At 72.6% G+C, this 55,514-nt stretch carries 54 protein-coding genes, 1 pseudogene and 1 riboswitch (1 of these 56 running past the window's edge); of the genes and pseudogenes, 30 read left to right on the top strand and 25 right to left on the bottom strand.

What is annotated here, in order from left to right; genetic code table 11:
- Both AOJ26_RS08950 and AOJ26_RS08945 read right to left on the bottom strand, forming a co-directional pair.
- Positions 1 to 160 carry the 5' portion of an urease subunit gamma gene (locus tag AOJ26_RS08950; protein WP_037710300.1) on the bottom strand. The gene continues 143 nt to the left of window position 1, outside the view, so the window shows 160 of its 303 coding nt (coding positions 1–160); the start codon lies at positions 158 to 160; the stop codon falls past the left edge of the window.
- Positions 161 to 293: 133 nt separating this feature from the next.
- Positions 294 to 923: a TetR/AcrR family transcriptional regulator gene (locus tag AOJ26_RS08945; RefSeq protein WP_053847669.1), complete on the bottom strand. Its 630-nt coding sequence runs from the start codon at positions 921 to 923 to the stop codon at positions 294 to 296.
- A gap of 101 nt (positions 924 to 1,024) precedes the next feature.
- On the opposite strand from AOJ26_RS08945, the gene AOJ26_RS08940 reads away from it, so the two are divergent.
- The gene (locus AOJ26_RS08940; RefSeq protein ID WP_053847668.1) at positions 1,025 to 2,011 is read left to right on the top strand and encodes an ABC transporter permease; all 987 of its coding nucleotides are present in this window, start codon (positions 1,025 to 1,027) and stop codon (positions 2,009 to 2,011) included.
- An 810-nt stretch (positions 2,012 to 2,821) separates the two neighbouring features.
- Here the strand turns inward: AOJ26_RS08940 and AOJ26_RS08935 are convergent.
- Positions 2,822 to 3,100, bottom strand: coding sequence for a type II toxin-antitoxin system Phd/YefM family antitoxin (locus AOJ26_RS08935; protein ID WP_053847667.1), 279 nt, complete (start codon positions 3,098 to 3,100; stop codon positions 2,822 to 2,824).
- Positions 3,101 to 3,164: 64 nt separating this feature from the next.
- Between AOJ26_RS08935 and AOJ26_RS08930 the strand changes: the two genes are divergently transcribed.
- The 3 genes from AOJ26_RS08930 (at position 3,165) to AOJ26_RS08920 (ending at position 5,136) form a co-directional block, all read left to right on the top strand.
- Positions 3,165 to 3,800, top strand: a complete 636-nt coding sequence (locus AOJ26_RS08930) for an ATP-dependent Clp protease proteolytic subunit (protein WP_053847666.1) — start codon at positions 3,165 to 3,167, stop codon at positions 3,798 to 3,800.
- Between the two features lie 7 nt (positions 3,801 to 3,807).
- Positions 3,808 to 4,113, top strand: coding sequence for a hypothetical protein (locus tag AOJ26_RS08925; protein WP_053847665.1), 306 nt, complete (start codon positions 3,808 to 3,810; stop codon positions 4,111 to 4,113).
- 334 nt (positions 4,114 to 4,447) lie between these two features.
- Positions 4,448 to 4,659: riboswitch (cyclic di-AMP (ydaO/yuaA leader) on the top strand.
- A 3-nt stretch (positions 4,660 to 4,662) separates the two neighbouring features.
- On the top strand, positions 4,663 to 5,136 hold the full coding sequence (locus tag AOJ26_RS08920) for a C40 family peptidase (protein WP_037710218.1): 474 nt from the start codon (positions 4,663 to 4,665) through the stop codon (positions 5,134 to 5,136).
- A 168-nt stretch (positions 5,137 to 5,304) separates the two neighbouring features.
- On the opposite strand, the gene AOJ26_RS08915 is transcribed toward AOJ26_RS08920, so the two are convergent.
- Both AOJ26_RS08915 and AOJ26_RS08910 read right to left on the bottom strand, forming a co-directional pair.
- Positions 5,305 to 5,478: a hypothetical protein gene (locus AOJ26_RS08915; RefSeq protein ID WP_159044246.1), complete on the bottom strand. Its 174-nt coding sequence runs from the start codon at positions 5,476 to 5,478 to the stop codon at positions 5,305 to 5,307.
- Positions 5,479 to 5,542: 64 nt separating this feature from the next.
- A complete protein-coding gene (locus AOJ26_RS08910) occupies positions 5,543 to 6,001 on the bottom strand; it encodes an ATP-binding protein (protein ID WP_053847663.1) in 459 nt (152 codons plus the stop codon).
- 213 nt (positions 6,002 to 6,214) lie between these two features.
- On the opposite strand from AOJ26_RS08910, the gene AOJ26_RS08905 reads away from it, so the two are divergent.
- Positions 6,215 to 7,075, top strand: a complete 861-nt coding sequence (locus AOJ26_RS08905) for a helix-turn-helix domain-containing protein (RefSeq protein WP_053847662.1) — start codon at positions 6,215 to 6,217, stop codon at positions 7,073 to 7,075.
- A 9-nt stretch (positions 7,076 to 7,084) separates the two neighbouring features.
- Positions 7,085 to 7,306, top strand: coding sequence for a DUF397 domain-containing protein (locus AOJ26_RS08900; protein WP_053847661.1), 222 nt, complete (start codon positions 7,085 to 7,087; stop codon positions 7,304 to 7,306).
- Positions 7,307 to 7,345: 39 nt separating this feature from the next.
- Here the strand turns inward: AOJ26_RS08900 and AOJ26_RS08895 are convergent, their stop codons facing one another.
- A complete protein-coding gene (locus AOJ26_RS08895; protein ID WP_053847660.1) occupies positions 7,346 to 8,473 on the bottom strand; it encodes an 8-amino-7-oxononanoate synthase in 1,128 nt (375 codons plus the stop codon).
- A gap of 148 nt (positions 8,474 to 8,621) precedes the next feature.
- Here AOJ26_RS08895 and bioB point away from each other — a divergent pair, with 148 nt between their 5' ends.
- From bioB to AOJ26_RS08875, 4 genes are all read left to right on the top strand, one after another.
- Complete coding sequence (bioB, locus tag AOJ26_RS08890) at positions 8,622 to 9,782, top strand: biotin synthase BioB (protein ID WP_053847659.1); 1,161 nt, start codon at positions 8,622 to 8,624, stop codon at positions 9,780 to 9,782.
- Entirely contained in the window at positions 9,775 to 11,061 is a 1,287-nt protein-coding gene (locus AOJ26_RS08885; protein ID WP_086723696.1) for an adenosylmethionine--8-amino-7-oxononanoate transaminase, read from the top strand. The genes bioB and AOJ26_RS08885 overlap by 8 nt, the downstream gene beginning before the upstream one ends.
- A 1-nt stretch (position 11,062) precedes the next feature.
- A complete protein-coding gene (gene bioD / locus AOJ26_RS08880; protein ID WP_053847658.1) occupies positions 11,063 to 11,779 on the top strand; it encodes a dethiobiotin synthase in 717 nt (238 codons plus the stop codon).
- Between the two features lie 317 nt (positions 11,780 to 12,096).
- Positions 12,097 to 12,786 (top strand): class I SAM-dependent methyltransferase, encoded by a 690-nt coding sequence (locus tag AOJ26_RS08875; protein WP_053847657.1) that lies wholly within the window; start codon positions 12,097 to 12,099, stop codon positions 12,784 to 12,786.
- Here the strand turns inward: AOJ26_RS08875 and AOJ26_RS08870 are convergent, their stop codons facing one another.
- Together AOJ26_RS08870 and AOJ26_RS08865 are read right to left on the bottom strand one after the other, a co-directional pair.
- Entirely contained in the window at positions 12,787 to 13,161 is a 375-nt protein-coding gene (locus AOJ26_RS08870) for a hypothetical protein (protein WP_053847656.1), read from the bottom strand.
- On the bottom strand, positions 13,158 to 13,391 hold the full coding sequence (locus tag AOJ26_RS08865) for an antitoxin (RefSeq protein ID WP_053847655.1): 234 nt from the start codon (positions 13,389 to 13,391) through the stop codon (positions 13,158 to 13,160). The genes AOJ26_RS08870 and AOJ26_RS08865 overlap by 4 nt, the downstream gene beginning before the upstream one ends.
- Positions 13,392 to 13,591: 200 nt before the next feature.
- Between AOJ26_RS08865 and AOJ26_RS08860 the strand changes: the two genes are divergently transcribed.
- The 10 genes from AOJ26_RS08860 to mug all read left to right on the top strand — a co-directional run bounded on the left by AOJ26_RS08860 (position 13,592) and on the right by mug (position 24,983).
- A complete protein-coding gene (locus AOJ26_RS08860) occupies positions 13,592 to 14,395 on the top strand; it encodes an ABC transporter ATP-binding protein (protein WP_053847654.1) in 804 nt (267 codons plus the stop codon).
- Positions 14,396 to 14,399: 4 nt separating this feature from the next.
- On the top strand, positions 14,400 to 16,967 hold the full coding sequence (locus AOJ26_RS08855; RefSeq protein ID WP_053847653.1) for an ABC transporter permease: 2,568 nt from the start codon (positions 14,400 to 14,402) through the stop codon (positions 16,965 to 16,967).
- 49 nt (positions 16,968 to 17,016) lie between these two features.
- Positions 17,017 to 17,907: an LLM class F420-dependent oxidoreductase gene (locus AOJ26_RS08850; protein ID WP_053847652.1), complete on the top strand. Its 891-nt coding sequence runs from the start codon at positions 17,017 to 17,019 to the stop codon at positions 17,905 to 17,907.
- Between the two features lie 57 nt (positions 17,908 to 17,964).
- On the top strand, positions 17,965 to 18,390 hold the full coding sequence (locus tag AOJ26_RS08845) for a GNAT family N-acetyltransferase (RefSeq protein WP_053847651.1): 426 nt from the start codon (positions 17,965 to 17,967) through the stop codon (positions 18,388 to 18,390).
- 49 nt (positions 18,391 to 18,439) lie between these two features.
- On the top strand, positions 18,440 to 19,771 hold the full coding sequence (locus AOJ26_RS08840) for a hemolysin family protein (RefSeq protein WP_053847650.1): 1,332 nt from the start codon (positions 18,440 to 18,442) through the stop codon (positions 19,769 to 19,771).
- A gap of 955 nt (positions 19,772 to 20,726) precedes the next feature.
- Positions 20,727 to 21,740 carry a hemolysin family protein gene (locus AOJ26_RS08835; RefSeq protein ID WP_053847649.1) on the top strand — a complete coding sequence of 338 codons (1,014 nt, stop codon included), beginning with the start codon at positions 20,727 to 20,729 and terminating at the stop codon, positions 21,738 to 21,740.
- 56 nt (positions 21,741 to 21,796) lie between these two features.
- Positions 21,797 to 22,570, top strand: a complete 774-nt coding sequence (locus tag AOJ26_RS08830) for an SGNH/GDSL hydrolase family protein (RefSeq protein WP_053847648.1) — start codon at positions 21,797 to 21,799, stop codon at positions 22,568 to 22,570.
- Between the two features lie 7 nt (positions 22,571 to 22,577).
- Positions 22,578 to 22,919 (top strand): DUF4326 domain-containing protein, encoded by a 342-nt coding sequence (locus AOJ26_RS08825; protein ID WP_053847647.1) that lies wholly within the window; start codon positions 22,578 to 22,580, stop codon positions 22,917 to 22,919.
- A 59-nt stretch (positions 22,920 to 22,978) separates the two neighbouring features.
- Positions 22,979 to 24,421 (top strand): adenylosuccinate lyase, encoded by a 1,443-nt coding sequence (gene purB, locus AOJ26_RS08820; protein WP_053847646.1) that lies wholly within the window; start codon positions 22,979 to 22,981, stop codon positions 24,419 to 24,421.
- Between the two features lie 13 nt (positions 24,422 to 24,434).
- On the top strand, positions 24,435 to 24,983 hold the full coding sequence (gene mug / locus AOJ26_RS08815; RefSeq protein ID WP_053847645.1) for a G/U mismatch-specific DNA glycosylase: 549 nt from the start codon (positions 24,435 to 24,437) through the stop codon (positions 24,981 to 24,983).
- 4 nt (positions 24,984 to 24,987) lie between these two features.
- On the opposite strand, the gene AOJ26_RS08810 is transcribed toward mug, so the two are convergent.
- Genes AOJ26_RS08810 through AOJ26_RS08800 form a run of 3 tightly spaced genes read right to left on the bottom strand, consistent with a single transcriptional unit; the run spans position 24,988 to position 27,139 of the window.
- The gene (locus AOJ26_RS08810) at positions 24,988 to 25,434 is read right to left on the bottom strand and encodes a hypothetical protein (RefSeq protein WP_053847689.1); all 447 of its coding nucleotides are present in this window, start codon (positions 25,432 to 25,434) and stop codon (positions 24,988 to 24,990) included.
- Positions 25,435 to 25,491: 57 nt separating this feature from the next.
- Positions 25,492 to 26,217 (bottom strand): ABC transporter permease, encoded by a 726-nt coding sequence (locus tag AOJ26_RS08805; protein ID WP_053847644.1) that lies wholly within the window; start codon positions 26,215 to 26,217, stop codon positions 25,492 to 25,494.
- A gap of 1 nt (position 26,218) precedes the next feature.
- On the bottom strand, positions 26,219 to 27,139 hold the full coding sequence (locus AOJ26_RS08800) for an ABC transporter ATP-binding protein (protein ID WP_053847643.1): 921 nt from the start codon (positions 27,137 to 27,139) through the stop codon (positions 26,219 to 26,221).
- A 108-nt stretch (positions 27,140 to 27,247) separates the two neighbouring features.
- On the opposite strand from AOJ26_RS08800, the gene AOJ26_RS08795 reads away from it, so the two are divergent.
- The 3 genes from AOJ26_RS08795 (at position 27,248) to AOJ26_RS08785 (ending at position 30,362) form a co-directional block, all read left to right on the top strand.
- Positions 27,248 to 28,417: a sensor histidine kinase gene (locus AOJ26_RS08795; RefSeq protein ID WP_053847642.1), complete on the top strand. Its 1,170-nt coding sequence runs from the start codon at positions 27,248 to 27,250 to the stop codon at positions 28,415 to 28,417.
- Between the two features lie 14 nt (positions 28,418 to 28,431).
- Entirely contained in the window at positions 28,432 to 29,094 is a 663-nt protein-coding gene (locus AOJ26_RS08790) for a response regulator transcription factor (RefSeq protein ID WP_053847641.1), read from the top strand.
- Positions 29,095 to 29,204: 110 nt separating this feature from the next.
- Positions 29,205 to 30,362 (top strand): ROK family transcriptional regulator, encoded by a 1,158-nt coding sequence (locus AOJ26_RS08785; protein ID WP_053847640.1) that lies wholly within the window; start codon positions 29,205 to 29,207, stop codon positions 30,360 to 30,362.
- Between the two features lie 58 nt (positions 30,363 to 30,420).
- On the opposite strand, the gene AOJ26_RS08780 is transcribed toward AOJ26_RS08785, so the two are convergent.
- Together AOJ26_RS08780 and AOJ26_RS08775 are read right to left on the bottom strand one after the other, a co-directional pair.
- On the bottom strand, positions 30,421 to 31,182 hold the full coding sequence (locus AOJ26_RS08780) for a GntR family transcriptional regulator (protein ID WP_053847639.1): 762 nt from the start codon (positions 31,180 to 31,182) through the stop codon (positions 30,421 to 30,423).
- 167 nt (positions 31,183 to 31,349) lie between these two features.
- Complete coding sequence (locus AOJ26_RS08775; protein ID WP_053847638.1) at positions 31,350 to 32,234, bottom strand: RNA polymerase sigma-70 factor; 885 nt, start codon at positions 32,232 to 32,234, stop codon at positions 31,350 to 31,352.
- Between the two features lie 168 nt (positions 32,235 to 32,402).
- Between AOJ26_RS08775 and AOJ26_RS08770 the strand changes: the two genes are divergently transcribed.
- Positions 32,403 to 33,233, top strand: coding sequence for an alpha/beta fold hydrolase (locus AOJ26_RS08770; protein ID WP_053847637.1), 831 nt, complete (start codon positions 32,403 to 32,405; stop codon positions 33,231 to 33,233).
- Positions 33,234 to 33,326: 93 nt separating this feature from the next.
- On the opposite strand, the pseudogene AOJ26_RS41660 reads toward AOJ26_RS08770, so the two are convergent.
- A pseudogene (locus tag AOJ26_RS41660) lies at positions 33,327 to 34,115 on the bottom strand (EamA family transporter); the annotation flags it as partial.
- Positions 34,116 to 34,162: 47 nt separating this feature from the next.
- Here AOJ26_RS41660 and AOJ26_RS08760 point away from each other — a divergent pair.
- The 3 genes from AOJ26_RS08760 to AOJ26_RS08750 all read left to right on the top strand — a co-directional run bounded on the left by AOJ26_RS08760 (position 34,163) and on the right by AOJ26_RS08750 (position 38,998).
- Positions 34,163 to 35,617, top strand: coding sequence for a PLP-dependent aminotransferase family protein (locus AOJ26_RS08760; protein WP_053847635.1), 1,455 nt, complete (start codon positions 34,163 to 34,165; stop codon positions 35,615 to 35,617).
- A gap of 361 nt (positions 35,618 to 35,978) precedes the next feature.
- The gene (locus AOJ26_RS08755; protein ID WP_053847634.1) at positions 35,979 to 37,565 is read left to right on the top strand and encodes an alkaline phosphatase D family protein; all 1,587 of its coding nucleotides are present in this window, start codon (positions 35,979 to 35,981) and stop codon (positions 37,563 to 37,565) included.
- A 155-nt stretch (positions 37,566 to 37,720) separates the two neighbouring features.
- Positions 37,721 to 38,998: a GNAT family N-acetyltransferase gene (locus AOJ26_RS08750; RefSeq protein ID WP_078959807.1), complete on the top strand. Its 1,278-nt coding sequence runs from the start codon at positions 37,721 to 37,723 to the stop codon at positions 38,996 to 38,998.
- 48 nt (positions 38,999 to 39,046) lie between these two features.
- Here the strand turns inward: AOJ26_RS08750 and AOJ26_RS08745 are convergent, their stop codons facing one another.
- Positions 39,047 to 40,198 (bottom strand): trans-sulfuration enzyme family protein, encoded by a 1,152-nt coding sequence (locus tag AOJ26_RS08745; RefSeq protein ID WP_053847632.1) that lies wholly within the window; start codon positions 40,196 to 40,198, stop codon positions 39,047 to 39,049.
- 60 nt (positions 40,199 to 40,258) lie between these two features.
- On the opposite strand from AOJ26_RS08745, the gene AOJ26_RS08740 reads away from it, so the two are divergent.
- Positions 40,259 to 40,753, top strand: a complete 495-nt coding sequence (locus tag AOJ26_RS08740; RefSeq protein WP_053847631.1) for an Lrp/AsnC family transcriptional regulator — start codon at positions 40,259 to 40,261, stop codon at positions 40,751 to 40,753.
- Between the two features lie 33 nt (positions 40,754 to 40,786).
- Entirely contained in the window at positions 40,787 to 42,478 is a 1,692-nt protein-coding gene (locus tag AOJ26_RS08735; RefSeq protein ID WP_053847630.1) for a DUF885 domain-containing protein, read from the top strand.
- Between the two features lie 120 nt (positions 42,479 to 42,598).
- Here the strand turns inward: AOJ26_RS08735 and AOJ26_RS08730 are convergent, their stop codons facing one another.
- Together AOJ26_RS08730 and AOJ26_RS08725 are read right to left on the bottom strand one after the other, a co-directional pair.
- Positions 42,599 to 43,114 carry an immunity 21 family protein gene (locus AOJ26_RS08730; protein WP_053847629.1) on the bottom strand — a complete coding sequence of 172 codons (516 nt, stop codon included), beginning with the start codon at positions 43,112 to 43,114 and terminating at the stop codon, positions 42,599 to 42,601.
- 71 nt (positions 43,115 to 43,185) lie between these two features.
- Entirely contained in the window at positions 43,186 to 43,671 is a 486-nt protein-coding gene (locus AOJ26_RS08725; protein WP_179200192.1) for a rhodanese-like domain-containing protein, read from the bottom strand.
- Positions 43,672 to 43,765: 94 nt separating this feature from the next.
- On the opposite strand from AOJ26_RS08725, the gene AOJ26_RS08720 reads away from it, so the two are divergent.
- Entirely contained in the window at positions 43,766 to 44,212 is a 447-nt protein-coding gene (locus tag AOJ26_RS08720; RefSeq protein ID WP_053847628.1) for an Lrp/AsnC family transcriptional regulator, read from the top strand.
- 2 nt (positions 44,213 to 44,214) lie between these two features.
- Here AOJ26_RS08720 and AOJ26_RS08715 read toward each other — a convergent pair whose 3' ends face one another.
- From AOJ26_RS08715 to AOJ26_RS08680, 8 genes are all read right to left on the bottom strand, one after another.
- Positions 44,215 to 47,208: an AAA family ATPase gene (locus AOJ26_RS08715; protein WP_053847627.1), complete on the bottom strand. Its 2,994-nt coding sequence runs from the start codon at positions 47,206 to 47,208 to the stop codon at positions 44,215 to 44,217.
- A complete protein-coding gene (locus AOJ26_RS08710) occupies positions 47,205 to 48,368 on the bottom strand; it encodes an exonuclease SbcCD subunit D (protein ID WP_053847626.1) in 1,164 nt (387 codons plus the stop codon). Before AOJ26_RS08710 ends, AOJ26_RS08715 begins: the two co-directional genes overlap by 4 nt.
- Before the next feature lie 198 nt (positions 48,369 to 48,566).
- Positions 48,567 to 49,202: a DUF3105 domain-containing protein gene (locus AOJ26_RS08705; protein WP_053847625.1), complete on the bottom strand. Its 636-nt coding sequence runs from the start codon at positions 49,200 to 49,202 to the stop codon at positions 48,567 to 48,569.
- Between the two features lie 107 nt (positions 49,203 to 49,309).
- A complete protein-coding gene (locus AOJ26_RS08700) occupies positions 49,310 to 50,359 on the bottom strand; it encodes an esterase/lipase family protein (protein ID WP_143663623.1) in 1,050 nt (349 codons plus the stop codon).
- A gap of 104 nt (positions 50,360 to 50,463) precedes the next feature.
- The gene (locus tag AOJ26_RS08695) at positions 50,464 to 52,143 is read right to left on the bottom strand and encodes a nitrite/sulfite reductase (protein ID WP_053847623.1); all 1,680 of its coding nucleotides are present in this window, start codon (positions 52,141 to 52,143) and stop codon (positions 50,464 to 50,466) included.
- Positions 52,144 to 52,195: 52 nt separating this feature from the next.
- Complete coding sequence (locus tag AOJ26_RS08690; protein WP_053847622.1) at positions 52,196 to 53,395, bottom strand: hypothetical protein; 1,200 nt, start codon at positions 53,393 to 53,395, stop codon at positions 52,196 to 52,198.
- Positions 53,392 to 55,101 carry a selenium-binding family protein gene (locus tag AOJ26_RS08685; RefSeq protein WP_234358505.1) on the bottom strand — a complete coding sequence of 570 codons (1,710 nt, stop codon included), beginning with the start codon at positions 55,099 to 55,101 and terminating at the stop codon, positions 53,392 to 53,394. Before AOJ26_RS08685 ends, AOJ26_RS08690 begins: the two co-directional genes overlap by 4 nt.
- 108 nt (positions 55,102 to 55,209) lie before the next feature.
- Positions 55,210 to 55,514 (bottom strand): CbiX/SirB N-terminal domain-containing protein (locus tag AOJ26_RS08680; RefSeq protein WP_324613971.1); only part of this gene is annotated, 305 nt, incomplete at its 5' end.

The raw sequence follows: 55,514 nt of genomic DNA, 5'->3' as shown, positions 1-55,514 counted from the left end.
CGACGGTACGGCCGTCACGCGCGCCTTCGAGGATGTGCGAGGTGATGAGGGCGACCGCCTCGGGGTGGTTGAGCCTGAGCCCGCGGGCCCGACGCTTCTCGGCCACGTCGGCCGCCACGTGGATGAGCAGCCTCTCTTGCTCGTGCGGGGTCAGTTGCACGTCCCACCTCACAGTCCTCGCTCCGGACCGTGCGGGGCCCGGTTGCCTCGGCCCCCGGGGCAAAGTCCCTGGTGGCGTGGATCCGCAGGCTAGTTGGATCCGGTTTCAGGCACGTTAACCGCGCTGTGATCCATCAGTGCGTGTCGGCTTCGGCCCGCATGCTCATCAACGCGCGCAGACCCGCCGCCAGGTCGTCGGCGGAGGCCGGCCCGAACAGCGCCTGCTGCGCGAGGAAGCCCATCGCGGCCGCCATCATGGTGCGGGCCACGTCCTCCGGGGGGACGTCCGCGCGCATCATCCCGGTGTCCTGGTACTCCTTGACGATCCGGGTCCAGGCCGCGCGGACGGCGCCGTAGCCCTCCCGCAGGATCGCCGAGAGCTGTTCGTTGCGGATCGTCTCCGCCCACACCTGGACGACCAGCCCCGGGAAGGCGGGCCGGCCGTCCACGGTCAGGTACTCCTTGGTGGCGAGGACCCGGCTGAGCACCGACGCGACGAGGAGGTCCGGCGGCGGGGGCGGGGTGCGGCGGGCCGCCTCCTCGAATCCCTCGCGGACCTGACCGAGCACTTCTTCGACGATGGCGCCGATCAGCTCCTCCTTGCCGCTGAAGTAGCGGTACACCGCCCCTGCCGAGAGGTCGACCTCCTTCAGGACGTCCTGCATGGAGGTGGCGTGGAAGCCGTTGCGAGCGAAGCAGAGGGCGGCGCCGTCGAGGATCTGGCGGCGGCGGGCGTCGAGGTGTGCCTGGGATACGCGGGCCATGCCGTCAAAACTAAAACGAACATTCCTTCTTGACAAGGAGCGGTCGCGGCGGGACGGTGATGAGGCACCTAAAACGAACGATCCTTCTTTTTGGAGTCCTCATGTCCACCCGCCGCCTGCTCGCGGTCGTCGTCCTCGTGCCGCTGCTCGCCGCCCTGGCGCTGTGGGCCTTCGCCTGGCCCGCCGCCCGCACCGCCCCTCGCGATCTGCCGCTCGGCGTGGCCGGGCCGGCCGCCGCGACCGCTCAGGTGGAGGAACGGCTCAGGCAGCACGAGGGCGCCTTCGAGATCCACCGCTATGCCGACGAGACGGCCGCGCGGGCCGCGATCGAGGACCGGACCGTATACGGCGCGGTCGTCGTCACCGACGGCGGTCCGAGGCTGCTGACCGCGTCGGCGGCGAGCCCGGTCGTGGCGCAGCTCCTCCAGCAGGCCGTGACCGGGCAGGCCGCGGCGGGCGGCGGCCAGGTGCGGACCGTGGACGTGGTGCCGGCCTCGGCGTCCGACCCGCGGGGCGCGGCGCTGAGCTCGTCCGTGCTGCCGCTGGCACTGAGCGGCATCGTCGCGGGCGCGGTCGTGACCTTGGTCGGACTGCGCGGCTTGCGCGCCGTGACCGCGCTGGTCCTCAGCGCCGCCCTGGTGGGTGCCGTCGCGGCCGCCCTGGCCCACAGCTGGCTCGGCGCCCTCGCCGGGAACTGGTGGGCGGAGGCGGGGACGCTCGCCCTGGCTACGCTGGCGGTGAGCGCGGCCGTCGCGGGACTCGCCGCCCTCGCGGGCCCTGCGGGGATCGGCGTCGTCGCCTTCGTGGTGATGTTCCTCGGCAACCCCTTCTCCGGTGCCTCCTCGGCCCCGCAGTTGCTGCCCGAACCGGTGGGCGCGATCGGCCAGTGGCTGCCGCCTGGGGCGAGCGCGACCCTGCTGCGCTCGGTGTCCTTCTTCGACGGAGCGGCGGCGACCGAGCCCGCCCTGACCCTCACCTGGTGGGCGGCGCTGGGCCTGGGGGCCGTGGTGCTGGGGAACACGCTGAGGTCCCGGTCAAAGGGCGCCGCCTCCGCCACCGACGAACGCGCGCTGGCCGCCATCGGCTGAACCGACGCCGCCCGCCCGGTCCCCGGCCGACACCATCGGACAGCGACTGCGGCAGGGGGCGTGCGCCACCCACCCGATGCGCCCGGAGTGTTGGGGAACGCACTGAAGTGCCGGTCGACGGGCGCCACGTCCGCTGCGGACGAAACGCAGGGTCGCCGCCATCGGCTGGCACCGCCCGCCCGGTCACCGGCCGCCGCCATCGGACAGCGACTGCGCCAGGGGGCCCGCGCCACCCACCCGATGCGCCCGGCGTGCCGGGGAACGCGCCGAAATCCCGGTCGAAGAGCGCCACGCCTGCCGCGGAGGCCCGCACGGTCGCCGCCATCGGCTGCATTCGCGCCGCCCTGCCGGCCCCATCGGAGACTGGTTGCCGCCGCGACGGACCTACCTCCGCTCGGCGGCCCCCCCTGCAACAGCGCGGCGGCCCCGCCCCCGTCTGGTGGCCGCGCTGACCCTAGGAGCCCTGATGCTCGGGCGCGCACTGAAGTTGCGATCGAAGGGCGCCGCGTCCGCCACCGACGAGCGCGCGCTCGCCGCGGTCGGCTGAATCAGCGCCGCCCTCCCCGTCCCCTGCACCCGGCGGCCCCTGGGGGCGGCGCAACCGGCCGGTCCGGCTGCGCTCGGTGGCCTCCTTCGACTGCGCGGCGGCGCTGCCCCTCGCCTGGTGGGTCGCTCCGGCCCCGCAAGCGCCGCCCGCGCCAGTGAGCGCCATACAGAAGTGGCCGGCGCCGAGGACCGCCACGGCCGCGGCTCACCCCCGACGTCTGACCGAACCCGCGCCCCGGCCCCGACGGCCGGGGCGTCCCGTCTCTAGGGGGCGCCCGCGCCCCGGTGATGCGCCGCGATGCCGAACCGCTGCTGTTCGCGGGGAGCGGACGCGACCTCGCGCACGGTGGAGACCGCGCTGATCACCGGCTCCTCCACGGACTCCTGCAGCTTCTCCAGTCGTTCGAGGTCGGCGGCCGAGACCAGGGCGACCAGCGGCTTTCCGTGCCGGGTGACGACGACGCGCTCGCCGCCGTACACCACCCGGTTGATCAGGTCGGCGAGTTCAGCCCTGGCTTGCGTCACCGGAATCTCGTAGGCCATACCCCCATCATAACGTCACGTACATCCTGTACATTTTTTACAGACGCCGAAGGAGGGGCCACCCATGACCCGACCGACCGCCCGTTACGTCCTGCCCGAGTTCCACGAGCGCACGAGCTTCGGGCAGAAGTCGATGGATCCGTACTCGAAGCTGCTGGAGGAGCGGATTGTCTTCCTCGGGACGCAGATCGACGACATCTCGGCGAACGACGTGATGGCGCAGTTCATGTACCTCGAGTACCAGGACCCGGACCGGGACATCGCGCTGTACATCAACTCCCCCGGCGGCTCGTTCAGCGCGATGTCGGCGATCTACGACACGATGCAGTACGTCAGTTGTGACGTGGAGACGACCTGCCTGGGCCAGGCCGGCTCCTCCGCGGCGGTACTGCTGGCCGCCGGCACCCCCGGCAAGCGGTCCGTGCTGCCCGGCGCGCGGGTGGTGATCCACCAGCCCGCACTGAGCGAGCCGGTGCAGGGGCAGGCGAGCGACCTGGCCATCCAGGCCGACGAGTTGATCCGGGTGCGGGCCCGCCTGGAGGAGATGCTCGTCCGGCACACCGGGCGCAGCCCCGAGCAGGTGAGCGCGGACATCGAGCGGGACACGATCCTGGACGCGCGGGGCGCCCTGGACTACGGCCTCGCGGACGCGATCGTCCCGAGCCGCAAGTCCTCCCGCACCACCCGGGACGCGAGGTGAGCCACCGATGGTGCCGGACCTCCCCCCGCTGCCCGCGCTCACTCGCGCCGAGGGCGAGCTGATCGACCGTTATCTCGACGTCGTCGACCTGCTGGGCCGGATCAACCCGGCCCGGCGCGAGGACACCTACGGCGGACTGCGCGCGGCGCAGGCGCTGGTGGCCAGGGCGGCCGAGCTGCGCGACGCGCTGGTGCTGATGCACGGCCGGGGCGAGCGCGAACTGCACGCCGCCACGCTGGCGAGGGCCCTGCGCGTCCTGGACGGCGAGCGGCGTACGGCCAGGGTCACCGTGCCGCCCGAGTCCGGCAATTGACGCATCGGCAGCGTTTCCGGACGCCCGCGGTGACGGGGCGTCCGGAGCGCGGCTGAAACGGACCAAAAGAGGTACCGCCATTTGCAGGAGACGCGGCTCCTTTTTCGGGACCCCTGCGGTTGCGCAACGCGCGTAGTCCAGGGAGGGAATGAGGAGTTTCTGTGCTGGTCGCGCGGCCTGTGGACACCTCGACGCGCCCCCGTTGGTTCAGGTGTCCACCCGAACGGGTGAGTGGTGAGTAACAACACAAACCCCCGGTTCCATTGGGTTTTTGGGACATCCGTGCGCCAAGATCCCTGTCTGACGACAAGCCCCCGCCGCAGCGGCGGGGCGATCCGGGCGGACGCCGAGTCCTGCCGCCGCCCGGATGACCGGTCGACAGGAGTGGATCGGCAGGAGTGGAGGACCCAAGCACGACGGGTCGCCGGAACGGTCACGCCATGACCGGGCCGAGCATCCCTTGGGGTGAAGCCGCGTCAGCGGCCGGGCAACTTCGCCAGCCCGAATCCGACAGGTCATCCTTCACAGGCGGCTGACGAAGGGTTGCGCATGACTGCGCTCAATCGTGTCCCGTCGCTGATGGTCCGGGCCGGTACGGCCTCGGCCTTCGCCATCGCCGCCGTGGGCGGCTCCGTCGTGGTGCCGGGCGTCGCAGCAGACGCCGCCGCCGCGACGCCGGCGACGAAGGCGCTCAAGGTAGCGGCCTCCAAGAAGGGCTCGCCGTACAAGTACGGCGCCACCGGGCCCCGCCGCTTCGACTGCTCCGGGCTCACGCTGTACTCGTTCAAGAAGGCGGGCAAGAAGCTCCCGCGCACGGCGGCCCAGCAGTACAACAAGACCCGCCACATCGGCGCGGGCAGCCGCAAGGCCGGCGACCTGGTGTTCTTCCACTCGGGTTCGAACGTCTACCACGTCGGCATCTACGCCGGGAAGGGAAAGATCTGGCACGCCCCGAAGACCGGGGACGTGGTGAGGCTGCAGAAGATCTGGACGAAGAGCGTCTGGTACGGCCGGGTCAAGTGACGCCCCCGAGGGGACGGCGGCGACCTGACCTCCCGCCGTCCCTTCGGGCCCCCGCGGACGCCTGACACGGGCTCAGGCGTCACCCGTACCCGTATGGCCGACCACCGGCGACCGGACCCCCGAATCGTCGCCAAAATCCATCAGCCCTCGATGGTGCCACCACGGTGATCAACCCAGTCCAGAGACGACGCCCTCCGGCCGGACTTGTCGCGGCTGGCAGACGAGCTGTCCTCCGGCCGGTGGCACCGACGCCGAGCCGACCTCCTCGACCGCGAAGCCCTCGATGCCGGCCACCGGCTGCTCGTGGCCGACCTGTGGGACCGGGCGAGCCAGGAGCGTCACCCCGAGAGCCGTCACCGCGCCTGCGGTGACTCCGAGGCACCTCCCACGGGCTTGCTGACGTCTGTCACGGCTCCTGCTGCCCCGCCGCGGTGACCGGCTGCGCCGGTACCGTCCACGGGAGTTCGATCGAGACGGTCTTGCCGCCTTCCCGGGTGGGCCTGACTCTGAGCCTGCCGCCGCACTCGGCCGCGAGCCATCGGATGATCACCATTCCCCGGCCGTTGTCCTGCTGGACGGCGGCCGGCAGCCGTTTGGGGAAGCGGGGGTGGCTGTCGGTGACCCCGATGCGCAGTTGTTCGTCACGGTCCAGCTCGATGTCCACCGTGAAGGTGGGTGACTGCCCGAAGGTGTGCTGTACGGCGTTGGTGGTGAGTTCGGAGACGATGAGGCGTACGGTCTCGGCGGTCTCCGTGGTGGGCGGCAGCCCCCACTCCGCCAGAGTGCTCAGGACATAGGTGCGGGCCGCGGAGACCGAGGCGGGTTCGCTCGGCAGAGTGACGGATGCTTCCAGGTGGTCTGCCATGGCGACGTCGTCCCTTTCCCACGGGACCGGAGTCCGACACGGTGCGGATGGTTCGAGTACGGTCCCGGACTGGTGGTTCATCGCCAGAGTGCCATCACGGAGGCTGTGACGGGTGCCGATCCACCAAGATGTGCATATATCTGTCGCTCGAAGCGGTGAACTCTACGACGCGAGACCGTATTTGGGCGGCTCGTAAGGAGTAAGGAGGAGCGCATGCAGCACGGCCCCGCGGTGCGCCGGCGGAAACTGGGCGCCGAACTGCGTGCGCTGCGCGCGAGTGCGGGGCTCACCAGCGGTGAGGCGGCCCGGCTCGTGGGCTGGCACCAGTCGAAGGTGAGCCGCATCGAGACCGGTGCCAGCGGGGTGAAACCGGCCGATGTGCGGTTACTTCTCGACGCCTACCGTGTGGGGGACGCGAATCTGCGGGAGCTGTTGCTGGTATTGGCGGGCTCCGACGAGACCGGCGGCCGGCACCACTGGTGGCACGCGTACCGGGGTGTGCTGCCGCCGACGTACCGGGACTTCATCAGTCTGGAGTCCCAGGCGAGCGCGATGCGCACACTGGAGACCTCCGTCGTTCCCGGGCTCCTCCAGACGCGCGAGTACGCCCGAGCGGTGACCCGGGCCGCGGTGGACGGCCTGGACGACGAACGTCTCGACGCGCTGGTCGAGGTCCGCCTGGCCCGGCAGGACATCCTCCGGGCGCAGCCGCCCCTGGAGTTGAGCGCCGTCCTGGACGAGGCGGTGCTGCACCGGGAGGTCGGCGGACCCGAGGTGATGGCCCGTCAGCTGAGGAGGCTCCTGGAGGCGGCGCGGCTGCCCCAAGTGCGGCTACAGGTACTGCCGTTCACTGCCGGGGCGCATGTGGGCATCACCGGGCCTTTCGTAATCTTCTCATTTTCGCGCACTTCTGATCTGGACGTGGTTGTTCTCGACCACTTGACGAGTAGCCTCTATCTCGAACGGAAAGAAGACCTCCAGGCCTACACCGAGGCCTTCAACACCCTTCGAATCCACGCCCTTTCGCCCGAGGACTCGTTGGATTACCTCGCCGGGATGGGTGACGGCGCGTAAGGAGGCACCATGACCGCACTGCCTCGGAACGTAACCTCCAGTACCGAACTGCCCGAAGTGCGCTGGCTGCGCAGCAGCTACAGCACCGGGGCGAACAACTGCGTCGAGACGGCGAGGCCGTCGGCCGGGCCCTGTGCCGGGCTGCTCGCCGTTCGCGACTCCAAGAACCCGGACGGGCCCGCGCTGCTCTTCTCCCCCGAGAGCTGGGCGGGCTTCACAGCCGCGTTCTGACCGCCGGTCCACCAAGGCGCACGGCCGTGTCACGCCGACTCATGGTCGTGTCTCGCCGATCACACGTACAGCGCGTTCGATCTGCTCCTCGGAGAGGTCCGCGCGGGCGGTCAGCCTGAGCCGTGAGATGCCGTCGGGCACCGACGGGGGCCGGAAACAGCCCACCAGGAGCCCGGCGGCACGGCAGTCGGCCGCCCACTGCACGGCCTCCTCCGGGGAGGGCGCGCGCACCGAGACCACCGCGGCGTCCGGACGTACCGCTTCCAGACCCGCGGCGGTCAGGCGTGCGTGCAGTCCGGTCGCCACCTCGCGTGCGCGTGCGGCCCGTTCGGGCTCACGGCCGAGCAGCCGCAGGGCCGCGAGGGCGGCTCCCGCCGACGCGGGGGCCAGACCGGTGTCGAAGATGAACGTCCGTGCCGCGTTGACCAGGTGTTCGACGACCCGTGCGGGGCCGAGGACGGCGCCGCCCTGGCTGCCGAGCGACTTGGACAACGTGACCGTGACGACCACGTCGTCGGCGCCCGCGAGTCCCGCCGCCTGCGGGGCCCCGCGGCCGCCGGCGCCGAGCACGCCCAGGCCGTGGGCGTCGTCGACGACCAGGCCCGCGCCGTGCTCCCGGCATGCCCCGGCGAGTCCGGCCAGGGGCGCCGCGTCGCCGTCGACCGAGAAGACCGTGTCGGACACGGCGAGGGCGGGCCCGTCGTGGGTGCCGAGCGCCTTGCGCACGGCGTCCGGGTCGGCGTGCGCCACCACCTGGGTGGTGCCCCGGGCCAGCCGGCAGCCGTCGATGAGCGAGGCGTGGTTGCCCGCGTCGGAGACGATCAGCGAGCCGTGCGGTGCGAGCGCGGTGACGGCGGCCAGGTTCGCCGCGTACCCGGAGGAGAACACCAGCGCCGCCTCGAAACCGCAGAAGGCGGCCAGTTCGCGTTCGAGCTCGGTGTGCAGCTCGGTGGTGCCGGTGACGAGCCGGGACCCGGTCGCACCACCGCCCCACGTCCGCGCGGCCGCCGCGGCGCCCGCCACGACCTCGGGGTGGCGGGCGAGGCCCAGGTAGTCGTTGCTCGCGAGATCGAGCAGTGGCGAGTCGGCCGGACGCGGCCGCAGGGTCCGTACGAGCCCGGCCCGTCGGCGCGCCGCCGCCTGCTCGTCGATCCAGCCGAACGCCATGGGTCCTCCGGGGCTTTTGTAGACAACGGACAGACCCTAGCGGCAGCAAACGCTACCCACGGTGTGGCAATACCCACACGTCGTGAGGGGTGTGTTGTGCGATCCCTACCTTGGCCGGAAGCGGGTCCGTAGGACAGGATCGGCTCTCATGGACCTGCTGAACACGCTGGTGGACAAGGGGCTTCGGCGCGAGCTGCCGACCCGCGAGGAGGCGCTGGCCGTGCTGGCCACCTCCGACGACGACCTGCTCGACGTGGTGGCCGCGGCCGGAAAGGTGCGCCGGCACTGGTTCGGGCGCCGGGTGAAACTCAACTACCTCGTCAACCTGAAGTCCGGACTGTGCCCCGAGGACTGCTCCTACTGCTCCCAGCGGCTCGGTTCCTCGACGGGCATCCTGAAGTACACCTGGCTCAAGCCCGAGCAGGCCTCCCAGGCCGCGGCAGCGGGCCTCGCCGGCGGCGCCAAGCGGGTCTGCCTGGTGGCCAGCGGACGCGGTCCGACCGACCGTGACGTGGACCGGGTCGCGGGCACCATCAAGGCGATCAAGGAGCAGAACGAGGGCGTCGAGGTGTGCGCCTGCCTCGGTCTGCTCTCCGACGGCCAGGCCGAGCGGCTGCGCGAGGCGGGCGCGGACGCCTACAACCACAACCTCAACACGTCCGAGTCGACCTACGGCGACATCACGACCACCCACACCTACGCCGACCGGGTCGACACCGTGAACAAGGCGCACGCGGCCGGTCTGTCCGCCTGCTCGGGCCTCATCGCGGGCATGGGCGAGTCGGACGAGGACCTCGTCGACGTCGTCTACTCCCTGCGCGAGCTGGACCCCGACTCAGTCCCGGTCAACTTCCTGATCCCCGTCGAGGGCACCCCGCTGGCCAAGGAGTGGAACCTCACCCCGCAGCGCTGTCTGCGCATCCTGGCGATGGTCCGCTTCGTCTGCCCGGACGTCGAGGTCCGCATCGCGGGCGGCCGCGAGGTCCATCTGCGCACGATGCAGCCCCTGGCCCTGCACCTCGCCAACTCGATCTTCCTCGGCGACTACCTCACCACCGAGGGTCAGGCGGGCAAGGCCGACCTGGAGATGATCGCGGACGCCGGTTTCGAGGTGGAGGGCGCGGACCAGGTCACCCTGCCGGAGCACCGGGTGGGCGGCGGCTGCCACGAGAACGCGGGCTGCGGGTCGCACGAGGGCGGCGGGGTCTGCGGTACGACGGCTGCGGCCGCCCCGGCCAACGAGGCCCGGACCGACCTCGTCGCCGTACGCCGCCGGGGCGCCGGAACGGATCTCGCGCCCAATGCCTGAGCTGCCCGGCCTGCCGGTGCCGGAACTCTTGGCGCTCGACCGGCGGCACGTGTGGCATCCGTACGGTCCGATGCCCGGCCGGACCGACCCGCTCGTCGTGGAGTCGGCGAGCGGGGTCCGGTTGCGGATCGCCGGGGGTGCCGAGCTGGTCGACGGGATGTCCTCCTGGTGGTCGGCGATCCACGGCTACAACCACCCGGTGCTGAACGAGGCCGCGCGCGAGCAGCTCGGGCGGATGAGCCACGTGATGTTCGGCGGGCTCACCCACGAGCCCGCCGTCCGGCTCGCGAAGCTCCTTGTCGACATGTCCCCAAATGGTCTCGAGCATGTCTTCCTCGCCGACTCGGGGTCGGTGTCGGTCGAGGTCGCGGTGAAGATGTGCCTCCAGTACTGGCGCTCCCTGGGCCGCACCGGCAAGCAGCGGCTGCTGACCTGGCGCGGCGGCTATCACGGCGACACCTGGCAGCCCATGTCGGTGTGCGACCCCGAGGGCGGGATGCACGAGCTGTGGTCCGGGGTCCTGCCCCGCCAGGTGTTCGTGGACGCGCCCCCGGCCGAGTACGAGGAGTCGTACGCCGATCGACTGCGCGAGGCGATCGCGCGGCACGCGGACGAGCTGGCCGCGGTGATCGTGGAGCCGGTGGTGCAGGGCGCGGGCGGGATGCGGTTCCACTCCCCCGCGTATCTGCGGGTGCTGCGAGAGGCGTGCGACGCGCACGACGTGCTGCTGGTGTTCGACGAGATCGCGACGGGATTCGGCCGTACGGGCGCCCTGTTCGCAGCGGACCACGCCGCGGTGACGCCGGACGTGATGTGCGTGGGCAAGGCGCTGACCGGCGGATACCTGACGATGGCGGCGACCCTGTGCACGCCCCGGGTGGCCGACGGCATCTCGCGGGGCGAGGTCCCGGTGCTCGCCCACGGCCCCACCTTCATGGGCAACCCGCTGGCCGCGTCGGTGGCCTGTGCCTCGATCGGGCTGCTGCTCGGACAGGACTGGCTCACGGAGGTCAAGCGGATCGAGGCGGGGCTGCGGGAGGGGCTGGCGCCGGCCGGTGAGCTGCCGGGAGTGAAGGACGTACGGGTTCTCGGCGCCGTCGGGGTCGTGCAACTGGACCACGACGTCGACATGAGGGCCGCGACGGAGGCGGCCGTGCGCGAGGGCGTGTGGCTGCGGCCGTTCCGCGACCTCGTCTACACGATGCCGCCGTACGTCACGGGCGACGAGGACGTGGCACGGATCACGCGTGCGGTGTGTGCCGCCGCACGGGAGGGATGACATGCCGGTACTGGTGATCACGGGCACGGGCACGGAGGTCGGCAAGACGGTCACCACGGCCGCCGTCGCCGCGACCGCGCTCGCCGCCGGACGGACGGTCGCCGTCCTGAAGGCCGCGCAGACCGGCGTAGGGCCGGACGAGGCCGGGGACGCCGACGAAGTGGCCCGACTCGCGGGTGCCGTGACGAAGGCCGAACTCGCCCGCTACCCCGAGCCGTTGGCCCCGGCGACCGCCGCGCGCCGGGCCGCCCGCGAGCCGGTGCGCCCGCGGGAGGTCGCCGAGGCCGCCGCCAAGCTGGCCGCCGGGCACGACCTGGTGCTGGTGGAGGGGGCGGGCGGCCTGCTCGTCCGCTTCGACGACGAGGGCGGGACGCTGGCCGACGCGGCGGAGCTGCTGCGGGCGCCGGTCCTGGTGGTGGCGCCGGCCGGTCTGGGCACGCTCAACACCACCGAGCTGACGGCCCGTGAACTCCGCCGCCGCGAACTGGACTTCGCGGGCGTGGTGATCGGCAGCTGGCCCGACTCCCCCGACCTCGCCTCGCGTTGCAACCTCGCGGATCTCCCGGAGGTGTCCGGGGCTCCGCTGCTCGCTGCCGTGCCGGCCGGTGCGGGCGGGTTGCCGCCCGCCGACTTCCGTGCCGGAGCACCGGGTTGGCTGGCCCCGGAGCTGGGCGGAACCTGGGACGCGGCGGCGTTCGGGGTGCGCGAGGCGCCCTGAGCATCCCGCAGGGCACCTCGCTGTCCGCGTCGAGCCGCACCGGCTCGACGCGGGAGCGGTTGCCCAGCCGGGTGAAGACGGCTCGCGGACGGTGGTCGGTCGTGCGCACGGTGAGGCGTTCGACCGGATGCGCGCGCAGTCGGCGCAGAGCGAAGTCGCGCAAGGCGCTGCCGGACAGCAGCTCTGCCTACATGTACGACGGCCACGGCGTCCACCGACACGTGCGCACCTTCGTGCGGTGGGTGCCCGAGGGGGGTGCGGCGCGGTCGCGCGGGGGACAATCACGGTAGGACCCGTCCTCTGCGAGGGAGGCTGTCATGCCGCTACGGTCCGCCGGTACCGGCAAGGTGTCCCGGGATCCCGTCCACCACCCGCTCTTCGCCCGGTACTACGCGCGGGTCAGCGTCGCCGCCGAGACCCGGATGGGCATGGCCGGGGTGCGCGAGCGGCTGCTCGCCGGGCTGTCCGGCCGGGTGATCGAGATCGGCGCGGGCAACGGCCTGAACTTCTCGCACTACCCCGGCGCGGTCTCCGAGGTTGTGGCGATCGAACCGGAGCGCAGGCTGCGGCAGTTGGCGGTGGAGGCCGCCCTGCGCTGCGAGGTGCCGGTCGACGTGGTGCCCGGTGCCGCGGAGGCGCTGCCCGTCAAGAGCGAGGCCTTCGACGCCGTGGTGATCTCGCTGGTGCTGTGCAGTGTGCGCGATGTGCCGCGCGCGCTCGGCGAGGTGCGCCGGGTGCTGCGGCCCGGCGGGGTCGTGCGGTTCTTCGAGCACGGCAGGGGCGGCGGCCCGGCCATGCGCTTCACCCAGCGCGCCCTGGACCGCACCCTGTGGCCCCCGCTGAGCGGCGGCTGCCATCTGGGCCGGGACCCCGTCGGGGCGCTGCGGGACGCCGGTTTCGAACTCGGCCCCTACCGGCGGGTGTCGATGCCGGAGAAGGGTCCGGCGCTGCCCACGTCCTTCTGCGTACTGGGCACCGCCTGGCGGCCGCCGCTGGAGGAACGCTGATCAGAGGGTCCATCTGCGCAGCTCGCGCGCGATGTCGTGGACCGAGGCGTCGCCCTTCTTGGCCACCTTGGCGAGGTCCCGGACCAGTTCGGGCGAGGTGACCACCCGGAGTCCGCTCGCGACGAGGTAGGCGTACCCGACCGCGCAGGCGAAGAGCGCGTTGGTGCGCTCCAACGCCGGGACGTGGATGAGGAGTTGCAGCAGCGCCGCGGCGCGCAGGTGCGGGTTGTCGTAGACGGGGATGTCGAAGATCTCGGCCTGGTGGCGGGCCACGGCGGCGACCAGGGCGCCCCAGTCGGTGACCTGGGGATCGCCCGGGGTCTTCTGCTCAGCGAGCATCAGGAGCCAGGCGAGATCGATGTGCAGATCGCTCAACGACCCTCGTGTTCCTTGCTCTCCTTGCCGAACTCCTCCGCGAAGACGGATTCGTACTGCTTCATGAAATCGGCGGCGGCCTCCACGAAGGCCTGGCCCGCCTCGCCGGTGTCCTTCATGACCAGTTCCTCGATGTAGCGGTTGACGCTGACGCCTCGGGCGAGGGCGCGTTCACGGGCGGCACGGGCGGTGCCCTCGTCCACCCGCACGTTCAACTGGGTCTTCGCCATACCTCGAAGCTAGCGCCGAACCGCTAGCACTGGCAAGTGGGGCCTTCACCGCGGACGACCGGGCCGTCGGCCACCGGGCCACTCCGGGCCACCGAGGCGGGTGTCCCTTACACGGGCATCGGGGGCCCGACCTGGGGTGGAGGCCGCATCGACCGCAAGAGGGATATCGAGTGTGGGCCGGGTCACACTACCCTCTGCCCATGGCAACCGCTGCGGAGGAAGCACCAGGCACCGCCCCGGCCGAGGCGATCGCGGCCCGCGCCCGCGGTCTCACCAAGGCGTACGGCTCGGGCGAGACGGCCGTCCTCGCCCTGGACTCGGTGGACGTGGACATCGCGCGGGGCCGCTTCACCGCGGTCATGGGCCCCTCGGGCTCCGGCAAGTCCACCCTGATGCACTGCCTGGCGGGGCTCGACACCGTCTCGGCCGGCCAGGTGTGGCTCGGCGGCACCGAGATCACCGGGCTCAAGGAGCGCGAGCTGACCCGGCTGCGCCGGGACCGGATCGGGTTCATGTTCCAGTCGTTCAACCTGATCCCGACGCTGAACGCGGCCGAGAACATCACCCTGCCCATGGACATCGCCGGCAAGAAGCCCGACGAGAAGTGGCTGGACCAGGTCATCGACACCCTGGGCCTGCGGGACCGCCTCAAGCACCGGCCCTCGCAGCTCTCCGGGGGTCAGCAGCAGCGCGTCGCGTGCGCCCGCGCGCTGGCCTCCCGGCCCGAGCTGATCTTCGCGGACGAGCCGACCGGGAACCTCGACTCACGGGCGGGTCTGGAGGTCCTCGGCTTCCTGCGCGAGGCCGTCGACCAGCTCGGGCAGACCGTCGTCATGGTCACCCACGACCCCGGCGCGGCCGCCCACTCCGACCTGGTGCTCTTCCTCGGGGACGGACGGATCGTGGACCGCATGGAGCGGCCCACCGCGGAGGCCGTGCTGGAGCGCATGAAACGGTTCGACGTGATCCGCGGTCAGTCCGGCGACGACCCCGACGAGGGATGACCCCGTGCTGAAGGCGACACTGCGCAGCTTCCTCGCCCACAAGGGACGGCTGCTGCTCTCCGCGCTGGCCGTGGTCCTTTCCGTGGCGTTCGTCTCCGGCAGCCTGATCTTCTCCGACACCCTGAACCGCACCTTCGACCGCCTCTTCGCCACCACCGCTCCGGACCTCACGATCAGCCCGAAGGAGGACCTGAGCGAGGCCATCCCGTCCGGCGCGACGGCCACCCTGCCGGCCGCGCTCGCCGACCGGGTCGCCCGCCTCGACGGCGTCGGCGGGGCACGCTTCGACGCCGAGGAGGACGGGATCACCGTCGCCGACGCCGAGAACGAGTCGGTGGGCTCCACCACCGGCGCCCCCACCATCGGCACCGACTGGAACCCGACCTCGCGCAGCCCGGTGGAGCTCACCTCCGGCCACGCCCCGCACGGCCCGGCCGAGGCCCTGATCGACTCGGAGACCGCCGACCGCAGGAACCTGCGCATCGGCGACCCGCTCACCGTCATCGCGGCGCCGGGCTCCTTCAAGGTGCGGATCGTCGGCCTCGTCACCTTCACCACCACCAACCCCGGCGCCACCCTGCTCTACCTCGACCCTCCGACGGCGCAGACCAAGCTGCTCGGCTCCGCGGAGGCCGCCACCAGCATCTCGGTCGACGCCGCCGAGGGCGTCAGCGACGACCAGCTCAAGCAGCGGGTGGCCGCCGCGCTCGGCACGGGCAGCTACGAGTACCGGACCGCCGACGAACAGGCGAAGTCGGACCTCGACCAACTGGGCGGATTCCTCGACGTCATCAAGTACGTCATGCTCGGCTTCGCGGGCATCGCCGTCCTGGTCGGCGTCTTCCTGATCGTCAACACCTTCTCCATGCTGATCGCCCAACGCACCCGTGAGCTGGGCCTGTTGCGCGCGCTCGGCGCCGACCGGCGCCAGGTCCGCCGCTCGGTGCTCACCGAGGCCACGCTGCTCGGCCTGGTCGGCTCCACGGTCGGGCTCGGCACGGGCATCGGGCTCGCCGTCGGGCTCATCGCGCTCATGAACGCCTTCGGCATGAACATCCGGACCGGCGAGATGGTCATCGGCTGGGGCACACCCGTTGCCGCGTACGTCGTCGGCGTGGGCGTCACCTTCGTCGCGGCCTACCTCCCGGCCCGCCGAGCAGCGGGCGTCTCCCCCATGGCGGCCCTCGCGGACGCCGAGATCGCCGGGACCGGACGGCCGCTCCGGGTCCGGGCGATCGTGGGCGGCCTGGTCGGCGCGGCGGGCGCGGCCGCGCTCGTCGGATGCGCGCTCGCGACGCGGACGGCCTCCGCCGCCTCCCTCCTCGGTCTCGGCGTCGTGCTGACGCTCCTGGCCACCGTCATCGCGGGCCCGCTGCTGGTGCGTCCGGTGATCCGGGTGCTGGGCGGCGCCTTCCCGGCCCTGTTCGGTCCGGTCGGGCGGATGAGCCAGCGCAACGCCCTGCGCAACCCGCGCCGCACCGGCGCCACCGCGGCCGCCCTGATGGTCGGCCTCGCCCTGGTCGGCGGGATGTCGGTGGCGAGCGCCTCCATGTCCAGGTCCTTCGACGACCAGATCGACAAGACCCTCGGCGCCGACTTCGTCGTACAGAACGGCAACTTCCTGCCGTTCCCGCAGGAGGTCACGGACGCGGTCCGCGGCACCGAGGGCGCCGGGCTCGTCGTACGGTCGCGGTTCGCGCCCGTCGCCGTACGGCTGCCGGACGGCAAGCGGGTCGAGACCACCGCCGCCGGGTACGACCCGCGGCTCGACGAGGTCGCGCACATCACCTACGCGCAAGGGGACACCGCGGCCGCGCTCGCGTCCGGGCACCTGGGCATGGACGTGGACTTCGCGCGCGACCACGGCGTGCGGGTCGGCAGCAGGATCCCGGTCGAGTTCCAGGGCGGACGCCGGACCGAACTGACCGTGGGCGCCCTCACCGACCAGGACTCGGCGGACGGGTTCGGGACGCAGGGCGGCATCTACTTCGGCCTGGGCACGCTGGAGCGGTTCGCGCGGGGCGGCCAGGACTCCGCGCTGTACGTCAACGCGGCCCCCGGCACCGGCGCCGACCGGCTGCGCGCGGAGCTGGAGAAGACGCTCGACCGGTATCCGCAGGTCCAGGTGCGCGACCTGGCCGACTACAAGGACCTGGTCCACGACCAGATCGCCGTCCTGCTCTACCTCGTGTACGCGCTCCTCGGGCTCGCGATCGTCATCGCGGTGCTCGGCGTGGTCAACACCCTCGCCCTGTCGGTCGTGGAACGCACCCGGGAGATCGGGCTGCTGCGCGCCATCGGGCTCGCCCGGCGGCAACTGCGCCGGATGATCCGGCTGGAGTCGGTGGTGATCGCGGTGTTCGGCGCGGTGCTGGGACTCGCTCTCGGCCTTGTGTGGGGCGTGTGCACCCAGCAGGTGCTGGCGCTCCAGGGCATGAACGCGCTGGCCATCCCCTGGGGCACGATCGTGGCGGTCGTCGTCGGCTCGGCGGTGGTGGGCATCGTGGCGGCACTGCTGCCCGCGCTGCGCGCCTCCCGGATGAACGTACTGGCGGCGATCGCCCACGAGTGATGCAATCGCGGGGCAGACAGCTCAAGTCGCTTGCCGCTGAGGAGAGTTCATGCCCCGCGCCTTTCGCTTCGCCGTCAATCTGACCGCGGCCGCCACCGACGCCGACTGGCGCGCCAAGTGCCGCCGGGCCGAGGAACTCGGCTACGACGTGATCCTGGTCCCCGACCATCTCGGCAAGATCGCGCCGTTCCCGGCGCTGGTCGCGGCGGCGGAGGTCACCGAGCGGCCGCGGCTGGGCACGTTCGTCCTCAACGCGGGCTTCTGGAACCCGGCGTTGCTCGCCCGCGAGGTGGCCACGGTGGACGCGCTGACCGGCGGCCGCCTCGAACTGGGCCTGGGCACCGGCTATGTGCAGTCCGAGCACGACCGGGCGGGGCTGCCCTTCGGCTCGCCCGGCGAGCGCGTGGACCATCTCCGGCGCACGGTCGAGGAGTTGGAGCGGCTGCTGTCCTCGCCGGACCATGTGCCGCAGCCGGTGCAGCGGCCCCGCGTCCCCCTGCTGATCGGCGGCATAGGCAACCGGATGCTGGAGCTGTCCGCCGAGCACGCGGACATCGCGGCCTTCACCGGGGCCACCCTGGTGCCGGGCGACTCGGCCGGCAGGCTGATCCCGACCACCGCCGAGCAGCTCGACGAACGCCTCGTCCGCTACCGGCGACTGGCCGAGGGGCGCAAGGAACCGGCCGAACTGAACCTGCTCGTCCAGACGGTCGTCGTCACCGGGGACCGCGAGGCCGTCGCCGCCCCGTTCCTGCACCGGTTTCCGGACCTGACCCTCCAGCAGGCCCTGGACCTGCCCATCATCCTGATCGGCACGGTCGAGGAGATCGTCGCGCAGGTGCTGGCGCAGCGCGAGCGGTACGGCTTCACCTACCTGGCGGTGCTGGAGGCATCCATGGAGGCGTTCGCGCCGGTGATGGCGGAGCTGCGCGGCCGGTAGCCGTCCCGAATGCTGGAACTCCGGGTGCCGTGCCGTCGGGCGTGATGGGATCGTCGTATGACCGACCTGCGGATACGGGCCGCGACGCCCGACGACCTCGACAGCGTGCTGGCCTTCTGGAAGCGGTCCGCCGAGGGGACGAGCATCAGCGACGACCGGGACGGCGTGGAGCGGCTGGTCGCGCGGGACGCCGAGGCGCTGATCCTCGCCGAGCTCGACGGCGAGCTCGTCGGCACGGTGATCGCGGGCTTCGACGGCTGGCGGTGCCACCTGTACCGGCTCGCGGTGCACCCGGAGCGCCGGCGGCGCGGCATCGGGACGGCCCTGCTCACGGCCGCGGAGGAGCGGTTCGTACGGCTCGGCGGGCGGCGCGGGGACGCGATGGTGCTGGTGCGCAACGAGACGGCACAGCACGCATGGCGCGCGGCGGGGTACGCGCCCGAGGAGAAGTGGCGGCGCTGGGTGAAGCCCCTCGCCGGCTAGGACGGGCGATCCTGGGGACCCTGTCCGATCATGGGACGGAGGTGACCCGATGACCGAAGTGCTCCTGCTGCTGGTGGCGATCCTGCTCTCGCTGGCCTGCGGTGCCTTCGTGGCCGCGGAGTTCTCGCTGACCACGGTCGAGCGAGGGCAGTTGGAGCGGGCGGCGGAGCGCGGTGAGCGGGGTGCGTCCGGCGCCCTGAGAGCCGTACGGAGTCTGACGTTCCAGCTTTCCGGGGCGCAGCTCGGGATCACGGTCACCAACCTGGTCGTCGGCATGCTCGCCGAACCGTCGATCGCCGCGCTGATCGCGGGGCCGCTGGAGGCGCTGGGGGTCTCGGAGTCCACGTCCCGGTCGCTGGCGCTGGTGCTGGGGACCGCGCTGTCGACGGTCTTCCTGATGGTGGTCGGCGAGCTGGTGCCCAAGAACTGGGCGATCTCCTCGCCGCTGGCCATGGCCAAGCGGGTGGGTACCGCGCAGAGCTGGTTCAGCGCGGCCTTCCGCCCCTTCATCACCCACCTCAACAACACGGCCAACCGGGTGGTGCGCCGCTTCGGCCTGGAGCCCGCCGAGGAGCTGGCCTCCGCGCGCGGGCCGCAGGAGCTGGCGGCGCTGGCCCGGCACTCCGCGCGGGCGGGCGCGCTGGAGGCGGACACCGCCGAGCTGTTCGTACGGACCCTCAACCTCGCGGACCTGACCGCGGAGAACGTGATGACCCCGCGCGTGCAGGTGATCGCCCTGGACGTCCAGGCGACCTGCGAGGACGTGGCGAACGCGACGCGCGCCACCGGGCTGTCCCGGTTCCCCGTCTACCGCGGCAGCCTGGACTCGGTCGTCGGCATCGCGCACATCAAGGACGTCCTGGCGGTCCCCGCCGAGCGCCGGCCCCGCGCCTCGGTCGCCGAGCTGCTGCGCGAGCCGCTGCTCGTGCCCGAGTCGCTCACCGTGGACCGGCTCCTGGACCGGCTCTCCGGCAAGCGCACGATGGCGGTCGTCATCGACGAGTACGGCGGTACGGCGGGCGTGGCCACGCTGGAGGACATCGTCGAGGAGGTCGTCGGCGAGGTGCGCGACGAGCACGACCCGCACGAGACGCCCGACCTCGCGCCCGCGGGCACCGACGACGAGGGCAGGGAGCTCTTCCACGCCGACGGTTCGGCCCGCATGGACCAGCTCGCCCGCGTGGGGCTGCGGGCGCCCGAGGGCCCCTACGAGACCCTGGCCGGCCTCCTGGCGACGGAACTCGGCAGGATCCCGGCCACCGGCGACTCGGTCCGGGTCTCCGGCTGGCAACTCGACGTCACCGACGCCCAGGGCCGCAGAGCCGCCCGCGTCCTGCTGCACGCGCCCCTGGCCGGGTACGGGGAGGGGGTCGACTCATGACTTCGGTTAGGTGGAAGGGGGTTCGCGGGGTGGGTTCCGGCTTGTGGCCACGGGAGGAGGTTCGCGGAACGGGTGCCGTCGAGGGATCCGCGGTTCGCGCGGTGACCGCCGTACGGGCGCCCGAGGGAGCGATCCACGCGACGGTTGCCGTCCGGTCACCGCACGGGAAGACCGGAACCCGACCCGCCGCACGGCCGCTCCAAGAGGGACCTCCGCCAGGCAGCGCCGCGCACCCGCCCGGGCGACGACAGCCGCCCCTCGCGGTGACCGGCGTCCCGGCGTCGCGAGAGATGACCCCGGCCGTGCAGGCACCCCGGGGCGAGGCCGTCGCTGAGCCCGCGACCAGGTCGCCGCTCCAGGGGACGCTGGCCCGACTCACCCCCTGGCCACCGCCCGAGAAACCCCGGCCAGGCACCGGCACGCAGCCACCCCTCGCGGTGACCGGCGTCCCGGCGACGCGAGGGGCGACCCCGGCCGTACAGGCGCCGACGGGCGAGGCCGGCGCTGAGGCCGCGACCAGGTCGTCGCACCACGAGACCCTGCCCCCACTCACCCCCTGGCCACTGCCCGAGAAACCCCGGCCAGACAGCGGCACGCAGCAGCCGCTCGCGGTGACCGGCGTCCCGGCGACGCGGGAAACGACCCCGGCCGTCCCGGCACCTCCGGGCGAGGCCGCCGCTGAGCCCGCGACCAGGTCGCCGCTCCAGGGGACGCTGGCCCGACTCACCCCCTGGCCACCGCCCGAGAAACCCCGGCCAGGCACCGGCACGCAGCCACCCCTCGCGGTGACCGGCGTCCCGGCGACGCGGGAGACGACCCCGGGCGAGGACTCCGCGAGGGCCGCGGTCCCGTCGCCGTACCGGCGGGTCCGCATCCGGTCCAGTAATCGGCCGCCCCGCGTGCAAGCCCGCATCGAGCCCGTCGGCCGGTCGGCCCGTGCACGGAGGAGCCCGCGATGACCCTCGTCCAGTTGTTGATCGGGCTCGCGACGCTGGTGCTGAACGCGTTCTTCGTCGGGGCCGAGTTCGCGCTGATCTCGGTGCGGCGCAGTCAGATCGAGCCGTACGCCGAACAGGGCGACCGGCGGGCGAAGGGTGTGCTGTGGGGTCTGGAGCACGTCTCCGCGCTGCTGGCGGCCGCGCAGCTCGGGATCACCTTGTGCACGCTGGTCCTGGGCGCGGTCGCGGAGCCGGCGATCGCACATCTGCTGGAGCCGGTGTTCCACGCGGTGGGGGTGCCGGAGAGCGCGGGGCACGCGGTGTCCTTCGTGATCGCGCTGACCCTGGCGACCTATCTGCACATGCTGCTCGGCGAGATGGTCCCGAAGAACATCGCGCTCGCGGAGCCGGTGCGCAGCGCGCTGCTGCTGGGGCCGCCGCTGGTCGCGCTGGCGCGCGGGCTGCGCCCGGTGATCTTCGCGGTCAACGCCTTCGCGAACGCCCTGCTGAAGCTGCTCCGCGTGGAGACCAAGGACGAGGTCACGGCCACGTTCTCGGACGCCGAGCTGGCGCGGATCGTGCGGGACTCCGGCGAGGCGGGCCTGATCGACGAGCGCGCGCGGGAGCGGCTGCACGACGCGCTGGAGCTGGGGCGACGGCCGGTGCGGGACGTGGTGCTGCCGCTGGAAGGGGTCGTCTACGCGCGCGTGGGCGTCACGCCGGAGCAGTTGGAGGCACTGTCGAACGAGACCGGGTTCTCCCGGTTCCCGGTGGTGGACGAGAGCCGGCGGATCGTCGGCTACCTGCACGTCAAGGACGCACTGGACGCCTCACCGCGGGACCTGCCGTTCCCGGTGCGGGACATGCGTCCGATCGCACGGATCCGGGAGAGCACACCGCTCGACGACGTGCTGACGGCCATGCGGCGCAGCCGGACGCACCTGGCCGCGGTACTCGGCACGGACGGGCGGCTCGCGGGACTGGTGACCATGGAGGACGTGCTCCGGGAGCTGTTCGGACGGCAGGTGTGAGGGGGTCCAAGCCCACCGACCGGTAAGTATGTGAGCGGGTTACCATTTCTTCCGCCATGCAGACGAACCCCACTTACTCCAGCCTCGTCGCGGTCGGCGACTCCTTCACCGAGGGCATGTCGGACCTGCTGCCGGACGGCACCTACCGCGGCTGGGCCGACCTCCTCGCCGGCCGGATGGCCGCCGTGACGCCCGGCTTCCGCTACGCCAACCTGGCCGTGCGCGGCAAGCTGATCAAGCAGATCGTCGACGAACAGGTCGACGTGGCGGCGGCGATGCAGGCCGACGTGATCACGCTGGTGGGCGGGCTCAACGACACGCTGCGGCCGAAGTGCGACATGGTCCGGGTGCGCGACCTGCTCACGGAGGCCGTGGAGCGGCTGGCCCCGTCCTGCAAGCAGCTCGTCCTGATGCGCAGCCCCGCCCGCCAGGGGCCGGTCCAGGCGCGTTTCCGGCCGCGCATGGAAGAGCTCTTCACGGTCGTCGACGAGCTCGCCGACCGGCACGGCGCGGTCGTCGTCGACCTGTACGGCGCCCCCTCGCTCTCCGACCAGCGCCTGTGGGACGTGGACCGGCTGCACCTGACGGCCGAGGGCCATCGCCGCGTCGCCGAGGCCGTGTGGCAGACCCTCGGCTACGACCCCGAGGACACCGAGTGGCGCACGCCGATCCCGGCGACGGTCCCCCCGCGGTGGCTCGCCCGGCGCATCGCCGACGCCCGCTTCGCCCGGCAGCACCTGCTCCCGTGGATCGGACGGCGGCTGACCGGCCGTTCCTCGGGTGACGGCCTGCCGCCCAAGCGGCCCGACCTGCTGCCCTACGAGCACTGAGGACGCCGTGCACACGCGCGTGGTCAACGTCAGGGGCCGTATCCACGAGTACGGCCCCCGCCTGGAACACGCGCCCGCCGACCTCGTCTACGTCGGCCGCCGCTGGACCCTGGGCGGCTGGGACCTGCCGAAGCACCCGCTGTACAACCCCTTCGCCTACGACACCCCCGCGCGCCGCCGGGACGGCACCCGGGCCGAGGTGATGGCGAAGTACCGGGCGCATCTGCTGGGGCGGCCGGATCTGCTCGCCCTGCTGCCGGGCCTGCGCGGCAAGGCCCTGGCCTGCTGGTGTGCGCCCGAGCCGTGCCACGCCGAGGTCCTGGCGGAGCTCGCGGAGGAGCTCTCGTAGGTTCCGACGAACGGCACCCCGGCGCTGGCCTGCACGAATCGCCAGTAGAATCCGTACACGTGACTTCCGCTCCCGCCAAGCCCCGCATCCCCAACGTCCTCGCCGGACGCTACGCCTCCGCCGAGCTCGCCACGCTCTGGTCGCCCGAGCAGAAGGTGAGGCTCGAGCGCCAGCTCTGGCTCGCCGTGCTGCGGGCCCAGAAGGACCTCGGGATCGAGGTCCCGGAGCAGGCCCTCGCCGACTACGAGCGGGTCCTCGACACCGTCGACCTGGCCTCCGTCGCCGAGCGTGAGAAGGTCACGCGGCACGACGTGAAGGCACGGATCGAGGAGTTCAACGACCTCGCCGGGCACGAGCAGGTCCACAAGGGCATGACCTCCCGTGACCTCACGGAGAACGTCGAGCAGCTCCAGATCCGGCTCTCTCTGGAGCTGATCCGCGACCGCACCGTGGCCGTCCTGGCCCGCCTCGGCAAGCTGGCCGGCGAGTACGGCGAGCTGGTCATGGCCGGCCGCTCGCACAACGTGGCCGCGCAGGCCACCACCCTCGGCAAGCGCTTCGCGACCGCCGCGGACGAACTGCTCGTGGCGTACGGCCGGGTCGAGGAGCTCCTCGGCCGCTACCCGCTGCGCGGCATCAAGGGCCCGGTCGGCACCGCGCAGGACATGCTGGACCTGCTGGGCGGGGACGCGTCGAAGCTGGCGGAGCTGGAGCAGCGGATCGCCGGTCACCTGGGCTTCTCGCAGGCGTTCACCTCGGTCGGCCAGGTCTACCCGCGCTCCCTGGACTACGAGGTCGTCACCGCGCTGGTGCAGCTGGCGGCGGCCCCCTCCTCGCTGGCGAAGACGATCCGCCTGATGGCCGGGCACGAGCTGGTGACCGAGGGCTTCAAGCCGGGCCAGGTCGGCTCCTCCGCGATGCCGCACAAGATGAACACCCGCTCCTGCGAGCGCGTCAACGGGCTGATGGTGATTCTTCGCGGCTACGCGTCGATGACCGGCGAGCTGGCGGGCGACCAGTGGAACGAGGGCGACGTGTCCTGCTCGGTGGTGCGCCGGGTCGCGCTGCCGGACGCGTTCTTCGCGCTGGACGGTCTGCTGGAGACGTTCCTGACGGTGCTCGACGAGTTCGGCGCCTTCCCGGCCGTCGTCGCCCGCGAACTCGACCGTTACCTCCCCTTCCTCGCCACCACCAAGGTGCTGATGGGCGCGGTGCGCGCGGGTGTCGGCCGTGAGGTCGCGCACGAGGCGATCAAGGAGAACGCCGTCGCCTCCGCCCTCGCGATGCGTGAGCAGGGCGCCGAGCGCAACGAACTCCTCGACAAGCTGGCCGCCGACGAGCGCATCCCGCTCGACCGGGCCCAGCTCGACGCGCTGATGGCGGACAAGCTGTCCTTCACGGGCGCCGCCGCCGACCAGGTCGCCGTGGTCGTGGGCCGGATCGAGGAGATCGTCAAGCAGCACCCGGCGGCCGCGGGCTACACGCCCGGGGCGATCCTCTGACACGCTTCTCGCGATGACGCGCTTCACCCCCGAGGAGTTGGAGGCCGCCCGCGACCGTCTGGTGCCGGACGTGGTCGCGGACGGTCTCCGTGTGCTGTTCTGCGGTATCAACCCCGGTCTGATGACGGCCGCGACGGGCCATCACTTCGCCCGCCCGGGCAACCGGTTCTGGCCGGTGCTGCACCTGTCCGGGTTCACGCCGAGGCTGCTGAAGCCGTCGGAGCAGCAGGAGTTGCTGTCCTACGGGCTCGGGATCACCAATGTCGTGGCCCGGGCGTCGGCGCGGGCGGACGAGCTGACCGCCGAGGAGTACCGCGAGGGCGGCCGGCTGCTGGCGGAGAAGGTGGCGCGGCTCAAGCCCCGCTGGCTGGCCGTGGTGGGGGTCACCGCCTACCGGGCGGCCTTCGACGACAAGAAGGCCAAGGTCGGACCGCAGGAGCGGACGATCGGGGAATCGCGCGTGTGGGTGCTGCCCAATCCGAGCGGCCTCAACGCGCACTGGACCGCGGCGACCATGGCCGAGGAGTTCGCCCGGCTGCGGGTGGCGGCCGAACAGGGCTAGCGGGTCAGACCGGGTCGATGTCCGAGGCCACGGCGAGGACATGGACCTCGTCGGTCTCGTCCCGGTAGCCCACGCCCAGGGCGATCCAGCGGTCCGAGCCCGGGGGCTGCCACAGGTCCAGGTCGTCCGCCACGGAACTCGTCGTGGCCCAGGGTTCGGGTATCTCGTCCCCCCGCTCGCCGTGCACCCGGAGCGTGCCCATCCCCCAGAGCGGCTGCTGCCTGCCCCAGCGGTCGTCCAACTGCCGCGCTATGGAGCTTTTCAGGGCGTAGAAGTCCGCCACGGCCGCCATGCGCAGCGTCGCGTCACCGGTCCGTGTCCCGTGGCTCACCTCTAACGACTCGATGCGGTAACCGGGTCCCGCCCCGTAGGGGACCGGCTCGCCGTCCGCCGCGCTCAGGTCGCGGGCGCACAGCGAGTCGATCGCGGCGAGGTACTTCGCACTGTCCATGTGATCCAGTAAACCGGCCGCCACTGACATTTGGCGGGGCGTCAGGCGATACGGGGGTCAGGCGTCCCGGTGCCGCACGCTCCAGGCCCCCGTGACCAGGGCGGCGGCCGCCCAGGCCGCGGTCACGGCGAGTCCCGTCCACGGTCCCAAAGGCCCCTCGTGGGTCTCGTACAGGACGATCTGTCCCGCCCGGTCCGGCATGAAGTCGGTGACCCCGCCAGCCACGTCGCCGATCACGAACGAGACGACCAGGACGAACGGGATCAGGAGCGACAGCGCCGCCACCCCGCTGCGCAGCACCGCCGCGAGACCGGCCGCCAGCAGCGCCATCAGGGTGAGGTAGATCCCGCAGCCGACGACACCGCGCACCTGTTCCCCGGTGCTCAGGCCGCTCGCCGCCCCGCCGAGTCCGGCACGGGCCGCGAGGAGGGCGGCGAGCGCGGTCGCCAGACCGACCACGAGCGTGGGGACGGCGACGGCCGTCGCCTTCGCCGCGAACCACCGTCCCCGCCGTGGCATCGCGGCCAGCGACAGCCGGAGCCCACCCCCGTGGAACTCCGACGACACCGCCATGGCACCGAAGGAGATGGCCGCGATCTGGCCGGGTGCGACCCCGGACAGCGCCATGAACAGCGGGTCGAACTCGGGGTCGGAGGTCTCGGAGACCCCGGCGATCGCGGAGAACGCGGTGGTCGCCGCGAACAGGGCGAGCAGCGCGCCGAGGAGCGAGCGAAGCGTACGGATCTTCAGCCACTCGGAGTGGAGCACGGGTGCGAAGCGCATGTCAGGCCTCCTGGGGCTGTGCGGTGAACTCGGTCTCGGCGGACGTGAGGTCGAGGTAGGCCTGTTCCAAGGTGGCCTCCTCGGCGGTCAGTTCGAGGAGGGGGACGCCGGCGGAGGATGCGAGGACGCCGATCTCCTCCACGCGTGCGTGCCGTACGGTCCAGTGCCCGTCCTCGTGCTCCACGGCGTCGTGGCCGTGCCGGGCGAGGGCGTTCCGGAGCGCGGTCGGGTCGGTGGTGCGGACACGGACGCCGGGCTGCACGCGTGCGTGGATGAACTCCCGCATCGGGGTGTCGGCGAGCAGGCGCCCCCGGCCCAGGACGACGAGGTGGTCGGCGAAGGACGCGGTCTCGTTCATGAGGTGGCTGGAGACCAGCACCGTGCGGCCCTCGGCGGCCAGTCGGCGCAGCAGCTCGCGGATCCAGATGATGCCTTCGGGGTCGAGGCCGTTCGAGGGCTCGTCGAGCATGATGACGCCGGGGTCGCCGAGCAGGGCGGCGGCGATGCCCAGCCGCTGCCGCATGCCCAGGGAGTAGGTCTTCACGCGGCGCCGGGCGGCAGCTGCGAGTCCGGTCCGCTCCAGCACCTCGTCGACCCGGCGGTCGGGGACGCGGTTGCTCGCGGCGAGGGTGCGCAGGTGGTCACGGCCGGTGCGGGAGCCGTGCGCGGCCTGGGCGTCGAGCAGGGCACCCACGTGGCGCAGGGGTTCGTCGAGCGTGGCGTAGGCGCGGCCGCCGATCGTGGCCGTCCCGGAGGTCGGGCGGTCGAGGCCGAGGACGAGCCGCATGGTGGTGGACTTGCCGGCGCCGTTGGGGCCGAGGAAGCCGGTGACACGGCCGGGGAGGACACGGAAGGTGAGGTCGTCCACGGCTCGTCGGGTGCCGAACTCCTTGGTGAGGGCGCGGACTTCGATGCTGGTCATGGCAGCAGCCTGGCCGGTGCCCGGGGGGCGGGGCCTCCCCCGCGCGTGGAGATCGTCTCCCCCGTGCGGGGGAGGCTCGTTGTCGGTGGCGGCTGCGACGATGGCGAAATGGTCCGCCTGCTGCGCCCGTTCGGACGGGCGGTGACGTACACACGATGGCTGCATCTGTTCATCGCCGTCGTGTGGCCGGCCATGTGGATGTTCGTCGAGGAGGCGTGGTGGACCTGGGCGGTGGCTGCCGTGACGCTCGCGCCCGCCGGCCTGGTGCCCGCGATGCGGACCGTGGAGGGGCTCCAGGCGAGGCTGCTGCTGACCGGGCACCGGCACAACAGCGAGAGCATCGACATCGTGGTCGCGCCGTCGGTGTCGTGGAGCGACCGGGGCCGGCTGGTCGTCTGGTTGGAGGCGCGGCTGCTGCTCGGCATCGTGACGGCGATCCTCAGCGTGCACCTGCTCATCGGCTCGGTGGACCTGGTGGCGTCGGCCTTCGGCCGGGACGTCGAGGAGGGTGTGCTGATCCTCCTCGACGGCCATCGGTGGTGGCATGTCCTGCTCGCGCCCCTGCCGTTGGCCGCGCTGGCGGCGACGGTGGCCGTCTCGGGACGGCTGGTCACCGCGCTCGCGCTCCGGCTGCTGGGCCCCTCCCCCGCCGAGCGCCTGGCCGCCCTGGAGGAGCGCACCGAGCAGCTCCTGGAGCGCACCCGCATCGCGCGTGAGCTGCACGACTCCATCGGGCACGCCCTGACCGTGGCCGTCGTCCAGGCGGGCGCCGCCCGGGCGGCCGGCGATCCGGCCTTCACCGACCGCGCGCTGGGTGCCATCGAGGAGACCGGCCGGGCCGCGCTGGAGGACCTGGAGCGGGTCCTCGGCGTCCTGCGCGAGTCCGAACGGCCGGTGAGCGGCCGCCCGACCCTGACGGACGCCGGCCGGCTGCTGGAGTCGGCGCGCGCGTCCGGCGCGAAGGTGGACGCCGAGCTGACCGGGCCGGTGGACACCGTGCCGGGACCGGTCTCGCGGGAGGGCTACCGGATCCTCCAGGAGGCGCTGACCAATGTGCTGCGGCACGCGGGGGCCGTCCCGGTCCGGGTCCGTGTCGAGGTCACGGGCGAGTCGCTGGCCCTGGAGGTCCGCAATCCGCTGACGGCCGACACAGCGGGCCCCGGGCGGGGCAGCGGACTGCGCGGGATACGCGAGCGGGCGGCCCTGCTCGGCGGTAGCGCGCACACCGGACCCGACCGGGGTGACTGGCAGGTGCATGCCGAGCTGCCGCTGCGCTGATCTACGCTGGCGGGATGCCCGTCACCGTTCTCCTCGTCGACGACGAACCCCTCGTACGTGCCGGTCTGCGGGCGGTGCTGGAGGCGCAGCCGGACATCGAGGTGGTCGGCGAGGCGGCGGACGGGGCGGCGGTCATCCCCCTCGTGCGGCAACTGCGGCCCGACGTGGTCGCCATGGACGTACGGATGCCCCTGCTGGACGGGATCGAGGCCACGCGCGCGGTGCTGCGCACGGTCGACGAGCCGCCGAAGATCCTCGTGGTGACGACGTTCGAGAACGACGAGTACGTGTACGAGGCGCTGCGGGCCGGGGCCGACGGGTTCCTGCTGAAGCGGGCCCGGCCGGCCGAGATCGTGCACGCGGTGCGGCTGGTCGCCGAGGGCGAGTCGCTGCTGTTCCCCGCCTCGGTACGGCAGCTCGCCGCCCGGTACGGCGACGAGGGCGGCAACCGGGCGGCCCGGGCCGTGCTGGAGCGGGCCCGGCTGACCGAGCGGGAGGCCGAGGTGCTGCGGCTGATGGCGCGCGGCCTGTCCAACGCGGAGATCGCCGCGCGGTTGGTGGTCGGCACCGAGACCGTCAAGTCGCACGTCAGCGCCGTCCTGCTGAAGCTGGGGGCGCGCGATCGCACCCAGGCGGTGATCGCGGCCTACGAGTCGGGGTTCGTGGCACCGGGGTGAACCGGGCCTCTCCGCGGGGCGCGGGCGCGTCTGCGCGAACCCGGACTGCCCGTGGGGCGTACGGCCGAGTACGATCCGCCCAACACGCGCACGAGCTGGGAGGACGGACGTTGGGGCGACTGACCGGCGGGGACCCCTCGCTCCTGCGAAGGATCAATTCCGCGGTCGTGCTGCACGCGCTGCGTGCCACGGACTGCGCCACGCTGACCGAGATCACCCGTGTGACGGGCCTGTCCCGACCGACGGTCGAGGGGGTCGTCGAGGGGCTCATCGAGGGCGGCCTGGTGGTCGAGAAGGCGGCGGACGAGAGCGTCGCCCGACGACAGGGGCGGCCTGCGCGGCGGTTCCGGTTCCGGGCCGAGGCCGGGCACCTGCTGGGCCTCGACATCGGCCCGCACCGGGTCGCCGCGCTGCTGTCCGACCTCGACGGCCGGGTGCTCGGCGCCGTGGCCAAGGACGTCGACGAGACGGCCTCCGCCGACGAGCGCCTGGAGCGGCTGCGCACCGCGGTCGCCGACCTGCTGCGCCGGGCCGGGGTCGCGCGCGACTCCCTGTGGGCCGTGGGGGTCGCCTCGCCGGGCATCGTGGAGGCGGACGGCACCATACGGCTGTGCGCGGCGCTGCCCGAGTGGACGGGGCTGCGGCTGGGCGAGCGGCTCAGCCGTTCCTTCAAGTGCCCGGTGCTGGTCGAGAACGACGCCAACGCGGCCGCGGTCGCCGAGCACTGGAAGGGGGCCGCGACCGAGTCCGACGACATGGTGTTCGTGCTGGCCGGGCTGAGCCCGGGGGCCGGTTCCCTGATCGGCGGGCGGCTGCACCGGGGGTACGGCGGGGCGGCCGGGGAGATCGGCGCGCTGCACCTGCTGGGCCGCGAGGTCACTCCGGAGACGCTGCTGTCCACGACCGACGAGCCCCTGCACCCGCTCGACGAGCAGGCCGTCGCCGAGGTCTTCGCGCAGGCGCGGGAGGGCGACCAGCGGGCGCGGGCGGCCGTGGAACGCTTCATCCAGCGGCTCGTGCACGACGTGGCGGCGCTCGTCCTGGCCCTCGACCCGGAACTCGTCGTGGTGGGCGGCTGGGCGGCCGGCCTGGACGGTGTACTGGAGCCGCTGCGGCGGGAGTTGGCCCGTTACTGTCTGCGCCCGCCGAAGGTGGCCCTGTCGCTCCTCGGGGAGGCGGCCGTGGCGACGGGTGCGCTGCGCCTGGCCCTCGACCACGTGGAGGAGCAGTTGTTCGCCGTGGAGGGCACCGTCACGGCACGGCGGTGAGCGGCCCGACGACACCCGGCGGTGCCCCGGATCCCGGTCCGGGGCGCCGCCGTGCCGCTCAGGAGGCCCGGCGTTCGGGGCTCTCGTGGATCTCCACCGCGCCGGAGTCCCCGAAGGTCAGCCGGCAGGTGTCGGCGCGGTAGGTGGCCACCGAGACCGCGGCGGTGCGGCCCCCGGCCAGGTAGCGGGTGGTGACGACCAGCACCGGCGCGCCGGGCAGGCGGTCCAGTTCCTTCGCGTCGTCCGCGCGGGCCGAGCCGAGTTCGACGGCGTTCTCCCGGCTCTCCAGCTCCAGGCGCTGCAGTTCGCGCAGCACGGCACGCGCGCGTGCCGCCCCGGACGGCGCGTCTATGGCGGACAGCTCGGGCACCGACGCCTCGGGGATGTACAGCAGCTCGGCGGCGACGGGCTGGCCGTGGGTCACCCGGGAGCGGCGCACGACGTGCACCGGCTGCTCGCGGTCGGTGCCGAGCGCGTCCGCGACGGACGCGGGCGGCACCGCGGCGGCGCAGTCGACGGACTGCCAGTCGTCGCCGGCCGCGCCGGGCCAGGCGTGCTGCTCGGTGCCGACGGCCACGCCCACGCGCGGGGGGGCGACGGTCGTGCCGACACCGCGGCGGCGCTGGAGCCTGCCCTCCAGCTCCAGCTGCTCCAGGGCCTGTCGGAGCGTGGCGCGGGCGACGCCGAAACGGGCGGCGAGGTCGCGCTCGTTGGGCAGGACCTCGCCCACGGTGAATTCGGAGTCCAATGCCTCACTGAGCACGGTCTTGAGATGCCAGTACTTCGGTTCCGGCACCGTTTCGAGCTGCGTGGTCCCCACCCTGTCCTCCGCAATCGCCGTGGTCCGGCGGCGTTTTAGCGCCCTTGTTTATTAAAGGTTGTTTCACTTATCTGCGACCATAGGGCGGCCCCCACCCTTGGTCAAGACCAATCCTCGATGCCCTCCGGGGTGTGCGGACGTGATGTCACACAGCGTTGACGAGGCGTTCAGACGGCGGACAGGGCTTGCAGCTTGTCCGGGTTGCGGATGATGTAGACGGACTGGATGCGGCCGTCGAGGATGTCCATCTGGAAGACGGAGTCGGGCTTGCCGCCCGACAGGACGAGCACCGCGGGCCCGCCGTTGAGCTCCAGGAAACGCCAGGTGAGGTCCGGCAGGCCCTTTCCGGCGACGCCGACGATGAAGCGGCCCACGTGGTCGGCGGACTCCAGGACCCGCAGCGGCGCCTTGCTCTTGCCGCCGCTGTCCCCGACGAGCCGGACGTCCGGGGCGAGCAGCGCCATCAGTGCCTCCAGGTCGCCGCCGCCGGCCGCGGCGAGGAAACGCTCCGTCAGATCACGGCGCCGGACCGGGTCGACGTCATAGCGGGGCCGTCGTTCGTCGACGTGCCGGCGGGCCCGCCCTGCGAGCTGCCGTACGGCGGGTTCGGCGCGGTCGAGCATGGCGGCGATGTCGGCGTAGGGGTAGCCGAAGGCCTCTCTGAGGACGAACACCGCGCGCTCCAGGGGCGACAGGGACTCCATGACGACCAGGACCGCGAGGGAGACCGAGTCGGCGAGGACGGCCTGCTCGGCGGTGTCGGGGACGGTGTCGCCGAAGTCGGTCACGTACGGCTCGGGCAGCCACGGTCCGACGTAGGTCTCACCGCGCGCCTTGACCTGGCGGAGCCGGTCGATCGCCAGGCGCGTGGTGACGCGGACCAGATAGGCGCGCGGTTCGCGCACCTCGCTCCGGTCCGCCGCCGACCAGCGCAGCCAGGCTTCCTGCACCACGTCCTCGGCGTCGGTGACGCGCCCGAGCATGCGGTAGGCGACGCCCAGGAGGACGGAACGGTGTGCTTCGAAGACGTCGGTCTCGGTGTCAGTGGCCACGCCTTCATCCCAACGCAGACGCCGGTTCGTGTCCAGGCGGCATCAGGCGCGGCGCGCCCCGGGGGCCGAAGGGGTCTACCCGCCAGTAGCAATTGCTGACAAGCTGTCTACGACGTGTCCGCCGTGCGTCATCGCCTCAGCCCCGTGACCCGCCGTCAAGGAGCCCTCATGTCCGCCACCGTCTCCTTCGAAGTCCCCTCCGCGCAGGGGCCGCAGCCCGTGACCGTCTCCTACACGCGCGTGGGGCGCGGTGAGCCGCTGCTCCTGCTGCACGGCATCGGTCACCACCGGCAGGCCTGGGACCCGGTGGTGGACATCCTGTCGACCGAACGCGACGTGATCGCCGTGGACCTGCCGGGGTTCGGCGCGTCGCCGGGGCTGCCCGAGGGGCTGTCGTACGACCTGGCCACCACGACGTCCGTGTTCGGGGCGTTCTGCGCGGCGCTGGAGCTGGACCGCCCGCATGTGGCGGGCAACTCCCTCGGCGGGCTGCTGGCCCTGGAACTGGGGCGCGAGCGGCTCGTACGGTCCGTCACCGCGCTGGCTCCCGCCGGGTTCTGGTCGCAGGCCGAGCGGCGCTACGCGTTCGGGGTGCTGCTCACCATGCGGCGCATCTCCCGGCGGCTGCCGCTGCCGCTGGTCGAGCGGCTCTCGCGCAGCGCGGCCGGCCGCACGATGCTCACGAGCACCATCTACGCCCGCCCGGGCCGCCGTTCACCCGAGGCCGTGGTCGCCGAGACGCTCGCCCTGGCGCGGGCCACGGGATTCGACGAGACGCTCCGGGCCGGCACCGCCGTCCGGTTCGGCGACGACGTGCCGGGGCTGCCGGTCACGGTCGCCTGGGGCACCAGGGACATGATCCTCGTGCGCCGGCAGGGCGTGCGGGCCAAGCAGATCATTCCCCGGGCCCGGCTCGTGCGGCTGCCCGGCTGCGGCCACTGCCCGATGAACGACGACCCGGCGCTGGTCGCGCGGGTCATCCTCGACGGCAGCCGCTGAGCCCTTGCGCCGCCCGGCCAACGCCCCCGAACCGAGGGCGACCCCGGCGCCGACCAGGGCGCTTCCCACGGCCTGTGCGGCGCCGTAGGAGCCCGTGCCGACGAGGGGCGCGGTGCAGGCGGCCGCGACCGGGATGAGGCCGGAGAACAGCGTGGCGCGCTCCGCTCCGATCCGCTGCATGCCCATGTACCAGCACACGAACCCGACGACGGTGACGACCGCCGCCTGCCACAGCAGTGCGGCGGCCTCGGCGCTGTCGGGGCGGCGCAGCCACGCCGTGCCGTCCAGGAGCAGTCCGGCCACCGCGGCCTCGACGGCGGCGACCGCGCAGACGGTCGCGGACAGCAGCCGCGGCCCCAGGGGACGCAGCACCGGTACGGCGAGCACCGCGAAGCCGACCTCGCCGGCCAGCGCGCACACCGAGAAGGCGAGGCCCGCGCCGTCGGTTCGGCCCCACCCCTGGACGGCGAAGGCGCCCAGGGCCACGAGCAGCGCGCCCCGCAGGACCCGGCGCCGGGGCCGGCGTCCCTCCAGCAGCGGGACGAGGACGGCCACCAGCACGGGGGCGCAGCCCACGAGGACGCCGGGGACGGCCGGTTCCGCGGTGCGCTCGGCGGCGATGACGGCGAGGTTGAAGCCGACCATGCCCACGGCGGCGAGCAGTCCGAGCCGCGCCCACTGCCTCGGCCCCAGGGCGCGCAGCCGTGCCCCGGCGCCCTTCGCGGCCAGGGGAACCAGCAGCAGCGCGGCGAGGGCGTAGCGCAGTGCCTGGCCGCCCGCGTACGGGTAGTCGCCGAGGAGGCTGTTGGCGGTGAAGGACGCGCCGACGAGGACGCAGGCGAGCGCGGCGAGGAGGGAGCCGCGCGTGGTGGTGGCGTTCATGGGGACGACGCTAGGAACTGCCGCGGCCCGGTTTAAGGTCCAGTGCCATGACGTCATCGGGGACCAATCCGCAGCAGCGACCGCCCGGCGACCCCGTCGGGTCGGCTGCCTGGGAGCTGCTCCTGCCCGCCGTCTCGGCGCCGGCACGCACGCGTGGCCGTTCCCTCCAGGCGGCGCTCAGGGAGGCGGTCCGGTCCGGGCGGCTCGTGCCGGGGACGCGGCTGCCGTCGAGCCGGGACCTGGCCGCCGACCTCGGTGTGTCGCGCGGTCTGGTCACCGAGGCGTACGAACAGCTCACGGCGGAGGGCTATCTGCGCAGCGGGCGGGGTGCGGGCACCTGGGTCGGCGGTGCCGTGCGGGCGGCCCGGCCACGCGCGCGTGACCTGGCCCCGCGTGCTCCGGGCAGCCGGGCGGACTTCGTGGCGGGGACGCCCGACCTGTCGTTGTTCCCCCGCACCGCGTGGGCCACCGCCCACCGGGGCGTGCTGGCGGAGCTGGCGCACCAGGACCTCGGCTATCCCGACCCGCGCGGGCTGCCCCGGCTGCGGGCCGCCCTGGCCGAACTGCTGACGCGCCGCCGGGGTGTGGTCGCCGACCCGGAGCGGATCGTGGTCGTCTCCGGCGTGGCGCAGGCGACGACACTGCTCGGATTCGCGCTCCACGCGCGCGGGCTGCCGACCGTGGGCGTGGAGGACCCGGGGAGCCCGCAGCACGACGCCCTGTACGCGGCGGCGGGCGTGACCACCGTCCCGGTGCCGCTGGACGACGACGGGATCCTGCTCGGGCCGCTGCGCGACGCGGGCGTGCGTGCCGTGGTCACGACGCCCTCCCACCAGTTCCCCACCGGCATCGCCTACTCGGCACGGCGGCGCGCGGACCTGCTCGACTGGGCGCGTTCCGTCGACGGCTTCGTGCTGGAGGACGACTACGACGGCGACTTCCGCTACGACCGGGCGCCCGTGGGCGCGCTCCAGGGGCTCGACCCGGACCGCGTCGCCTACACGGGATCGGTCAGCAAGTCCCTCGCGCCCGGACTGCGCCTGGGCTGGTTGCTCGTGCCGGAGACGCTGGCCGACGAGATCGTCGAGCGCAAGCGGACCATGGACCTCGGCCATCCCACCGTCGATCAGGCGCTGTTCGCCCGGTTCGTGGAGCGCGGCGACTACGACCGTCAGCTGCGCCGCTGCCAGCGCGCCTACCGGGAGCGGCGCGACACGCTGGTCGCGGCGCTGGACGAGCACCTCCCCGGCACACAGGTGTCCGGGATCGCGGCCGGGCTGCACGTCATCGCCGCGCTGCCGCCCCGGTACGGCCCCCAGGAGCGTTTCCTCGCGCGCCTCGGCACGGCCGGTGTGAGCGTGCGGCCCCTGACGGACTACGCACACGCGCGTGCCGAGCCCGAGGACCAGGAGGTCGTGCGGCTGGTCCTGGGGTACGCGCACCTGTCGCCGGCCCGGATCCGCGACGGCGTACGGCTGATGGCCGAGGCCGCCCGACACTGAACCGGCCGACGGCCGAGGCCGCCCGCCCTTGAACCGGCCGATACCCGAGACCGCCCACCACCGAGCCCGCCGATACCCGAGGCCGCCCGCCCTTGAACCGGCTGATGTCCGAGGCCGTCCACCACCGAGCCCGCCGATACCTGAGGCCGACCGTCACCGAGCCGTGGATACCCGAGGCCGCCCGACATCGAGCCCGCTGACGGCCGGGGCCGCCCAGCACCGAGCCGCGCCGTCTCGCGCGCGGGCGCGGGTTCCCCCGTCACCGCGGCCAGTTGTTCACCTGCGGTTTGCGTGTGCGCTGCGGTGCCCCAGTAGTTGTGGCATCGCACACCGGCCGGATCCCGTCCTTGGAGGCGCAGCCATGTCTCACCGTCCGTTCCCCGGCCGCCGCAGCGTTCTGCGCGGCTCCCTGGCCGCGTCGGCCGCCCTCACCCTCCCCGCGGTCTCCGGGGCCGCGCCCGCCTTCGCCCTGTCCGGGCGCCCCGGGGCGGGCTGGGGTGTGCAGACGGGAGACGTGACCTCCGACTCCGGTCTGGTGTGGGTGCGTTCCGACCGTCCGGCCCGGATGATCGTGGAGACGTCCGCGACCGAGTCGTTCCGCAATCCGCGCAGATGGCACGGCCCGCTGCTCGGCCCGGACACCGACTTCACGGGGACGACCCGGCTGCGCGGGCTGCCGTCGGGCGAGCAGATCCACTACCGGGTGCTGCTCGCCGACCCGGACGACCCGCGCCGCACCGGCGAGCCGGTCACCGGCACCTTCCGCACCGTGTCCCACAAGCGCCGGGACGGGGTGCGGTTTCTGTGGTCCGGCGACCTCGCCGGGCAGGGCTGGGGCATCAACCCCGACTTCGGCGGCTACACGATCTACCGGGCGATGGCCGCTCTCGACCCGGACTTCTTCCTGTGCAGCGGCGACAACATCTACGCCGACGGACCGATCCCGGCCACCGCCGCCCTGCCGGACGGCAGCACCTGGCGGAACATCACGACCGAGGAGAAGTCCAAGGTCGCCGAGACCCTGGCCGAGTTCCGCGGCAACTTCCGCTACAACTTGCTCGACCACAACCTCCGCGCCTTCAACGCCCAGGTGCCGTCGGTCATCCAGTGGGACGACCACGAGGTCCGCAACAACTGGTACCCGGGGCAGACCATCCTGGACTCCGACTCCCGCTACACCGAGAAGCGCGTCGACGTGCTCGCCGGCCGGGCGCGGCGCGCGTTCAGCGAGTACTTCCCGATCTCCACGCTCCGGCCCGGCAGACGGGACGGCCGGGTGTACCGGGTGCTGCGGCAGGGCCCGCTGCTCGACGTGTTCGTGCTGGACATGCGCACGTACCGGAACGCCAACTCGCCCGACGACCAGACCGTGGACCCGCAGGGCATCCTCGGCCGGGAGCAGTTGGAGTGGCTGAAGCGGGAGCTGTCGCGCTCGCGGGCGGTGTGGAAGGTGATCGCCTCCGACATGCCGCTCGGCCTGGTCGTGCCCGACGCCACGGAGGGCAAGGCGAACATCGAGGCGGTGGCGCAGGGCGATCCGGGCGCCCCGCTCGGACGTGAGCTGCAGATCGCCGAGCTGCTGCGGTACGTCAAGCACCGGCGGATCACCGGCACGGTGTGGCTCACCGCCGACGTGCACCACACCTCGGCGCAGCACTACCAGCCGTCGCGGGCCGCGTTCACCGACTTCGAGCCGTTCTGGGAGTTCGTGTCGGGCCCGCTGAACGCGGGGGCCTTCCCGGCCAGCGCGCTCGACGGCACCTTCGGCCCGGAGCGGGTCTTCGTGAAGGCGCCGACCGCCTCGAACGTCTCCCCCGCCGGGGGCTACCAGTTCTTCGGCGAGGTCGACATCGACGGCCACAGCGGCGAGCTGACGGTCCGGCTGCGCGAGGCGGACGGCACCGTGCTGTTCACGCAGGTGCTCCAGCCGGGCCGGGTGGGCCAGTAACTCCCGTACGCTGTACGGCGGGTCGCGCGTCGGCGTCATCCCCCGGTGCGCGACCCGTGAACTGTTGAAAAGGGTATAAAGCGCACGGACCACGCTTTACCGTGCAGTCACAATACGTTCGTGATCACGCAACACCGTTCCTCCACAGTGGCTGCATGACTTCGAACATGCCTGATGTGACCCCTGCGAAACTCGCCGCCGCGTTCAGGGCCGCGTTCCGCACCCGATGGACACGGCGCCACGGCCACGCGCCCCCGACCGGCGATACCGGCGCCCGGCCGCTGCCCGAAGGGGAGCAGGCCGGGCCGTCGGGAACCCCGGACCCCGTGGTGGCGGAGAGCACCCTGTGGCGGATGCGAACCACCGTGAAGGACGAACCGGGCTCGCTGGCCGCCCTGTGCACGGTCCTGGCCGGGCTGCGGATCGACATCCTGAGCCTGCAGACCCACCCGCTGGCCGAGGGCACGGTCGACGAGTTCCTGCTGCGCGCCCCGGGCGCGCTGGAGGGCGCCGGGATCGCCGGGGCCGTCGGGCGGGCCGGCGGCGCCGACACCTGGATCGAGCGGGCCGACACGCACGATCTGGTGGACGCCCCGACCCGGGTGCTCGGCCTCGCCACCCGAACCGCGCTGGACGCGGCGGAACTGCCGCTCGCGCTGCGGCAGTTGCTGGGCCGGTGCACGATCCGGTCCCTGCCGGCCACGCCGGTGGGCGGCGGTCGCGGGCCGGAAGGGGTGCCCGTGGAAGGAGCTCTGGAGGACACCGTGATGCGGCTGCGGGCGCCGGAAGGCGGCGTGATCACCGTGGAGCGGCCGTATCTGCCGTTCACGCCGACGGAGTTCGCCCGGGCCCGGGCCCTGGTCGAGCTGGACGCCCGGCTCGGTCCGCGGGTGCCGGGCAGCCAGGATCTCCTGACGCTGCCGCAGGGCCACGACATCACCGTGCGGCGGGCCGACACCGGCGATCTGGCGGCCGCGGTGGCGATGCACGAGCGGTGCTCGCCGAGGACGTTGGGCATGCGCTACCACGGGCCCGTCGGTGACGCCGACCGCTACCTGAACCACCTGCTCAGTCCGCGGTTCGGGCGCACCCTCGCCGTGCAGACCGCCTCCGGGCGGATCGTCGGGCTCGGCCACCTGCTGTGGGACGGGGACGAGACCGAGGTGGCGCTGCTCGTCGAGGACGCCTGGCAGCGGCGCGGGATCGGGGCCGAGCTGCTGGAGCGGCTGGTCGCGATGGCCGCCGAGGCCGGGTGCGAGAGCGTGTACGCCGTGACGCAGTCGTCCAACACCGGGATGGTCGCGGCGATGCGGGGGCTGGGACTCCCCCTCGACTACCAGATCGAGGAGGGGACCCTGGTGATCACGGCGCGCCTCGCTCCGGGGGCGGAGCCGGAGCGCGCCGTGCGCGTCACGCGCATCGAGGCGCCGTAGCGGCCGGTGTCCGCCGGAGGACCCGGTCCAGGTCCGTCCGGCGGGGGGCTATCCGAGGGCCTGGTCCAGGTCCGTCCACAGGTCCTCCACGTCCTCCAGGCCCACCGACAGGCGCAGCAGACGGTCACTCACCCCGGCACCCCGCCGGTCGTCCGCGTCCACGATGCGGTGGCTGATCGACGCCGGGTGCTGGATGAGGGTGTCGACGCTGCCCAGGCTGACCGCCGGGGTGACCAACCGGACCCGGTCGATCACTTCGTGCGGGTCGCCGTCGACCTCGAAGGCGATCATCGCGCCGCCGATCCGCGGGTAGTGCACGCGGCCCACCCGGGGGTCGGCGGCGAGGCGGCGGGCGAGCTCGGCGGCGGTCGCGGAGGCGGCACGGACCCGGACCGGGAGGGTCGCCAGGCCGCGCAGCAGGAGATAGCCGGCGAGGGGGTGCAGGACGCCGCCCGTGGCGAAGCGCACCTGCCGCAACCGCCCGGCGAACTCCTCGTCGCAGGCCACCACTCCCGCCATGACGTCCCCGTGGCCGCCGAGGTACTTGGTCGCGCTGTGCAGCACCAGGCGGGCGCCCTGCTCCGCGGGACGCTGGAGCACGGGTGTGGCGAAGGTGTTGTCCGCGAGGAGGGGCACGGAGCCGCAGGAGTGGGCCAGGGCGCGCAGGTCGAGTTCGGCGAGGGTGGGGTTGGCCGGGGACTCGACCAGGACCAGGCCGGTGTCCGGGCGCAGGGCGTCGGTGACCCCCGCCGGATCGGTCCAGGTGACCTCCGTGCCGAGGAGTCCGGCGGTCAGCAGGTGGTCGCTGCACCCGTACAGGGGGCGTACGGCCACGATGTGGCGCAGGCCCAGGGAGGCCCGTACGAGAAGGACCGCCGTGAGCGCGGCCATGCCGCTGGCGAAGGCGACCGCGGCCCCGGTGTTCTCCAGGCGGGCCAGGGCGGTCTCGAAGCGGGCGACGGTCGGGTTGCCGAGCCGCCCGTACACCGGCGGTCCCTGCGGCTCGGCGCCGGTCGCGGCGAAGGCGTCGATACGGGCGGCCTCACCGCGGCTGTCGTAGGAGGGGTAGGTCGTCGACAGGTCGATGGGCGGGGCGTGCAGTCCCTGCCGGGCGAGGTCGTCGCGGCCGGCGTGGACGGCCTCGGTGGCCAGTGCTCTGAGCGGCGTACGGGAGGCGGTGGCGGTGCGCGCTGAGTCCATGCAGGCAAGAGTGAACACTGAACGGACTTAGCAGGGGGAAGCCCGTGCTACGTTCGGCCGATGGCCGAATCTGTCGTACTGGACCCGGTGGACCTGCATCTGCTGCGGTTGTTGCAGAACGACGCCCGGACCACCTACCGCGATCTCGCCGCGCAGGTCGGGGTCGCCCCCTCCACCTGCCTGGACCGGGTGACCCGGCTGCGCCGCTCGGGCGTCATCCTCGGGCACCAGTTGCGGCTGGATCCGGCGAAGCTCGGCCGGGGTCTGGAGGCGCTGCTGTCGGTGCAGGTCAGACCGCATCGGCGGGAGCTGGTCGGGCCGTTCGTGGAGCGGATCCGGGCGCTGCCGGAATCGCGGACCGTGTTCCATCTGACCGGCCCCGACGACTACCTCGTGCACGTGGCCGTGGCGGACATGACCGACCTCCAGCGGCTGGTGCTGGACGAGTTCACGTCCCGGCGCGAGGTGGCCCGGGTGGAGACCCGGCTGATCTTCCAGCAGTGGGAGTGCGGGCCGCTCCTCCCGCCTGCCACGCCCACAGCGGAATCGGGGTGACTCCCGCGAGGTCCGCGTACGAGGATGGTCCGCATGTCTGAGACTCAGAGCCCGCTTCCCCGTCAGGTCGCCGACACCTACGTCGACGAGCTCATCGCCCTCGATCCGGTCACCGGCACCTACCTGGGTGTGAAGGAGAGTTCGAGCAAACTGCCCGACACGTCGCCGGCGGGCCAGGAGGCGCTGGCGGAGCTCCAGCGGGCCACCCTCGCCCGGCTCGACGAGGCCGAGCGACGGCCCGGCGCGGACAGCGACATCGAGCGCCGGTGCGGCCGGCTGCTGCGGGAGCGGCTGACCGCCGAACTCGCGGTGCACGAGGCCGACGAGGGGCTGCGCGCGGTCGGCAACATGGCGACGCCCGCGCACTCGGTCCGCGAGGTCTTCACCGTGACGCCCAACCGGACCGAGGAGGACTGGGCGGCGATCGCCGAGCGGCTGCGTGCCGTGCCCACGGCGTACGCGGGCTACCGCGAGTCCCTCGCCCTCGGTCTGGAGCGCAAGCTGTACGCGGCTCCGCGCCCGACGGCCACCTTCGTCGAGCAGCTCACCGAGTGGGCGGACACCGACGGCAACGGCCGTGGCTGGTTCGAGGACTTCGTCTCGGCTGGACCCGAGTCGCTGCGGGCCGAGCTGGACGAGGCCGCCCGCGCGGCGACCGCCTCCGTGGTGGAGCTGCGCGACTGGATGCGGGACGTGTACACGCCGGCCGTCGAGGGCGCCCCCAACACGGTGGGCCGGGAGCGGTACGCCCGCTGGGCCCGCTACTTCAACGGCACGGACCTCGACCTGGACGAGGCGTACGCGTACGGCTGGTCCGAGTACCACCGGCTGCTCGGCGAGATGCGGCAGGAGGCCGAGAAGATCCTGCCGGGCGCCGCGACGCCGTGGGTGGCGCTCGCGCACCTCGACGAGCACGGCAAGCACATCGAGGGCGTCGACGAGGTGCGCGACTGGCTCCAGGGCCTGATGGACCAGGCGATCGACGCGCTGGACGGCACCCACTTCGAACTCGCCGAACGGGTGCGGAAGGTGGAGTCCTGCATCGCCCCGCCCGGCAGCGCGGCCGCCCCGTACTACACGCCCCCGTCGGAGGACTTCTCGCGTCCCGGCCGCACCTGGCTGCCGACGATGGGCCAGACCCGTTTCCCGGTCTACGACCTCGTCTCGACCTGGTACCACGAGGGCGTCCCCGGCCATCACCTCCAGCTCGCGCAGTGGGCCCACGTCGCGAAGAACCTCTCCCGCTACCAGGCGGTGGTCGGCGGGGTCAGCGCCAACGCCGAGGGCTGGGCGCTGTACGCGGAGCGCTTGATGGACGAGCTGGGCTTCCTGACCGATCCTGAGCAGCGGCTCGGCTACCTCGACGCGCAGATGATGCGGGCCGCCCGGGTCATCGTCGACATCGGCATGCACCTGGAGCTGGAGATCCCGGCGGACTCCCCCTTCCACCCCGGTGAGCGCTGGACACCCGAGCTGGCGCAGGAGTTCTTCGGCGCGCACAGCAGCCGTCCGGCGGACTTCGTGGAGAGCGAGCTGACCCGCTACCTGACGATTCCCGGCCAGGCGATCGGCTACAAGCTCGGTGAGCGGGCCTGGCTGCTGGGCCGGGAGAAGGCCCGGGAGCGGCACGGCGACGCCTTCGACCTCAAGGCCTGGCACATGGCGGCACTGTCGCAGGGCTCCCTGGGCCTCGACGACCTGGTGGACGAGCTGGCCCGGCTGTGATGCCTACGGCGGACCGGTACGGGAAGCCGCCGGCCGCCTGACCGAGCGACCGGCCCGCCTCGACGCCCCCCACCGGGCGACGGGGCGGGCCGGTCGGTCAGGTCCGCACGGCAGCGACCGTCAGTCCTGGAGCCGGCGCAGCTGGACCAGACCCAGCCAGGTCTCCGGGCCTGGGCGCACGTTGGCGGCGCGTACCGCGTACCGGCCGGGGGCGAGCGAGACCTTCAGGTGGTCGGTGCCGGCCGAGTCGTTGCCGGGCCAGGCCGCGTCGAAGAGGACGACCGGGCCGGGTACCGTCCAGCTCACCTCGTCCTCCCAGGCCGCGGTGGCGAGGGCGGCCGGGACCTCGGCGAGGAGTTCGTCCTCGGAGTCGGCGGCGCACCACCGTACGAAGGTGTCGTGCTCGGCGAGATAGGAGGTCGAGGCGGGTTCGTCCCCGAGGACCAGGGCCGCCGCGTCGCCGACCGGCAACAGGCCCACCGAGCCCTCGACTTCACAGGCCCGGTCGTAGTCGGAGGCCGTCTCGTCGCCGTCGGCTCCCGCCCAGAACGGCAGCACCGTCTCGGGCACCGCTATGAGCGGACCGCCGCCCGACTCCACCCACTCCACCGCGCCCGGCTCCGCGTATCGCACCATGGGCCAGAACCTACACGCACCGGAACCTCAGGGTTGCACCTGCACAGGAACCCCACCGGAATCCCCAGGACTCAACAGCCGCAGTCCTCGGAGTCGGCCGGTGCGGTCAACACGTCGGCGGCGCGCCGCTCCTGCCCCTCCCAGGTCTCGAACACGAAGCCCTCCCGCACCCAGTACTCGAATCCGCCGAGCATCTCCTTGACCTGGTAGCCGAGTTCGGCGAGGGCCAGTGCGGCGCGCGTGGCGCCGTTGCAGCCCGGGCCCCAGCAGTACGTCACCACCGGCACCGATCTGTCCAGGAGCTGTTCGGCCTGCTCGGGGATGAGGGCGGTGGGCAGGTGGACCGCGCCCGGAACGTGGCCCTGGTCCCAGGCGGCGGTGGAACGGGAGTCGAGGACCGCGAAGCCGGGGTCACCGTCCGCGGCGAGCGCGGCGGCGACGTCGGAGACGTCGGCGTGGAAGACCAGACTGGCGCGGAAGTAGGCGGCGGCCTCGGCCGGAGCGGCGGGGGCGACGCGCAGGACAGGGTTCGAGAGGAGCGAGGCGGTTGTCGTCATGGCCAGAAATCTACGGCCGCCGATCCACCACCTGAAGGGCGATTCCACGGCGGTGACCTTGCCCGGCCGGGGATTCCCCTGCTATTCCTCGGGCATGACCGCGTATTCCCCGGACGCCACCGACTGGCGCATCCTCGACGTCCTCCAGCGGGAGGGCCGGGCCAGTTTCGCCGAGCTGGCCCGTGCCGTCTCGATGTCCGCGAGCGCGGTCACCGAGCGGGTGCGGCGGCTGGAGGAGGCGGGCGTAATCCAGGGGTACGCCGCCGTCGTGGACCCCGACCGGCTCGGCCTGCCGATCCTCGCGTTCGTCCGCCTCCGGTACCCCAACGGCAACTACAAGCCCTTCCACGACCTGGTCTCCGTGACGCCCGAGATCCTGGAGGCGCACCACGTGACCGGCGACGACTGCTTCGTCATCAAGGTCGCCGCCCGCTCCATGCGGCACCTGGAGGAGGTGTCGGGCAGGATCGGCACCCTGGGCTCGGTGACCACGAGCGTCGTCTACTCCTCCCCGCTCCCCCGGCGGCCCGTGGGGCGCTGACCTCAGACTCCGCCGCGCTGTCTCAGCGCCGACCCCGACCGGCCCTTCACGACCTCCAGTTGGGCGTGGATGCGGCGGCGCAGATCGGCGACATGGCTCACGATGCCCACGCTGCGGTCGCGTTCCCGCAGGGAGTCCAGGACGTCGAGGACCTCGTCCAGGGTCTGGTCGTCGAGGCTGCCGAAGCCCTCGTCGATGAAGAGGGTGTCGAGCCGGACCCCGCCCGCCTCGTCGGTGACGACGTCCGCGAGGCCGAGGGCCAGGGCGAGGGACGCGAAGAAGGTCTCGCCGCCCGACAGCGTGGCCGTGTCCCGCTCACGCCCCGTCCAGGCGTCGACGACGTGCAGCCCGAGTCCGCTGCGGCCGCGGCCGGTGCGGTCGTCGGAGTGGACGAGGGTGTAACGGCCCGACGACATCCGTTGCAGACGTGCGGTCGCGGCGGCCGCCACCTGCTCCAGGCGGGCCGCGAGCACATAGGACTCCAGGCGCATCTTGCGTTCGTTGTCCGCGGAGGTGCCCGCGGCGAGCGCGGACAGGCGGGCCACCCGGTCGTACTCGTCGCGCAGCGGCGCCAGACGCCTGAGGCCGGTGGCCGTGCGGGCGGAGAGCCGGTCGAGTTCCGCGCAGCGCCGGGCGGCCGCGTCGAGCGCGGAGGCGGCCTCGCGGACCCGGCGGCCCGCGTCGGCGGCGGCCCGCTCGGCCGCGAGGACGTCGGCGGGCGGCCGCCGGGCCGCCTCGGCGGTCTCGGACTCGGCGAGCACGGCCCGTACGGCGGCCTCCTCGGTCTGCCAGGCGTCCAGCCGGTGCTGGAGGTCGCGGTGGGCCGCCTCGTCGAGGAGGGCGGCGGCCGCGGCCTGCGGGGTCTCGAAGCCGGCCCGGAAGGCGGCGTCGGCGAGGCGGGCGTCGGCGTCCTTGAGCCGCTGGGCGGTGTCCTCGGCGGCACGCGCGGTGTCGGCGGCGTCGGTGAGCAGCGCGGCCTGCCGTTCGAGCTGGGCGGCGCGGGCGGCCACACTGTCGGCGGCACCGCGCGCTTCGGCCAACTCCGCTTCCAGGGTGATGCGTTGCCGGTCCAGGGCGTCCCGGCGGGCGCCGCGGGAGGCGGTGCGCACGGCGGCCTCCTGCTGGGCGGTCAGGCGTCGTTCGCGCTCCCGCTCGGCCTGCCGTAGCTGTTCCGTCGCGGTGTGCAGGGCCGAGGCGAGGGTGCGGACCCGGGCGTACTCGCGCTCCAGCTCGTCCACCTGGGCGGCGAGGTCCTCGGTGGAGGTGTCGCCGGCCTCGCCCTGGGCGGCGGCCAGCGCCCGCTGGACGAAGGCGAGGCGCCGCTCGGCCTCGGCCCGCTGCTCGTCGGCGTGCTGCGAGGTGGCGAGCGCCCGCTCCTCGGTCTCCCGGTCGACGTGCCCGGCGTCCTTGCGGGCGGGGGCGGGATGCTCGGTGGCGCCGCAGACCGCGCAGGGCTCACCGTCGGTGAGCTGTGCGGCCAGCTCGGCGGCGATGCCGTTCAGCCGCCGCTCCTTGACGTCCAGCCAGTCGGCGCGGGCCCTCTGCGCCCGGTCCGTCGCGTCGATGACCTGCTGCTGGGCGTCGTCGGTGTCCCGGGCGAACTGGTCGCGCTGGCGTGCGGCGGCGAGCCGCCTGCGGGCGGGCTCCCGCTGCACGTCGAGCTGTTCGGCCCGGTTGACCGCCTCCTGGGCCGAATCGACGGCGTGCTGGAGACCCGCGCGGGTCTCCTCCCAGCCGGCCAGCCACGCCTCGGCCTCCTGGAGGACGTCCTCGTCGGAGCGCTCCTCGTCGTCCAGGTCGGCGCGTTCGCGGACGAGTTCGGTCAGCTGCCGCTCGGCGCGCCGGGCCGCGTCCAGGCCGCCCAGTTCCTCGGCCGCCCGGCGCGCGGCGCTCGCGAGTCCGGCGGCGCCCGCCCCGGCGAAGGTCTCCGGCAGCAGCCCCCGCGCGCGTGTCTCGGCCTCGGCCGCCCTGCGGTGCTCGGCCTCGGCCGCCTCCCGCAGCTCCAGCGCGGGCGCCACCGCCTCCGCCTTGCGGGCCCGCTCCATCCGGGCCTGCGCCTGGTGGTAGCCATCCGCCCGCTCCGCGAGCAGCGCGGCCCGCTCACGTGCCTGGGTGAACCGGCGCTGAAGCCGGTCCAGTTCGCGTACGTCGGCCAGGGCGCGCTCGGCGGCGGCCTGGGCGGACTCGGCGGCACCCAGTCCGCAGTGGGCGATCGTCACCTGCTCGCGGGCGGTGCTGCGGGCGACGGCGGCCGCGCCCAGGACGGCCTCGGCCAGACCCGGCTCACCGGGTGCGAGCTCGGGCAGCTCCATGGCGCCGCCGGCCGCCTGCTGCATGCGGTGCGCGTCGGCCAGCAGCGCCGCGTCCCCTTCACGGACCTGTGCTTCGGCGGCCCGGCGGCGCTCGGCCAGCCGCTTCTCGACCTCGGCGAACCGGTGGGTGTCGAAGAGGCGTCCGAGCAGTCTGCCGCGCGCCTCGGCGTCGGCCCGCAGGAAGCGCGCGAAGTCACCCTGGGGCAACAGCACGACCTGGCAGAACTGTTCGCGGCTCATGCCGAGGAGCTGGGTGATCTCCTCGCCGATCTCCTGGTGGGACCGGCTCAGGTCCTTCCAGGCCCCGGCGGACCCGTCGTACTCGCGCAGCCAGCTCTGCGCCTTGTCGAGTGTCGTACCGCTGCCGCGCTTCTTGGGGCGCTCCCACGGGGGTTGCCGGGTGATCTCCAACCGGCGCCCCGCCACGGTCAGTTCGAGACGGATCTCCGTGCGGGTGCCGGGGGCGGCGTGATCGCTGCGCAGGGCCGTGCCCTGGCCGCTCTGCCGGGCCCCGGGCACGGAGCCGTAGAGCGCGTAGCAGACGGCGTCGAGCACGGAGGTCTTTCCGGCGCCCGTGGGCCCGTGCAGGAGGAACAGCCCGGCTGCCGACAGCTCGTCGAAGTCGACCGTCTGGGAACCGCCGAACGGTCCGAACGCGGTGATGTCCAGCCGGTGCAGCCTCACCGGGCCACCTCCCGCACGGCCTCGTCCGCGCGCACGGCGTCCAACGCGTCCCGCAGCACGGCCTGTTCCCGCTCGTCGGGCCCGGCGCCCCGCACGTGTGCCACGAAGTCCTCGGCGATCTCCTGGTCGCTGCGCCCGGCCAGCCGCCTGGCGTACGACACGTCGGGGTCGTCCGGCGCCCGTTCGGGATCGAACACCAGGCTGAGGGTGTGCGGGAAGCGCTCGCAGAGACGGGCCATGGGTTCGGCCGGGCGGACCGGGTCGGTGAGGGTCGCCTCGATCCAGGCATCCTCCTGCGGCACGAGCCGCGGGTCGGCGAGCAGCTCCTCCAGCGTCCCGCGGATCCGGGCCAGCGACCGCGGCACCGGGCAGTCGACGCGCTCGGCGGTGACCGCGCCCTCGGCGTCCAGGTCGACGAGCCACATGCTCTTGCGGTGGTCGGTCTCCGAGAAGGAGTACGGCAGCGGGGAGCCGGAGTAGCGCACGCGCTCGGTGATGGTCTGGCTGCCGTGCAGGTGCCCGAGGGCCGCGTAGTCGACGCCGTCGAAGACACCGGCGGGCACCGCGGCCACTCCTCCCACCGTGATGTCCCGCTCGCTGTCGCTGGCCTCGCCGCCGGTGACGAAGGCATGGGCGAGGACGACCGACCGGGTCCCCGGCGCGCGCGTCGCGAGGTCGGCGCGGACCCGGTCCATGGCGGCGGCGAGCACGGCCTCGTGGCCCGCCTTCCGCACTCCGAACTCGTCCTTCACCAGGGCGGGTTCGAGATAGGGCAGCCCGTAGAAGGCGACGTCGCCATGGGAGTCGGAGAGCACCACGGGAGTTCCGCAGGCCGCGGGCTCGGTCCGCAGATGGATGCCGGCGCGCCCGATGAGTCCCGCGCCGACGCCGAGGCGGCGGGCGGAGTCGTGGTTGCCGGAGATCATCACCGTCGGCACGCCGAGGTCGGCGAGCCGGTGCAGGGCGTCGTCGAACAGCTCGACCGCGGCGAGCGGCGGCACCGCACGGTCGTACACGTCCCCCGACACGACCACCGCGTCCACGGCGTGCTCGCGCACGGTGGTGACGAGGTGACCGATGAACTCGGCCTGGGCCCCGAGCATGTTGACCCGGTGGAACGCGCGGCCGAGATGCCAGTCGGAGGTGTGCAATATTTTCATGACATCCCCCCGACCAACACGATTGCCCCTATTGCACCTCTGGTCCCAATGCGAACCAACCCGGGGTTCGCGGTCACCGCTCGCCACGCTAACGCATGTCACCCCTGATCCCTCACTCACCTCGGAGCACCGTGATGACGGTTCGCTTCAAGGACCGGGCGTCACCGCCCGCTGGACGGGGGATTTTGCCGCGGGGGCTCATGAGGCCTTCCCACCGGTGCACGCGGCTCCCGGCTCCGGAGTCTGCCCACCCTGGACGTACTTGGTGAGGAACTCGGCCACCCGCGGATCGGATTCCCGCTCCACATCGAGACGGTGGCCCCAGGCGGTCAGTGAGATGGGCGACGACTGACCCGGATACGGACTCATCAGCGTGTAAGGCGTCCGGGCCACCTTGGCGGCAAGGGCCTTGACGTCCGGTGCGGTGGCCTTGGCGTTGTAGGTGACCCAGACCGCGCCGTGCTCCAACGAGTGGACGGCGTTCTCGTTCCGGACCGGCGCGCGGTAGACGTCGCCGTCACAGTTCTGCCAGACAGGTGCATGATCGCCGCCCGCGGGCGGGGTCATGGGGTAGTCGACCTTTGTCTCGACATGGGTACGCCCCAGCTTCGACCACGTCTTCTCGCCCCGGACAGGCGCTTCGGCAGCCTTTTCCTTGTCGTGGGCGGCATCGACGAGATACCAGCCGCCGCCTGTGACCGCAGCGAGGATCACAGCAGACACGGTGACGGTGATGACGCGCGCACGATGCTCACGTGCCTTTTCGGCTCGGCGTTTCTCCTCTATGTGTGCACGACGGGCCGCGGCCCTGTTCCGGGAATTGGCGGTACTCATGGTGAAGGTCCTTCGCCGGCGGCGTCCTGGGGATTCGCGGCATTCGTCGCCCGCCGGAGTACGGGTGCCTCCGGCAGGCGACGGACGAGCCTGTCGCCCTTGAGGGCTCAGCCCTCGTCGAGCACGTTCTCGGCGTAGGGACGCAGCGGCGGTTCCGCCGTGGTGCGAGGTCCGCCGAGACCTCGTGTATAGGGCGTCATCACGTACGTGAAGTAGTTCTTCTCGAAGGACTTCATGTCGATGCCGGGCATGACGAAGCCGGGCATCCCTTCCCGGTCGCACACGGACGCCGGAACACGTTCGGGTACGGCCGCGCCCCGATGCTTGATCGCATCCTGCACGAGTGCGTACACGACCGAATCAGCCGACAGCATGTGGTGCTCCATCATCCGGCCGGGGCACACCTTCTGCAGACCGATGTTGGCCGCGCCTGCCAGGTTCGTCGCCACGCCGGCGGGCTGCACGAGCTGGTCGGCCTCACCGTAGATCACCGTGTAGGACGGCCCCTCGGGAAGCGACTTCTTGTGCAGGGCCCGGAGGAAGCGGGAGCCCTCGCCGTTCTGCCAGAGAGCCGGCTGGCAACTCGGCTGAGCCATGCACAGTCCCTTGTTCAGCAAGGTCCCCTGGAACGGTGTGCCCATGCTGATCACGTCGTCGACCTTGCCGGCCATGTCGGGCCAGAAATGCAGGGCCCAGATCGGCAGCACCCCGCCGATGCTGTGCGAGAGCGTCGTGACCTTCGAGTGGTGGCGTGCGGCCATGGTGCGAATGCCGTGAATCACGAACTCGACGTTGGTCTGTTCGTCCCCGTGCTGGTGCTCCGGGAAGTCGATCATGCAGACGGGATGCCCCTGGGCGGGCAGGAGCTTCCAGTAGCTCCAGGAGAAGTCCTCCCGCGGGTCGGTACCGAACCCGGTGATCAGCAGGACGGGCCGCTGCGTGACCTTCTTGGGCGTTCGACAGACGAGCGACTTGTCCAGTTCCTTGGTCGGCGTGACAAGCGCGGGGCCGCCGGCGTCGGACAGCGTCTGGCGGGCGGGCCCCGGTTCGTGGGAGGACTGGGCCGAGGCTGAGGGCTGGATGAAGACGAACAGCAGGGACAGGAATGCGGTCAGGGCACTGCCCAGCCGCAAGGCGCTGCGCCATTGGGGTCTCACGGTCTTCTCCTCCGGTCGGAAGGTGATGGCGGTGGGGGCGATGCGGGTGTCTCAGGGGCGTCAGTCAGGCGCGGTGGCCGGGTGGTCATAGGTGGTCGAGGTCATCAGTGGTCGAGGTCACGTGCGGTCCACTGGGCGAAGGACTCGGACTCGTCCTTGCGGTCTCTGAGATAGCGGCGGACCAAGCCCTCCACGAAGTCCGGAAGTTCGGCTGCGGATGTCTTCAGCCCTCGGGGCTTTCTGCCGAACTCACTGCTCTGGCCCTGTGCCAGGGCCAGGCCGCCACCGAGATGGACCTGGAAGCCCTCGCTCTGCCGACCCGACGCGTCGGTGACGAGCTGACCCTTGAGACCGATGTCGGCGACCTGGGTGCGGGCGCAGGCATTCGGACAGCCGTTCACGTTGATGCTCAGGTCGACCGGCGCGTCGGGGAGTCGCCGTTCCAATTCCTCGACGAGCCGGGCGGCTCGCTGCTTGGTCTCGACGATGGCCAGCTTGCAGAACTCGATGCCGGTACAGGCCATGGTGTTGCGCCGCCACGGTGACGGGTGGGCCTCGAGTCCCAGGCCGTGGAGGTCGCGTACCAACCTGTCCGGCTCCGCCACGTCGAGAACCAGGAGCTTCTGATAAGGCGTGAGCCTGATCCGGTTCGTTCCGTGTGCCTCCATGAGATCGGCGAGTGCTGCCAGACGGGTGCCGGACAGCCGGCCGACCACGGGCGCGGCACCTACGTAGTACAGATCGTCCTTCTGCCGGTGAACCCCCATGTGGTCGATGGGAGCGCCGGGCAACCGCGGGGCCGGTCCATCGGTCAGAGCGCGCCCGAGGTACTCCTGCTCCAGTACCTCGCGGAACCGCTGCACCCCCCAGTCAGCGACGAGATACTTCAGGCGTGCCCGGTTGCGCAGCCTGCGGTAGCCGTAGTCCCGGAACAGCCGGGTCACCGCCAGCCAGGTGTCCGGCACCTCCGCCAGTGGCACCCACGCACCGACCCGGTCGGCGAGCCGTGGCGCCGTGGACAGACCGCCGCCCACCCACAGGTCGAACCCGGGGCCCAGCTCGGGGTGGTCGGCCCCCAGGAAGGCGATGTCATTGGTCTCATAGGGGACATCCGGCAGCCAGGAGATCACCGACTTGAACTTGCGCGGCAGGTTCGACAGCGTCGGGTCGCCGACGTAGGAGTCGACGATCGAGCGGATCGCCGGCGTGGGATCCAGCACCTCGTCCCGGGAGACGCCCGCCACCGGACTGCCCAGCACGACCCGCGGGCAGTCTCCGCATGCCTCGGTGGTGGAAAGACCGACGGCTTCCAGGCGCCGCCATATCTCCGGCATGTCCTCGATGCGCACCCAGTGGAACTGGACGTTCTGCCGGTCGGTCAGGTCGGCGGTGTCCCGGGCGAAGTCCCTCGACAGCTCCGCGACCGTCCGCAGCTGCTGAAGATCCAGTTGGCCGCCGTCGATCCGGACGCGGAGCATGAAGTACTCGTCGTCGAGCTCCTCGGGCGGCAGTACCGCGGTGCGCCCGCCGTCGATGCCCGGACGGCGCTGGGTGTAGAGGCCCCACCACCGGAACCTGCCCCGCAGATCCTCCGGGTCGATCCCGGCGAACCCCGTGCGGGCATAGACGTGCTCGATCCGTTCGCGCACTCGAAGGGGGTCCTCGTCCTTCTTCATCCGCTCGTTGGCGTTGAGCGGGGTCCGGGAGCCCTTGGCCCACTGTCCTTCGTCACGAGGCTGTGCCGCACGGCTGCCCGGGGCACGGCCTTTCGCCGCAGATGTCATCGGTCGTCCTCTCTCGGTCCGCGCGCATGCCGACGCGGGTGCGGGCGGTGCGTCACGAGGCCCTCAGAACCCCGGAGACCGGGGTGATCAGCCCCTCCGGCAACCAGTCGGCGCGGGCCGTGCCGTGATGTCCGCCTGTGCCGCTGCTTCCGGGAATGCGCGCCACCGACGCGGCGTACAGGAGAACCGGGGACCGGTGCGTGGTCTCGTCGCGCGCACTCAGCCAGGACTCGTAGCCGGCCGCCGTGGGAGCGGCGCTCGGCCAGAGCCGCGCCAGATCCGCGACGTACCGCATCGGCTGGTCCGAGCGCGGTGCGTACCGCAGCGGAAGAACCTGTCCGGCCGCGGGCTGAAGGAGCGGCGTGGTCAGCAGCCACGGCGCCAGATAGGCGCCACGCGCCTTGGAGCGCCCCGCGGCCACGTCCCGGAGCGCGGAGTCCGCGCCCTGCCAGCCCGAGACGATCACCAGCGGGTGGCCGGCCCGGGGAGTGGCCGAGATGGAGATGCCCTCCCTGTCGGCCGCGGCACGGATCACTGCGGCGGCCGCAGTGCCCCGCGGCGACTCGTCCGCGACCAGTGCGAGAGCGCGCTCCCCACGCTGGGCCACGAACTTCACCGTCGCGCGCAGGGCCTCGGTGTCCGCGGTCGAGAGCCGGTCCGCGGGGCATGTCGTGAGAGGTCGGGCCACACCGGCCGCAAGGGCCCCGAGGGCGCTGCTCGCGCACTCGGGACCGTCCGCGCCGCGCAACGCGGGCAGCGCTCTGCCCGTGTCGTCACCCGTGTCCACCGTCAGCGAGCCCGAGAGCCCGCCCGCGGAGACCCACAGACTGCTGCGGCCCGCGGGCAGCGTCACACCGGCCCAGGTGTGCCTGCTGCCCGGCCTTGGCTCGCCCGGCGTGAGCCGGTCGCGCGTGGTGCCGACCGACACCTCGTCGGCGTCCACCGCCACCAGGTTGAAGCCGGGACGGTTCGGCACCACCAGGACCGGAACCTGACGGGCTCCGAGCTGCACCGAACCCCGCACCGGCACCCCGGCCTCAGCCGTATCCTTCGACGAGCCGCCGGGGCGGACTGCCATGCCCGCGAGCGCGGCGCAGACCAGCACGGTGACGAAGAAGACCGCGCTCGTCGACCTGCGCCGCAGCCGTCCATTGCGCAGCAGCATCACGCCGGCGAACAGACCGGCTACCAGGACCAGCGTGCCGAGCAGCACGCCGGCCACCGGTGCGCCGTACGGTGCTGCCGTGCTCACCGCAGGACTTTGTCGCTGACGACGAACAGGACTCCGTGCGCCCGGGCGTTCCCGTACGAACCGTGCGGCCAGGACTGCCGGTTGAGATTGACGCAGGGCTGTCGCGTCACTTCGTCGCGGAACGTGCGGTCCAGCGCGGGCTTTCCGTTCTCGGCGAGCGTGAACATGCACACCCGGTGGTCACCACCGCCGCCGAAGGAACCGGCGATGAAGTAGTTGGAGGTCGCGAACCGCTTGACGGACTTGGTCTCGCGGTAGGTGCCCTGCGCGTCCCGCGCGAAGTTGTCCATCGCCCCCCAGTGCGGACCGCCGTCCGTGGTGTCCCGGATGGGCACCGCGCCGGCGAGCTCCGGGCAGTCGCTCTCGGCACCGCCCGCGGTGACCTCCTTCAGCTGGTCGACGGAACAGCGCACCTTCTTCCCGGCCTTGAGGAGCTTTCGGATGTCGAGCACGTAGACCATGCCCGTCGTCTTGTCGAGGGGCGTGCCGTACGGCGTCGACTGACCCATGACGGTGTGGAACAGGTATCGGTCGTCCGGACTGACCGCCAGCCAGCTGGAGTTGTCACCGCCGCCCGTGACCGATGCGTCCGAGGTGAACGTACGGTAGGCGGTGGTGTCGTCGAAGACCTCTCGCCACTGGGGCTTCGGCGCGGTGATGTCGGGCGTGTAGAAGACCGCCCCGCCGGACATGGAGGAGACGAAGGCGCCCCGTTGGTGGCGTCCGTTGGTCATGGCGGTCTCCATCAGGACACGCGACTCGCCGAATGCGGGATGGTCCTCCTGCGCGGCACGCGGCCCGTCGTGCACCTTGCTGACGGAGAGCAGCTTCGGATCGTCACGGTCACCGATGTCGAAGACGCGCACGCTCTGCCTGGCGACCTTCTCACCGCCCTCGGGCAATGGCTCGCCGGGCGGCGGGACACTGCGCGACTCCGTGAAGTCACTGGCCACCAGGATGTCGAGGTCCTCGCGCAGGGCGAGGCCGTGTGGGTTCGCGCACGTCGCCTTTGAGATCACCGGGCTGTTGGCGCACTGTTCCGGATCCTCGGCCTCCTTGTTGGCGGCCGGGATCTCGGCAATGGTCCGGCCGTCGGTGCCGATCCGGACGATCTCGCCCGGAGATCCAGCAGCACCGTTGCCCTCGCGCACCTCGCCATTGGTGTAGGTGCACGGGCCCGCCACGTTGGGACCGCCGAGCATGGTGGCGTAGGCCGTTCCGTCGCTGAGGACCTGATAGGCGTCCGGCAGAGTCCCGCACGGAGTGTCGGTGGGGGCGTTGACACCGCTCAGCCGGACGGCCGGCAGCGCGCTCGTGTCGAAGACGAAGGTGGTGTCCGACATGATTCCGCTGGCGTAGAGCCGATCACCCTTGTGCCAGGTGTACTGCATGTGGTGCGGTTCGTTGCCCTTGCCGGGCCCCATGGTCACCGTGTTGACGACCTTGCCGTAATGGCGGGAACCCGGTGTCGCGTCGATGACCGCGAGGAAGTCGGGCGCCGAGGGGTCGTCAGGGCCGCTCCAGGCGAGCAGCCACTCGCGGCCCGCGCCTCCGGCCGCCTTGGTCAGGTGGTTGGTCGCGGTGTAGGTGATGCCGTCGGACGCGGTGAACCGTGACGTGCTGGTGGTGACCCGCCCGTCGGTGGTCCTCTCGTCGTCGGCCTGACCGGCTCCGGTCATGAGACCTGTGGTCAGTCCGGCTGCCACGAGACAGACCGTCAATCGCCCGACGGGCCTGCCGCGCCGGGATCCGATAGCTCTCATGCGTGCACATGCCCCTCTCGTGGACCTGCTCGGAACTGCTTGATCGGCCTGTCAGGGATGAAGGCGTAAAGAGGTGGATCGCTTTGCTTCCGCACCGTCCCAGACAGCGCTGACTGGGGACTGATGATCGGCTGGCGCCGTGCTGACGGCCGCGTCGTAGCGCTCCAGCAGCACTCGGGCGACCTCGGGGGCGGGGCCCAGCACCTCGGCCAGGACGTCCGCGTCGGCGGCGCCGCGTGCGATGCGGTCGGGCAGGAACCCGGGGGCGAGGACGTACGGTGCCACGGCCACCTTCGCGCAGCCCAGGGACCGCAGTTCCCGTACCGCGTCCTGGGTGCGGGGCAGGGCCGCGGAGG

Origin of the sequence: Streptomyces sp. NRRL B-24085, from assembly GCF_001282115.1 — a bacterium.
Taxonomy (GTDB): Bacteria; Actinomycetota; Actinomycetes; order Streptomycetales; family Streptomycetaceae; genus Streptomyces.
The sequence above is the reverse complement of the archived record's forward strand: the minus strand, read 5'-3'. Positions and strand labels throughout refer to the sequence as shown.

Coding starts and splice junctions, on each gene's coding strand:
- AOJ26_RS08945 (WP_053847669.1), bottom strand. CDS start 923: ATGGCCCGCGTATCCCAGGCACACCTCGACGCCCGCCGCCGCCAGATC.
- AOJ26_RS08940 (WP_053847668.1), top strand. CDS start 1,025: ATGTCCACCCGCCGCCTGCTCGCGGTCGTCGTCCTCGTGCCGCTGCTC.
- AOJ26_RS08935 (WP_053847667.1), bottom strand. CDS start 3,100: ATGGCCTACGAGATTCCGGTGACGCAAGCCAGGGCTGAACTCGCCGAC.
- AOJ26_RS08930 (WP_053847666.1), top strand. CDS start 3,165: ATGACCCGACCGACCGCCCGTTACGTCCTGCCCGAGTTCCACGAGCGC.
- AOJ26_RS08925 (WP_053847665.1), top strand. CDS start 3,808: ATGGTGCCGGACCTCCCCCCGCTGCCCGCGCTCACTCGCGCCGAGGGC.
- AOJ26_RS08920 (WP_037710218.1), top strand. CDS start 4,663: ATGACTGCGCTCAATCGTGTCCCGTCGCTGATGGTCCGGGCCGGTACG.
- AOJ26_RS08910 (WP_053847663.1), bottom strand. CDS start 6,001: ATGGCAGACCACCTGGAAGCATCCGTCACTCTGCCGAGCGAACCCGCC.
- AOJ26_RS08905 (WP_053847662.1), top strand. CDS start 6,215: ATGCAGCACGGCCCCGCGGTGCGCCGGCGGAAACTGGGCGCCGAACTG.
- AOJ26_RS08900 (WP_053847661.1), top strand. CDS start 7,085: ATGACCGCACTGCCTCGGAACGTAACCTCCAGTACCGAACTGCCCGAA.
- AOJ26_RS08895 (WP_053847660.1), bottom strand. CDS start 8,473: ATGGCGTTCGGCTGGATCGACGAGCAGGCGGCGGCGCGCCGACGGGCC.
- bioB (WP_053847659.1), top strand. CDS start 8,622: ATGGACCTGCTGAACACGCTGGTGGACAAGGGGCTTCGGCGCGAGCTG.
- AOJ26_RS08885 (WP_086723696.1), top strand. CDS start 9,775: ATGCCTGAGCTGCCCGGCCTGCCGGTGCCGGAACTCTTGGCGCTCGAC.
- bioD (WP_053847658.1), top strand. CDS start 11,063: ATGCCGGTACTGGTGATCACGGGCACGGGCACGGAGGTCGGCAAGACG.
- AOJ26_RS08875 (WP_053847657.1), top strand. CDS start 12,097: ATGCCGCTACGGTCCGCCGGTACCGGCAAGGTGTCCCGGGATCCCGTC.
- AOJ26_RS08865 (WP_053847655.1), bottom strand. CDS start 13,391: ATGGCGAAGACCCAGTTGAACGTGCGGGTGGACGAGGGCACCGCCCGT.
- AOJ26_RS08860 (WP_053847654.1), top strand. CDS start 13,592: ATGGCAACCGCTGCGGAGGAAGCACCAGGCACCGCCCCGGCCGAGGCG.
- AOJ26_RS08850 (WP_053847652.1), top strand. CDS start 17,017: ATGCCCCGCGCCTTTCGCTTCGCCGTCAATCTGACCGCGGCCGCCACC.
- AOJ26_RS08845 (WP_053847651.1), top strand. CDS start 17,965: ATGACCGACCTGCGGATACGGGCCGCGACGCCCGACGACCTCGACAGC.
- AOJ26_RS08840 (WP_053847650.1), top strand. CDS start 18,440: ATGACCGAAGTGCTCCTGCTGCTGGTGGCGATCCTGCTCTCGCTGGCC.
- AOJ26_RS08835 (WP_053847649.1), top strand. CDS start 20,727: ATGACCCTCGTCCAGTTGTTGATCGGGCTCGCGACGCTGGTGCTGAAC.
- AOJ26_RS08830 (WP_053847648.1), top strand. CDS start 21,797: ATGCAGACGAACCCCACTTACTCCAGCCTCGTCGCGGTCGGCGACTCC.
- mug (WP_053847645.1), top strand. CDS start 24,435: ATGACGCGCTTCACCCCCGAGGAGTTGGAGGCCGCCCGCGACCGTCTG.
- AOJ26_RS08810 (WP_053847689.1), bottom strand. CDS start 25,434: ATGGACAGTGCGAAGTACCTCGCCGCGATCGACTCGCTGTGCGCCCGC.
- AOJ26_RS08805 (WP_053847644.1), bottom strand. CDS start 26,217: ATGCGCTTCGCACCCGTGCTCCACTCCGAGTGGCTGAAGATCCGTACG.
- AOJ26_RS08800 (WP_053847643.1), bottom strand. CDS start 27,139: ATGACCAGCATCGAAGTCCGCGCCCTCACCAAGGAGTTCGGCACCCGA.
- AOJ26_RS08795 (WP_053847642.1), top strand. CDS start 27,248: ATGGTCCGCCTGCTGCGCCCGTTCGGACGGGCGGTGACGTACACACGA.
- AOJ26_RS08790 (WP_053847641.1), top strand. CDS start 28,432: ATGCCCGTCACCGTTCTCCTCGTCGACGACGAACCCCTCGTACGTGCC.
- AOJ26_RS08770 (WP_053847637.1), top strand. CDS start 32,403: ATGTCCGCCACCGTCTCCTTCGAAGTCCCCTCCGCGCAGGGGCCGCAG.
- AOJ26_RS08760 (WP_053847635.1), top strand. CDS start 34,163: ATGACGTCATCGGGGACCAATCCGCAGCAGCGACCGCCCGGCGACCCC.
- AOJ26_RS08755 (WP_053847634.1), top strand. CDS start 35,979: ATGTCTCACCGTCCGTTCCCCGGCCGCCGCAGCGTTCTGCGCGGCTCC.
- AOJ26_RS08750 (WP_078959807.1), top strand. CDS start 37,721: ATGACTTCGAACATGCCTGATGTGACCCCTGCGAAACTCGCCGCCGCG.
- AOJ26_RS08745 (WP_053847632.1), bottom strand. CDS start 40,198: ATGGACTCAGCGCGCACCGCCACCGCCTCCCGTACGCCGCTCAGAGCA.
- AOJ26_RS08740 (WP_053847631.1), top strand. CDS start 40,259: ATGGCCGAATCTGTCGTACTGGACCCGGTGGACCTGCATCTGCTGCGG.
- AOJ26_RS08735 (WP_053847630.1), top strand. CDS start 40,787: ATGTCTGAGACTCAGAGCCCGCTTCCCCGTCAGGTCGCCGACACCTAC.
- AOJ26_RS08730 (WP_053847629.1), bottom strand. CDS start 43,114: ATGGTGCGATACGCGGAGCCGGGCGCGGTGGAGTGGGTGGAGTCGGGC.
- AOJ26_RS08725 (WP_179200192.1), bottom strand. CDS start 43,671: ATGACGACAACCGCCTCGCTCCTCTCGAACCCTGTCCTGCGCGTCGCC.
- AOJ26_RS08720 (WP_053847628.1), top strand. CDS start 43,766: ATGACCGCGTATTCCCCGGACGCCACCGACTGGCGCATCCTCGACGTC.
- AOJ26_RS08710 (WP_053847626.1), bottom strand. CDS start 48,368: ATGAAAATATTGCACACCTCCGACTGGCATCTCGGCCGCGCGTTCCAC.
- AOJ26_RS08705 (WP_053847625.1), bottom strand. CDS start 49,202: ATGAGTACCGCCAATTCCCGGAACAGGGCCGCGGCCCGTCGTGCACAC.
- AOJ26_RS08695 (WP_053847623.1), bottom strand. CDS start 52,143: ATGACATCTGCGGCGAAAGGCCGTGCCCCGGGCAGCCGTGCGGCACAG.